This window comes from Bradyrhizobium shewense (assembly GCF_900094605.1).
GTDB lineage: Bacteria > Pseudomonadota > Alphaproteobacteria > Rhizobiales > Xanthobacteraceae > Bradyrhizobium > Bradyrhizobium shewense.
Window position 1 is genome coordinate 56,255 of sequence record NZ_FMAI01000005.1, and the last position, 56,216, is coordinate 112,470.

Sequence of the window (56,216 nt, forward strand, 5' to 3'; positions counted from 1 at the left end):
TTACGAGGAAGGGGCAGGCGAGGGCTGCGCGCAGCTGGAAAAATGCCAAATCCGTCACCCTGAGGCGGCCGCCTCGAAGGATGACGAACATGGCGGGGAAGTCGTCCTTACGCCAGCTCCGCCGAGGCACGCTGCATGTTGGCCGACATGTCCGCGGTCACGATGCTCTGCTCCTCGACCGCGGCTGCGGTGGAGGCGATGAACTCGTTGACGCCTGCGATCGCGGCTTTGATCGCGGTCAGGGAGCTCGCGACGTCGCCGGAGATGGTGTTCAGCGCGTCGATTTCGGACGTGATCGTGTCGGTCGCCTGCTTGGCCTGGCTCGCGAGGTTCTTCACCTCGGAGGCGACCACCGCAAAGCCGCGTCCCGCTTCGCCGGCGCGGGCCGATTCAATCGTGGCGTTGAGCGCGAGCAGATTGATCTGGCTGGTGATGCCCGAGATCATCTCGACGATGCCGCTCATGGCCTGTGCGGCGGCCGTCAGCTTCTGGGCCTGGCCGTCGGCGGACTCGACCCTTGTGGTCGCGACCTTGGACGTCTCGCGCGACTTCGTCATGGTCTCGGAGATTTCGCGGATCGATGCGCTCATCTGCTCGCTGCCGGCGGCGACCGCCTCGATCAGCCCGCGCGCGTTGTCGGCCTTCTTGCGGCCGATCGCCTGCGCGGTGATGTCGGTGGCGTATTTCACCACCTTGTACGGCTTGCCGTTGAGATCGAAGATCGGGTTGTAGGACGCCTGGATCCAGATATCGCGGCCCCCCTTGGCGATGCGCTTGTATTCGGCGGCCTGGTATTCGCCGCGATTGAGCGCTTCCCAGAACTGGCGGTAGGCGGCCGAATTCTTCTCGTTCGGCTCGACGAACATGGAATGGTACTGGCCCTTGATCTCGGCCAGCGCATAGCCCATCGCCTTCAGGAAATTCTCGTTGGCGGTGCGGATCGTGCCGTCCATGTTGAACTCGATCACCGCCTGCGACTTCTGGATCGCGGCGAGCTGGCCGTCATTGTCGGCCGCCTTCATCTTCTGCGCGGTGACGTCGGTGGCGAACTTCACCACCTTGAGCGGCCTGCCCATCTCGTCGAGGATGGGGTTGTAGGTCGCGAGGATCCAGATTTCCTTAGCCCCCTTGCCGAGCCGCTTGTATTCGGCCGCCTCGAACTGGCCGCGGTTCAGCCGCGCCCAGAAATCGGAATAGGCCGAGCTCGCGCGATCCTCCGGCGTCACGAACATGCTGTGGTGCTTGCCCTTGATCTCGTCGAGCGAGTAGCCCATCGCATTGAGGAAGTTCTCGTTGGCGGTGACGATGGTGCCGTCCATGTTGAACTCGATCACGGCCTGCGCACGGCTGATCGCGGCGAGCTTACCGGCCTCCTCCATGGCCCTCATCTTGTTGGCCGTGATGTCGGTGGCGAACTTGATGAAGCTGACCACCTTGCCGCTCTCGTCGCGCAGCGGCGCGTAGGAGGCGTGGACCCAGACCTCCTTGCCGTTCTTGCCGTAGCGCCGGTATTGCGTGGTCTGGAACTCGCCGCGGTTCAGGCTGGCCCAAAAATCGCGGTAGCGAGCGCTCTCGCGCTCGGCCGGGCTGACGAAGATGCTGTGATGCTTTCCCTTGATCTCGGCAAGCGTGTAGCCGCTCATCTTGAGAAGGTTTTCGTTGGCGTCGAGGATGGTGCCGTCGAGACCGAATTCGATCACGGCTTGCGACCGGTCGAGCGCCTCGACCTCCGCGATGGCGTGTCTGACCTTCTTGCTCAGGAAATTGAACACGTAAGCCCCGCAATGCTCGGACGCGATCCGACAGGATCGCCATACCGTTTCCCCTGAGTTGAAAGTTGCATGCTATCCTTGAGCATCGGTAAATTCTGGAACACGTCGCGACAAGCTCCGCGATTTCACGAGCAGTAGCCAACTACTTCAACTGACAGCTGCTCTTGGTTTATATGCACGGTGGAGTTCACAATGCGGAGCCGTACTTGTACGGGGGCGCAGCCGAGATTTTTTTCGCGTCGCCTCGCATGGCGGTGTCCGCGCGGTCGAGGGCGAACCGTCTTTAACAAGATGCTCGCTGCGGAGACCCGCAATGTCCGACGACCGCGAACGCCTGATCCGAGACCTCTCCGCCGCCTATCTCGCCAACGACCGGCAGCGGGTCGCCGACGCACTGGCCGACGATTTCCACTTCACCAGCCCGTTCGACGACGACCTCGACAAGGCGACCTATTTCGAACGCTGCTGGAGCGACAGCGGCTGGATCGCACGGCATGACATCGAGCGCATCTTCGTCCGGGGTGAGGAAGCCTTCGTTACTTATCTCTGCCTTGCGACAGATGGCAGGAGTTTTCGCAACACGGAGTTCTTCACCTTCGCAAGCGGCAAGGTCCGACGCATCGATGTCTATTTCCGGGCTGCCCGGCAGCATGGTCGTTTCCTGCCGCAGCCGCGCTAGGGCCGGGCCCCTCCAGATTATTTACGCGGGCGTGTCGGTTCCGTGAGAGTTCGTTCGTCTTGAAGGCGAGCGGGCCTGCGCCTCACGGCGCATCCCGGAACCACCGCAGAAGCCAGGATACGACCCATGCGATTCATGATGTTGATGATCCCGCTCGGCTACGAGGCCGCGCCGCCGGACGTCCAGCTCGATCCCGAGCGCGTCGCGGCGATGATGCGCTACAACGAGGCGCTGAAGGACGCGGGCGTGCTGATCACGCTCGATGGCCTGCATCCGCCGTCGATGGGTGCGCGGGTTTCGTTTGCGACTGGCGAGCCTGTCGTGACCGACGGCCCATTCACTGAAGCCAAGGAGGTCCTTGGCGGCTATTGGATGATCGAGGTTGCCTCGCGCGCCGAGGCGATTGCCTGGGCGAAGAAGTGTCCGGCTTCGGCCAACGAGATCATCGAGATCCGGCAAGTCCAGGAGATGAGCGACTTTCCGCCCGACGTGCAGGAGGCCGCGGCCGGTTTCGGCGACCTGAAGAGGTAGCCACAGCGATCGCGATGAAATCGCGTCTGTCGTCAGTCAATCAGCAAGGAGAGAACCGATGAGCACCGAACATAAATTCCTCGCCGTCTATCTCGGCAGCATGAGCGGCGAAAAGATGAAGGCCTGGCATGCGATGCCCGAGGCTGAACGGAAGGCAAAAGAGCGCGAGGGCATGGCCGCCTGGCACGGCTGGGTCGAGAAGCACAAGGACGTCATCGTGGAGATGGGCGGCCCGCTCGGCAAGACCCGCCGGATCGACGGACGCGGCATTGCCGAGATCAGCAATGCGCTGACCGGCTTCACGGTGGTGCGGGCCGCCTCGCAGGAGGAAGCTGCAAAATTGTTCGAGAACCATCCGCATTTTGCGATCTTCCCGGGCGAGGCGATCGAGGTCATGCCCGTGCTGCCGATTCCGCAGATGTAGCTGCGGACGAGGCTAATTTTCCGGCTGCGATGCCGTCGCTCCGGCCCGGCATCGCCCGTGAAAGTACGGGGTTAATCACGCCCGATTCCTGCTAGTGACCTTCACCGCCGGCTCATGTAAAGATCGTTCACATGAGCTGGCGCAAGGAGCAGCGCCGCGCGGAGCGCGGCTATCACCACGGAAATCTGAAGGAAGCCCTGTTGCAGGCCGCTCTCGGGCTGATCGCCGAGAAGGGCGCGGCTGGCTTCACCTTCGCCGATGCCGCACGCATGGCCGGCGTCAGCGCAGCGGCGCCCTATCGGCATTTCCGCGACCGTGACGAGCTGTTGTCCTCGATTGCCCAGCGCGGCTTCGAGCAGTTCGAGCAGCGCCTGACCGCGGCCTGGGACGACGGGCGCCCCGACACGGTCACCGCGTTCGAGCGCGTCGGCAAAGCCTATCTCGCCTTCGCCCGTGAGGAGCCCGCGTTCTACAACGCGATGTTCGAATCGGGCGTGCCGGTCGACGCCAATCCCGCCCTTCAGGCCGCCAGCGAACGCGCCTTCAACATCATTCGCGCTGCAGCCGAGCGGCTCGCGGCGCTGACGCCGCCAGGTACGGCGCGGCCGCCGGCGATGATGATGGCGCTGCACATCTGGTCGATGGCGCACGGCGTGGCTTCGCTGTTCTCCCGGGGGGACGCCGCGCGACGAAAACTGCCGATGTCGCCGGACGAACTGCTCGAGGCCGAGGTGCTGATCTATCTGCGCGGTCTCGGCTTCCCGACCGACCGCCGTCCTGTAGGCAAGGGCGCCGAGCCGCCGCCGGTGCCGCCGGAGGCGCCCTCCGGTTCAGGCGTGCCGCCCGGCGGCACTCCAAGTGGTCCTTGGGGCAAGCCGAAATAAAATTACGCAAATAATCACGCGGGCGTGTCTGGCGGCCAGCTTGACAAAATCGCGGGATGGTCTAGCTATGTAAATGTTATTTACATTCACAACGGCGCTGGTGCCGTGATGGAGATGGGAAATGGCCTACACCGCTGACGTTAATCGCTGGCGCGGCCCTTCGGACCAATACCAACAGTACGAACGTCCCCGCATGCTCGATACGCCCTGGCATCCCGGCTGGATCGCCGTGACCATCCTCGGCTTCATCATCTGGTGGCCGATCGGACTTGCCCTTCTCTTTTTCACACTCGGGAGCAGAAGAATGTCGTGCTGGAGCCACCAAGATCGCTGGCAGAACAAGATGGAAAAGATGCAGTACAAGATGGACCGCATGCGCGGCCGCATGGAGCGCCGCGGCTTCGGCTTTGGCTTCGGCCCCCCGTCCTCCGGCAACCGCGCCTTCGACGAGTACCGCTCTGAAACGCTGCAGCGGCTCGAGGAGGAGCAGGTCGAGTTCAAGAACTTCCTCGACCGTCTGCGTCACGCCAAGGACAAGGAAGAGTTCGACCAGTTCATGGCGCAGCACAAGACGCGTCCGACCCCGCCGCCGACCGACCAGCAGCAGGGCTGACCTTCAAGGCCGACACCTCTCAAAGCCTTCAGGCGCATGCCCCCAAAGTCCTGATGGCCCCGAGCCGCCCGTCTGCGCAACCCGCGGGCGGGCGGTTTGGTTTTTGGGATCTGCTTCATCTCTCGCGTGCGCGAGAGCAGGCATCGGCCGGCTTCGGCCGCCATCGTTGCTCGCATTGCTCGTCGTGCCGCGCCTAGCCCTGTCGCGAGATGCAGGTTGCAATTTATCGCGGTGGCAACTGACGGTCACTAGACCGGACGTTGCTGCGAATGTCGCCAGGTTGCGGCGATGAGGCCTGTCCGGAAAATCGAATCTTCCTCTTGCAACCAAAGGGTGTTGTGCATAATCTTGGGACGTTTTTCAATCGATGATATTTGGCTGAATATTAGGGAGTATTTTCGTGCGGATCGTAACGATCGTTCGGAAGGTAGCCCCTCGCTGCTATCCCAATTACCTCAAGGCTTTTGAAGACGGCGACGAAATCTTCGACCGCTTCAAGATCAACACTCCGCTTCGCATCGCGCACTTCCTCGCTCAGGCGCTATATGAAACCGGCCGCGGTACGGTTCTGTTCGAGAGCCTCAAATACAAAACCACGGCGCGACTTCTCGAGATTTTCGGCATCGGCCATCATAGCGCGGCCATCCGGCCCGACGAGGTCGATCAATATCTCAACAATGATCGTGCCTTGGCCGAGCGCGTCTACGGACTGAGTAATCCGAAGAAGGCGAAGGAGCTCGGCAATACCAAGCCCGGAGACGGATACAAATATCGCGGCGGCGGCCTGTTGCAGACGACTGGCGGCGCCAACTACCTGCGCATGGGCAAACTCGCAGGCGTGGACTTCTACAATAACCCGGATCTGATTGTCTCACCCGAAGCGGCTCTGCTTCCCGCCCTTCACGAATGGAATGAGGGAGGCCTGAACGCGTATGCGGATCGGAACGAAATCCGCACAATCACGCGGCTCATCAACGGTGGCTACAACGGCCTGAGCGGTCGCACGGAGCTCTTCGAGGTCGTGTGGAGCGCAATAGGCAAGAGCGGCGCGAACCAGGTGGCCTGGAAAGCCGCAACCACGTCGGATGAAACGCGCGAGCTTCAGGAGGCCCTGAACGATCTCGGGGCTGAGCCGGCGCTTGTCGTGGATGGACGATATGGTCCCGCCACCGCGCAGGCGGTCGAGTGGTTTCAAAACCACGCCAAGATCCCTGTCGATGGAAATGCAGGCGTGGTGACGCAGGCGGCGTTGAATCTCCGCCTGAATTCCCGGACGGCTTCAGAGCGCCCCTAAGAGCGTGGCGCCTTTGACGCGCGAAGTTCGCCGGAGCTTCGCAAATAGATGTCTCGATTATTGAGGGCCGAATTTTAGCAAGTTTCATTACGCAGAAGGGATTGAGCATGACCGACGGCGAAAAGATGCTGAAGCTGGCCGAGTCCCGCATCGGCGAGAAATACGTCAATGTCTGCGTTCCCAAGAACAACAAGAACTGGCACGGTCCATGGGACTGCGCGGAGTTCATGTCCTGGTTGGTGTGGCAGGTCGGTGGATTCCTGTACGGATGCGTCGACAACAACGGCAATCCTGCGACGGTTGAGGCCTATACCGGCGCCTGGAAGAGCGATTCACAAAAACTTGGAAAGCGCGTGCCGTGGCGGCAGGCAGCTTCAACGGTGGGAGGCATTCTTCTGCGCTACCCGCCCGGACCGGGCATGATGGGGCACATCGTCGTTTGTGACGGCGAGGGCGGCACCGTGGAGGCGATGGGCACCGCCTATGGCGTTCGTCGCGGCAAGGTGTCGGGCCGGAATTGGGATACCGGCGTCCTGCTGCCGAACTTTACGTATGGGGCGGCGGGTGGAGCACTCGACCTGGCTGAGCCGAGCCTGCTGTATGCGCTTGGGCAGCCGAACATGAAGGCGTCCGTCATTCGGGACATTCAACGCGCTTTGAAAGAGCTGGGATTCAATCCGGGGCCGATCGACGGTGAATATAATGACCTGACGGTGGCGGCGGTCGCAGCGTTTCAGGCGACCAAAGGACTCATTGTCGACGGACAGGTCGGACCGCAGACGGCCAAACGGTTGAAGATCGAACTCTAGGGATCGGCGCGATTCTTTCACCTGCCGCGCGCGCGACAGAGGCGTCCCGGCGCCATGACTCGCGCCGGGCTGCATCGCATGACCGCCAGCTTCAACGCGCGGTGGCGAGCTGCGCGTGAACCGAAGCCAGGAAGTGTTCGTAGGCGTGATCCACGATCTCGTTGAGCGATCGCGTTCGTGCGAACATCGCCTTGGCCTCGGCGAGAAACTCCTCGCGGGTCGGTATCTTCGGCAGATGCAGGTGTGTCAGCGCGTCGACGCCGTCATGCGCGCGGTTGAGGATGTCGTGCAGCGTCGGCAGCTGCAGCTGGGTCGGGTCGGCGCGGTGCAGCGCCGAAGAGATCGCATGTGCAAGCTTCGGCGCGTCGAACCGCCCGGCAAGCTCGCGGGCGGCCCGATTGATGACGCGGGCGCCCAGCGGCTGCTCGTTGCGCAGCACCTGTTCAGGCGGCGCCTTCATGTTCCAGACGATTCCGAACCAGGACAACACCTTCAGCACGTAATAGGTGACGTCGATCTCCCACCAGTAAAAGCCCTGTCGCACGCTGCTCTGATAGGCGTGGTGATTGTTGTGCCAGCCCTCGCCCATAGTGAGCAGCGCCAGCAGCCAGTTGTTGCGGGAATCGTCGCCCGTCACGTAGCGCTTGCGTCCGTGCACATGGGCGAGCGAGTTGATGCAGAAGGTCGCGTGATAGACCAGCACCGTGCTCCACAGGAAGCCGACGATCAGACCCGACCACCCCGCCGCCAGGAAGCAGAGCGCCGCAAGCACAAAGGCCGGCAGCAGCTCCAGCCGATGCAGCCACATCAGCTCAGGAAAGACAGTGAGATCGCCGACTTTCACGAGATCAGTGCCGTCGTGCTCCCGGTAAAAGATCCAGCCGAGATGACTGTACAGGAAACCGCGCTGACGCGGCGAATGCACATCCAGCTCGGTGTCGGAATGCAGATGATGATGTCGATGCTTGGCCGCCCACCACAACACGCTCTTTTGCGCGGTGCTTTGCGCAAGGCAGGCCAGGATGAACTGAAACACGCGGCCGGTGGCGAAAGCCCGATGGGAGAAATAGCGGTGGTAGCCGGCGCCGATTGCAAACATCCGCACGACATACAGCGTCCCACAGATCGCGACGGCCTGCCACGTGACGCCTGACCAGATCGCCGCAAAGCATCCGAGATGGACCAGCACGAACGGTATGGCGGAGGGGTACATGACGTCGTCGTGGTGGTCGTCGGCGGGCGCGTTGGGCAACATGTTTCAGCGTGACCTCAGGTAACGGGGATCCGGAATTTGCATCGGCAGCACCGAGGGCTGCCGGGTACGAAAAACCCGCGGATGGCGGACCACCGCGGGGCTTGAGCGAGCTGCTCTGCGTGTCATCCCGGCCAAAGCAGCATCAGCCGAAAATCCGACTGACTATATGGGCGCGGATGGCTGGCATGCAAGCTCGTAGCCTCACGGGGAGCTGCGGCATGGTGCTCGGGTAGTCACGGTGCCGCCGACGCCGCGTGGCGCGCGGGCCGCCCGCGGCCTATATTCGACACCTGAAGGAAGCACCAAAGCACCGGAGGCGGCCTTGATGGCAGCTGCGACCGCAACGAATGATCGCCTCTGGCAGAATATACGCGCGGAGGCGCAGCGCGCGTGCGCAGCCGATCCCGTCTTCGGCAAGTCGCTTGCCGATGCAGTGCTGGCGCATGATCATTTTGCCGAGGCTCTGGCCGATCTGATCGGCCGCAGGCTTGGCGGCAACGCCGCCGGGCAGGCACGCTTCACGGCCTTTTCTATCGACGCCTTTCGTGGCGCCCCGGAATTGATCGAAGCGGCCGGCCGCGATCTGCAGGTGATCGTGCATAGCGATCCTGCCATTACCGGCCTGCTGGCGCCGCTGCTGCATGTCAAGGGCTATGTCGCGCTCCAAGCCTGGCGCGTCTCGAACTGGCTCTGGCGTCATGACCATCGCGATGCGGCGCTGCTGTTTCAGAACGAGGCGTCAAACCTCTTGCAGGTCAGCATTCACCCGGCAGCCAGCATCGGCTCGTCCGTGTATCTCGACCACGCCACGGGAATCGTGATCGGCGCCAATGTGGTGATCGGCGACGAGGTCACCATCCTTCAGAACGTCAGCATCGGGCGCCATGGCGACTTGCCGATGCGCTCGCCTCGCATCGGCCGCGGCGTCTTCATCGGCTCCGGCGCAACCATCCTCGGCGACATCGATATCGGCGATTTCGCCAAGATCGGCGCCGGGACGGTCGTGATCAGTGACGTGCCCGCCGGCTGCACGGCAATCGGCAATCCCGCGCGTCTGACCAACTGCCCCGAACCCGCTTCGGCGGCCTGAGGCGCCGTCACGTCATGAGATGCGGCGGAGGCGCGACCTGATCAGCAGCGAAAGCACGGCGGCCGAGGTCTGCCCCCCGGCGACATCCCGTTGCCTCAGGCGGCGCGACGATGGCTCTCGCCGCATGCTGGGGCGTGACCGGTTCCGAGCTGGTCTGGCCCGGCGCATCCAGCACCGCGACGTGATGACGGTAGACCATCTCCCAGCCCTTCCATCCCGTGAACAGGAGGATGCCGACCACGACCAGGGAGAGCACCACGCCCCACGGCTTGATCGCAGCCTCTGCGCCTTGGGCGTAACGGAGGTAGAAATTGATCAGGGCCAGCACGACCGCCGCCAGATTGCCGACCATGTGGTACCAGGCATCGTTGAGGCGGCGGATGCGGGGCTCGCTGAAGAAGTCCGTAAAGCCGGCCACGGCCGCGACGAGCGCCATGACGATGCCAGCCCCGATCAGCCACATCGCGGCTCTGGCCCAGAAATTGTCGCCGGTTCCGATGAAGGCCAGATCGGCGATGGGCGCGCCGACCAGACATGCGACCGGGAATGGGATGAGCATGGGGTGGAGCGGGTGATCGCCGATGGCGGCGGTCGTCTTGGGGTTGATGGTCATGGCAAAACCTCGCGGAAAGTGATTTTCGGGACAATTTTTCGGGCGAAGGGTGGTTCCTCCGGGCCAGGTGTCCGGGACACAAGCCGATCCAACTGCCTGCGCCGCCTACCTTTCCCGCAGCCAAATTCGCCTGCGGTAACCTCGCATTAACCAACGCCGGGCTCTGGTAAGGGCGGACAATCGCGCCCAAAGCCCGAAGTCGGGGCCCGTCAAGGCCCGGGGCCAAAGGCCCATAGTTTTGACATCTTGGCAGGGAATGCAGACGGCCGGCTTTGGACGAGCCCCTGCACCCAGAAAGACAAGGTTTTGAGCGGGCTTGCCGGCCGCGCCGGTTCTAGCGCGGCCATTGGGGAACCGGCAGCCATTTGCTGGCCGGCACATCGGGTAACGATCGCCTTGAGAGGATACTGCTTATGAATCCGGCCGACGTGGCTCAGTCAGCCCTTCCGGTTGCCGCTTCTGCGGACGTGTCGCTGATCGCGCTGTTCTGGCAGGCTCACTGGATCGTGAAAGCGGTGATGCTGGGACTTCTGTCCTGCTCAGTCTGGGTCTGGGCGATCGCCATCGACAAGATCTTCCTGTTTGCCCGCACCCGCCGCTCGATGGACCGTTTCGAGCAGGCATTCTGGTCCGGCGAATCGATCGAGGAGCTCTATCGCACCCTCTCGGCCAAGCCGACGCATTCGATGGCGGCCTGTTTCGTGGCGGCGATGCGCGAGTGGAAGCGCTCGTTCGAGAACCAGGCCCGCTCGGTCGCCGGCCTGCAGATGCGCATCGACAAGGTCATGAACGTCTCGATCGCCCGCGAGGTCGAGCGGCTGGAACGCCGCCTGCTGGTGCTCGCGACCGTCGGCTCCGCCGGCCCCTTCGTCGGCCTGTTCGGCACCGTCTGGGGCATCATGTCGAGCTTCCAGTCGATCGCGGCGTCGAAAAATACCTCTCTGGCGGTGGTCGCGCCGGGCATCGCGGAGGCGCTATTTGCGACCGCGGTCGGCCTTATCGCCGCCATTCCTGCCACTATTTTCTACAATAAGTTCACTTCCGAGGTGAACCGGCAGGCCCAGCGGCTCGAGGGCTTCGCTGATGAATTTTCCGCCATCCTGTCGCGTCAGATCGACGAGCGGGGCTGACGGGCGGCATGTATAGTGTGAAGGACAATTTGGGCACGCGATCATGGCGATGAACGTTGCAAGTTCGTCCGGAGGCGGCGGCCGCCGCGGCCGGCGCAAGCCCGTCGTGGCCGAGATCAACGTCACGCCGATGGTCGACGTGATGCTGGTGCTGCTCATCATCTTCATGGTGTCGGCGCCGATGCTGACGGTCGGCGTGCCGCTCGACCTGCCGCAGACCCAGGCCAAGAGCCTCGAAAACAACGACCAGAAGCCGATCCAGATGTCGATCGACATCAAGGGCAAGGTGTTCATCAACGACGCAGAGATCGCGATCAACGAGCTGGTGCCCAAGCTGAAGGCGATCACCGACGCGCGCGGCGGGCTCGAGGAACGCATCTATCTGCGCGCCGACAAGAAGGCGGATTACGGCACGGTGGCCAGGGTGATGGGCCAGTTGTCCGGCGCCGGATTCAAGAAGCTCGCCCTCGTCACGGAAGCGGATCAGGGGTAGGCCGTGAAGGTGAAGGTCGACAAGACACTCGTTGCGTCGATTGCCCTGCATGTCCTCGTGCTGGGATGGGGGCTGGTCACCTTTAGCAGCAAGGCCTACGTCGCGCCGGAAGAGTCGCTCCCGATCGACATCATCTCGACCGATCAGCTCGCGAAGATGATGGCTGGGCAGAAGACCGGCAAGAAGGAAGAGCCCAAGCCCAAGGTCGAGAAGATCGCCGAGCCCAAGCCGGAGGAAGACGCCGTCGGCAAGGTCACCGAGAAGAAAGAGCTGATCAAGACCAATTCGCAGCCGGAGCCGCCGCCGAAGCCGGTCGAGAAGCCGGTGGAGAAGAAGCCCGAGCCGCCGAAGCCCGTGGCCGAGGCGAAGCCGAAGGAAGAGCCGAAGCCGCAGGAAAAGAAGCCTGATCCGGCCAAGGAAGATCCGATCGCCGAGCTGCAGAAGAAGCTGGAGACCAAGAAGCCGCCGCCCAAGCCCGTGGAGCAGAAGGTTGCGGCGGTGCAGCCGCAGCAGCAGCCCAAGCCCAAGGAGCGCAGCTTCGATCCCGCGCAGATCCAGCGCGACCTCGACAAGCGCGCCGCGACCCGGCACGAGCTCACGGGAACGGCGCTGAACGCCTCGGCGTCGCTGGGGTCGGCGACCGGCACTGCCGCCAACAACATTGCGACCTGGCGCGGTGCGTTCCAGGGCGCGGTCAAGCGCTGCTTCACGCCGACCTATAACGGGCAGGACGCCGACCAATACGAAGCCGACATCGACATTCCCATGAAGATCGACGGATCGCTGGCGTCCGAACCCATCGTGGTCGCGGTGAGGGGACCGTCGCGGTCGATCGCCCAGGCGGTGGCGGAGAGCGCCAGGCGCGCCATCGTGCAGTGTCAGGTCTACTCGTTCATGCCGAAGCAGCAGTACGAGAGCTGGAAGCTCATTCCGATGACTTTCGGCCTGAAAGATATGTTGTGACATCCGAACAAAAGAATTTTGCAATGAATAACGTCCGATCGATGAACCGCCGCCGCTTCATGTCCCTGACCGGATCGACGCTTGCGATGCTCGGAGGCGGACAAGCCTTCGCGCAGGCCCAGCCGCGAATTCGTATCGACCCGACTGAGTTTCAGCCGATCCCGATCGCGATCACCGGCTTCGTGCCGGGCTCGCCGTCCGACGGTGACGTCGGCAACGGCGTCACCCAGGTCATCACCAACAATCTGAAGCGTTCGGGCCTCTTTGCCCCGATCGACCAGGCCGCCTTCATCGAGCGCATCAGCAACATCGACGTCGCGCCGCAATTCCAGAACTGGAAGACCATCAACGCGCAGGCGCTGGTCACCGGCCGCATGACGCGGCAGTCAGATGGACGGCTGAAGGCCGAATTCCGTTTGTGGGACGTGGTCTCCGGCCAGCAGCTCGCGGGACAGCAATATTTCACCTCGCCGGAATATTGGCGCCGCATCGCCCACATCATCTCCGACCAGATCTACGAGCGGATGACCGGCGAGAAGGGCTATTTCGACAGCCGCGTGGTGTTCGTGGACGAAAGCGGCCCGAAGGAGCGCCGCGTCAAGCGGCTCGCGATGATGGATCAGGACGGTGCCAATGTGCGCTATCTGACCCGCGGCTCCGATCTCGTGCTGACGCCGCGCTTCTCGCCGAACTCGCAAGAGATCACCTACATGGAGTTCGGCCAGGGCGATCCGAAGGTCTATCTGTTCAACATCGAGACCGGCCAGCGCGAGATCGTCGGCAACTTCCCGGGCATGACCTTTGCGCCGCGCTTCTCGCCGGACGGCCAGCGCGTCATCATGAGTCTGCAGCAGGGCGGAAATTCCAACTTGTTCGTGATGGATCTGCGCTCGCGCTCGACCACGCGCCTTACCGACACGCCGGCGATCGACACGTCTCCGTCTTACTCGCCGGACGGCACCCGCATCTGCTTCGAGTCCGATCGCGGCGGCAGGTCGCAGATCTATGTGATGGCGGCGGGCGGCGGACAGGCGCAGCGCATCTCCTTCTCCAAGGACGATACCAACGCCAGCTATTCGACGCCCGTGTGGTCGCCGAAAGGCGACTACATCGCCTTCACCAGGCAGGGCGGCGGGCAGTTCTCGATCGGCGTCATGAAGCCTGATGGCTCCGGCGAGCGGCTATTGACCTCCGGCTTCCACAATGAAGGCCCGACCTTCTCGCCGAACGGCCGCGTGCTGATGTTCTTCCGCGATCCCGGCGGCAATGGCGGGCCGTCGCTGTACAGCGTCGACATCTCCGGCCGCAACGAGCTCAAGGTGCCGACGCCCGGCTTCGCCTCCGACCCGGCATGGTCGCCGCTGCTATCCTCGACGGCGGGTTGACAAGAGAGCGCTAAAACATCGCGCGTTCAGACGCGCGATGTTGTCGAAAAACGCGCCGATTTTTTCGACTTTTCTGCGCAAAGCAAGCCTTCCTTCACCTTGTGCCCGGCAAGGCTTGCCTAGTTGCTTGATATTTAAGCGGAAATCGGTTCGCTGATACCGAAAAACAACTCGACTTTAACGATGTTCCCTCAGAAAGACTTCATCTGGGCTGGGTAAGACTACGCGCCAAACAGGACGCGTAACAAGCCAATGCAACTGGCCGACCAGAAGCAGAGTGATCGAGACGAGCTGGAGCCGATACTCTACGCCGCTCTCATCAACTCCATGGTGCAGAATTTCTGGGCGATCTTCTTCGGCTCGGCCTCCGCGGCCGTGGCCGCGGTGATGACTGCGTTGAAGACGGGCGATGTCTGGCTGTGGCCGCTCGCCTTTCTGCTGATCGCTATCGGCACCGCGCGCGCGTTCCAGATGCGCGGATATGAAAACCGCACCCAGGTGCTGTCATTCGAAGAGGCCAAGCACCTGGAGCCGCGTTACTGGATCGGCGCGCTGAGTTATGCGGTTGTGCTCGGTGTGTGGGCCTTCGTCGTCATCTACAACAACAACGATCCGGTCGCCGACATGCTCTGTGTCGCCATCGGCATCGGCTACACTGCGGGCGGCGCCGCCCGCAATTACGGGCAGCCCCGGGTGATCCAGTGGCACGTCGCGCTGGCCTGCGGTCCGATGTCGCTCGCCTTGCTGCTGCACGGCGGCTTCTACCACATCGGTCTCGCCATCCTGCTGGTGTTCTTCTTCATCGGGCTCAAGAACATCAACCTCAGCCTGCATGCGATCTTCGTCAAGGCGCTGACCTCGAGCTTCCGCGAATCCGCGCTGGCGAGCCAGTTCGACACCGCGCTCAACAACATGCCGCACGGGCTGTGCATGTTCCGCGCCGACGGCCGCCTTGCGGTGATGAACCACCGTTTCGGCGAGCTGATGGCCTTGCCCGAGGACCTCGTCAAGCGCGGCGCCACTGCCGCCGATATCGCGGCGGCCTGCGTGTCCGCCGGGTCGATCTCGGCGGAGAGCGGCAACCTCATCCTGGCCGAGATCGAGCATGCGCGGATCTGCGAGATCGTCACCGCCGATCCGGATTCCTCGCGCGGCCGTACCTTGGCCTGGACGTTCCAGCCGATGACCGGCGGCGGCACGGTGCTGCTGCTGGAAGACATCACCGAACGCACCAATGCGGAAGCACGCATCAGCCATCTCGCCCGTTACGACGAGCTCACCGCGCTGCCCAACCGTGTCAGCTTCCACGACGAGATCGAGCGGCTGCTGAAGAATTCGCATCATGCCGAGCGGCTTTCCGCGCTGCTCTTTGTCGACCTCGACCAGTTCAAGCAGGTCAACGACACGCTCGGTCATCCCTGCGGCGACCAGCTGCTGTGCGCCGTCGCCAACCGTCTGCGCGAAATGCTGCGCCCCGAAGATTTCGTCGCCCGTTTCGGCGGCGACGAATTCGTCGTGTTCCAGCAGAACATCTCCTCGCCCGAGGACGCCGCCGCGCTGGCCCGCCGCATCGTCGAGCGGCTGAGCGAGCGCTACCGCATCGACAATCATTTGGTCGAGATCGGCGCCAGCGTCGGCATCGCGCTGACCTCGCCGGGCGATGCCAGTGCCGATACGCTGCTCAAGAACGCCGACATGGCGCTGTACCGCGCCAAGGCCGACGGCCGCGGCACCTTCTGCTTCTTCCGCGACGAGATGGCGGCGACCGTCGAGGCCCGCCGCATCCTCGAGCTCGACCTGCGCAAGGCGCTCGCCAACGAGGAATTCGAGCTGTTCTACCAGCCGCTGGTCAATCTGAAGTCCGGCAAGATCACCACCTGCGAGGCGCTGCTGCGCTGGAATCACCCGGTGCGCGGCACGGTCTCGCCGATCGACATCATCCCGGTCGCCGAGGACATGGGCCTGATCGTCGATCTCGGCCGCTGGATCCTGCGCCGCGCCTGCATGGAATGCATGAAGTGGCCGGAGGGCGTCAGCGTCGCCGTCAACTTTTCGCCGCAGCAATTCCACCAGCGCGACGTGCTGAGCGAAATCCGCTACGCGCTGGAGGTGTCGGGCCTGCCGGCGCATCGGCTGGAGATCGAGATCACCGAGTCCTCGCTGCTGCGCAACACCCAGCTGACCCACGACATCCTGTCGCAATTGCATGCGCTCGGCGTGCGCATCTCGCTCGACGATTTCGGCACCGGCTATTCCAGCCTCAGCTACCTGCACAATTTCCCGATGCAGAAGGTGAAGATCGACCGCTCCTTCCTCGAAGGCATCGACACCGACCGCCCGCTGACGCTGCTACGCGGCGTGGCGCGGCTGTCCGCCGATCTCGGCATGGCCGTCGTGGTCGAGGGCATTGAGACCAATGAGCAGCTCGATTTGATCAGCGCCGACGGCACCGTCTCCGAGGCGCAAGGCTATCTGTTCAGCCGTCCGGTGCCCGCCGTGCGGATGCGCCAGCTGCTCAACGCCTCGCATGGACGGCGCGGTGAAGGCCAGCTCCACGTCGCCAGCTCGCGCTCCTTCGCTTAAGTCCGTTTCTCGAAACGTCCCAACATTTCAGGCTGTTGCAGCGGTACCGTAGTGCTACGGAGGTTAACCCTAACCGTTCGATTGCTTTGCATACTTGTTAAGAAGGTGTTAATAAATCGTGGCGCGCGCGCAAGTTGTCTTGCGGCAATTGCCTTTGAATGTCGCGACGTGAGTGTGGGTAAGGAGTTGGAATGCAGTCCTCAGCCAGATCTGTCATTTCGGCTGTTGGACGGGGAGCGGAGCTTCTGACCGACGTCGATTATCATCTTGCGGAAACCGTCGCGGAGAAGGAGGAGATCTACAATCTCCGCTACCGCGCCTATCTGCGGGAGGGCGCGGTCAAGCCCTCGGCCGATGCGCGGGTGACCGACCGCTACGACGAGCTGCCGAACGCGTGGACCTTCGGCGTCTATCTTCATGGTGAGCTCTGCAGCTCGGTGCGCATCAGCGTACTGACGTCGGAATGGCGCGAGTCCACCTCAGCCGATGTCTTCCCCGACATCCTGCTGCCGCGGCTCGATCGCGGCGAGGTCATGATCGACCCGACCCGCTTCGTCGCCGATCCCGACCAGGTCAAGCGGGTTCCGGAATTGCCCTATCTGACGACGCGTCTCGCTTACATGGCCTGCGAGCATTTCAATGCCGATCTCGGCCTCGCCATCGTGCGTCCCGAGCATCAGGCCTTCTACCGGCGGGTGTTCCTGCATGAGACGATCGCCGAGCCCCGCCTGGTTCCCGGCCTGACCAAGCCGTTCGGACTGATGGCGGCGGACTTCCCGACCTTCCGCAAGAAGGTGTTCGAGCGTTATCCGATCATGCGGTCGACTGCCTTCGAGCGGCGGATGCTGTTCGGGCGCGGCGGCCAGCGCCAGGTGCCGCAGCGGCCGGTGCTCGTGGCGGATGCCGCGCACGCCTAAAGTCGGCGGTGGCGTGGATGCGGCTCCAGGTTTGAGTCTGGGCTCGGCCCTTTACCCGTCGCGCGTCGCCACGCATCACGCCCTGGGCCCAAAATTCCGGCGAAAGCCGGCGTATTTGCCGGCCGGCGCGACTTGCCTTCACCCTCGCGCCACATTTACAACCCATTAACCATGACGGGTGCTTTTCGCTGGTTGGGGGCATTTGATCGGCTGAGGCAAGGTTCCGTCAAGGTTGACGGAACGTTCGCTTAACCAACCCCCTGTAGACCGGACAGCAGTGGACTAACGTGAGCGTGGAGGCTCCGGAATGAAACATCCTATGCGTATCCTCCAGGGATTGAAGCTGGTCGCGGTGCTCGCCGTCGCGCTGTCGATGGGCGCCTGCGCCAACAAGAATGCTGCGACGGATGCGATGGCCAATGCGGCAACGCCTGGCAGTCAGCAGGATTTCGTCGTCAACGTGGGTGACCGCGTGTTCTTCGAAAGCGACCAGACCGATCTGACCCCGCAGGCGATCGTGACCCTGGAGAAGCAGGCGCAGTGGCTGCAGACCTATCCGCGCTACAGCTTCACCGTCGAAGGCCATGCCGACGAGCGCGGCACCCGCGAATACAACATCGCGCTCGGCGCCCGGAGAGCCCAGTCGGTACGTTCGTTCCTGGCCTCGCGCGGCATCGATCCGAACCGCATGCGCACGATCTCCTACGGCAAGGAGCGGCCGGTCGCCGTCTGTAACGACATCTCCTGCTGGTCGCAGAACCGTCGCGCCGTCACCGTGCTGAACGCGAGCTCCTGACGCCGAGATACTGACACTCAGTCAGGCGCCGTTCATCTTCCAAAACCGATTATGCCGGCGCCCTCTCGGGCGCCGGTTTCGTTTCAGCAAACCGTGACCTAAAACCCCTTGGTTCAAGTCACGTTTTTGGCGTACTCCCTTCCTCATTATGTGGCGCGGCGAATGGTCCGCCGTGTGCCACGTCGCTTTTGTCGTCAGGGCAAGATGTCATCGAAATTCAAGGCAATTACCGGCACCGTGGCAACCGTCGCGCTGCTCTCTTTGTGCTCGCCCGCAACTGCGCAGTCGGTCTTTGCGCAGTCGGATGATGCCGACCCCGAGATGCGGATCGAGCGGCTGGAGAACCAGCTGCGCCAGCTCACCGGCCAGAACGAAGAGCTGCAATACCGCAACCGCCAGCTCGAAGAGCGGCTGCGGGCGCTTGAGGGCGGCGCCCAAGGCGCGCCCGGACAGGCGCCCAACGTCGCGGCGATGCCGCCCGCCCAGGTCGGACCAGGTCAGGTTGCGCCCGGCTATCGCCAGCAGCCTCAGCAGCAGGCCGTGCAGCCGAATTACGAGCAGCCGCAGAGCGCCGCTTCTGCGCCGATCGTTCAGGAACAGCCGGCGCCCGGCGCCCCCGGCACGCGCCGCCGCGGCGATGCCTTCGATCCGAACCAGAACCCGAACGCGCCGGGTGCGCCGCGCGCGCTCGGCGGCGGCCCGCAGCCGATGCCGTCGGGAGCACCCGGAGGCCGCGGCGCCGGCGAGCCGCTCGATCTCGCCAACACCGGCCCCCGTTATCAGCAGCAGGCCGCTCCCCCGGCCGCGCAGCCCGGCTATCCGCCGGCCCAATCCGGCTCTCCCGCGCCATCAGGCGGCGCCGGCCTGACCACCCTGCCGCCCTCGGCGACGCCGCGCGACGAGTTCGACCTCGGCATCGGCTACATGCAGCGCAAGGACTATGCGCTCGCCGAGCAGACCATGAAGAACTTCACGCAGAAGTATCCGAGCGACCCGCTGCTCGGCGACGCGCAATACTGGCTCGGCGAGAGCTATTTCCAGCGCCAGCAATATCGGGACTCCGCGGAAGCCTTCCTCGCCGTCACCACCAAATACGAAAAATCGGCCAAGGCCCCGGATGCGCTGCTGCGGCTCGGCCAGTCGCTCGCCGCGCTGAAGGAGAAGGAGGCCGCCTGCGCCGCCTTCGGCGAGGTCGGCCGCAAATATCCGCGCGCCTCCGCCGGCGTCAAAGCTGCGGTCGACCGCGAGCAGAAACGGGTGAAGTGCTGACGTCGGGGTCCTGACAACGCGGATGGTGCTGCGCTAGACATCGTAACCATCCGCCTGCGAATGTCAGGGCCGCGTCATGTCAGACGACGACAATTCTCCGATCTCGACACGCGAAGCGAGGCAGCTCTTCGCCGGCCTGAAGAGCGCGCCGGCGCTGGTGCTCGCCGTATCGGGCGGACCCGACTCGGTCGCGCTGATGTGGCTCGCGGCGCGCTGGCAGCGCAGTCTTGCGCGCGGCCCGCGTCTCACCGTCGTCACGATCGATCACGGCCTGCGGCGAGAGGCGGCGCGTGAGGCGCGCGAGGTCAAGCGGCTCGCCACTGAGCTCGGATTGCCGCACCGGACCCTGCGCTGGCGCGGCGCAAAGCCGACGACCGGACTGCCGGCGGCGGCGCGCGAGGCGCGCTACCGCCTGCTCGCGCAGGCCGCGCGTGCCGTCGGCGCGAGCCATGTGCTGACCGCCCACACCCGCGACGACCAGGCCGAGACCCTGTTGATGCGCCTGTTGCGCGGCAGCGGACTTGCCGGGCTGTCGGCAATGGCCTCCCTCAGCGAGCGCGACGGGATCGTGCTGGCGCGTCCGTTGCTCGAGGTCCCGAAGTCGCAGCTGATCGCGACGTTGAGGCGGGCCAAGGTCGGCTTTGCCGACGATCCCACCAACCGCGACACCGCCTTCACCCGGCCGCGGCTGCGCGCGCTGCTGCCGCTCCTTGCGGCCGAGGGTGGCGATGCCCGCACGCTGGTGCGGCTCGCGGCCCGGCTGGCGCGGGCCAATGCGGCGGTCGAGCTGCTGGCCGACGGCGCCGAGCGCTTCCTCCGTTTGCGGGATCGCGGCGATGCGCCGCAGGCGGGCGTTCGAAGCTTCGAGGCCGCGGCCTTTGCCGTCCTGCCCGAGGAGGTCCGGCTGCGGCTCCTGCTGCGGGCCATCAACGCGCTCGGGCATGAAGGGCCGGCGGAACTCGGCAAGGTTGAATCCCTCCTGGCCGTGCTCGACCAGGTCATCGCCGCAAGCCCTCGCGCAGGCGCAAATGGCCGGCCGGCCTTGAGGCAGACCCTTGCGGGAGCCTTGATCAGCCTTGCCGGCGGGCGTATCCACATCGCACCGGCGCCGGCCCGGCGTCGTAAGGGCGGATAGGCGCGGACGAGGGCGGATCATGACACCGGCCAATTCGGCCTCGTGCCGTCAGGACACCTTAACCAGGCAGGAAAAACCCCGGTCAGGTCGCCATTATTTCAGCGGGAATCGCTCTAAGATGGGATAAATAGTCCCATCTCGTTCCCTTGGCAGCGACCGGGGCGGCACCTAAATTGTATGCGTCTAACGATGAGGATTCCTTGGGGATTTCCTCGTAGAGCCCAAGGATGAGGCCGCGATCCGCGCGACCACGAAGGAAGATCGATGAACGCCAATCTGCGCAATTTCGCCCTCTGGGTCATCATTGTCTTGCTGCTTTTGGCGTTGTTCACGCTCTTTCAGAATCCAGGTCAGCGGGCCTCCTCGCAGGACATCGCCTTCTCGCAGCTCCTCAGCGAGGTTGACCGCGGCAATGTGCGCGACGTCGTGATCCAGGGGCCGGACATTCACGGCACCTTCACCAACGGCTCCAGCTTCCAGACCTATGCGCCCAGCGACCCGACGCTGGTGAAGCGCCTCTATGACAGCAAGGTCCAGATCACCGCGAAGCCGCCGGGCGACAACGTGCCGTGGTTCGTCTCGCTGCTGGTCTCCTGGCTGCCGTTCATCGCCCTGATCGGCGTGTGGATCTTCCTGTCGCGGCAGATGCAGGGCGGCGCCGGCAAGGCGATGGGCTTTGGCAAGTCGCGCGCCAAGATGCTGACCGAAGCGCATGGTCGCGTCACCTTCGAGGATGTCGCCGGCGTCGACGAGGCCAAGCAGGACCTTCAGGAGATCGTCGAATTCCTGCGCGACCCCGGCAAATTCCAGCGCCTCGGCGGCCGCATTCCGCGCGGCGTGCTGCTGGTCGGCCCTCCCGGCACCGGTAAGACCCTGATCGCGCGTGCGGTCGCGGGCGAAGCCAACGTGCCGTTCTTCACCATCTCCGGTTCTGACTTCGTCGAGATGTTCGTCGGCGTCGGCGCGAGCCGCGTCCGCGACATGTTCGAGCAGGCCAAGAAGAATGCGCCCTGCATCATCTTCATCGACGAAATCGACGCGGTCGGTCGTCATCGTGGCGCAGGCCTCGGCGGCGGCAATGACGAGCGCGAGCAGACGCTGAACCAGTTGCTGGTCGAAATGGACGGCTTCGAGGCGAACGAGGGCGTGATCCTGATCGCCGCGACCAACCGTCCCGACGTGCTCGATCCCGCGCTGCTGCGTCCGGGCCGCTTCGACCGCCAGGTCGTGGTGCCCAATCCGGATGTCGTCGGCCGCGAGCAGATCCTCAAGGTTCACGTCCGCAAGGTGCCGCTGGCCCCCGATATCAACCTCAAGACCATCGCGCGCGGCACCCCGGGCTTCTCCGGCGCCGACCTGATGAACCTCGTCAACGAGGCCGCTTTGACCGCCGCCCGCCGCAACAAGCGGATGGTGACGCAGGCCGAATTCGAAGAGGCCAAAGACAAGGTGATGATGGGCGCCGAGCGCAAATCGCTCGTCATGACCGAGGAAGAGAAGTTGCTGACGGCCTATCACGAGGGCGGCCACGCCATCGTCGGCCTCAACGTCGTCGCGACCGACCCGATCCACAAGGCGACCATCATTCCGCGCGGTCGTGCGCTCGGCATGGTCATGCAGCTCCCCGAGCGCGACAAGCTGTCGATGTCTCTCGAGCAGATGACCTCGCGGCTCGCGATCATGATGGGCGGCCGTGTCGCCGAAGAGCTGATCTTCGGCCGCGAGAAGGTGACCTCGGGCGCGTCCTCCGACATCGAGCAGGCGACACGCCTGGCCCGGATGATGGTGACGCGCTGGGGCCTGTCCGAGGCGCTCGGCACCGTGTCCTATGGCGAAAACCAGGACGAGGTTTTCCTCGGCATGTCGGTGTCGCGCACCCAGAACGCATCGGAGGCGACGGTCCAGAAGATCGACACCGAGATCCGGCGTTTCGTGGAAGAGGGCTACAACGAAGCGACGCGTATTCTCACCGAGAAGCGCGCCGATCTCGAAGCTCTCGCCAAGGGCCTGCTCGAGTTCGAGACGCTGAGCGGCGACGAGATCGTCGATCTGCTCAAGGGCAAGAAGCCGAACCGCGAGTCCGTGCTCGAGCCGAGCACGCCGCGCGCCTCCGCGGTGCCCCCGGCCGGCAAGTCGCCGCGCCCGCGGCCCGATGCGGATCCCGGCCTGGAACCGCAGCCGCAGGCGTAATCGCGAGCGGCAGGTGAGATTGCAAAACGCGGCGGAAACGCCGCGTTTTTTGTTGGCTGGCGGTTCGCGGATGCAGGGCGTTCCCGGCGCGAGCGAAGCGCGCGGCTTCCGGGGCAAACGCGAGAATCACTAAAGAAGAACTTAACGCTTGCGTCCTATTTTGGCCCGCCATGACTGACCAGGTCGTCCACAGCGCGGTTCAACCGTTTTCGGCACGTGCAGCGCTCCCTTGGGCAGTGGGCCTCGGCGTCTATGCCCTGTTGCTGATCGTTGGGCCGTGGCTGCTCGGTGATCCCGACAGCTATTCTCATATCGAGGTCGGGCGTTGGATCATCGCGCATGGCACCCTGCCGGAGAGCGATCCCTTTTCGTTTTCGAAGCATGGCGCGCCCTGGATCACGTTCGAATGGCTCTCGGAAATCGTCTACGCCGGAGCCTACGCACTGTCCGGCTGGCCCGGCGTCGTCATCGTCGCAGCAGCGGCGATAGCGCTCGCCTTTGGCCTGTTCACCTTCTTCCTGCTGCGCGAGCTCTCGCCGGCCCTGACGCTGCTCATGGTGATCGCGGCCGTCATCCTATTGGCGCCGCATATGCTGGCGCGGCCACATGTCCTCGTGCTGCCGGTGATGGTGATTTGGGCGGCTGCCCTGGTGCGCTGCATGGATCGCGGCGGGCCTCCGCCATACTGGGCGCTGCCGCTGCTGGTGCTGTGGACCAATCTGCATGGCAGCGTGGTGCTCGCGCTCGGGCTGATCGGTCCGGCCGTGCTCGAGGCGCTGCTGCGTGAGGAGCGAAGCGAATGGCCGCGCGTGCTGCTGCGATGGCTGCCCTTCTCGGCCCTTGCCCTCGCAGCGTCCTGTCTGACGCCGCACGGGCCGGAGCCGCTGCTGATGCCGCTGACGACACTCGGCCTCGGCTCTGCGCTCGCCTGGATCGGGGAATGGCGGCCGCAGGATTTCAGCCATGTCGGTGGCTTCGAGTTGCTGCTGCTGGCCGGCATCTTTGCGCTCACGCGCGGCGTGACGCTGCCGGTCGTGCGGGCCCTGGTAGTGATTGGCCTGCTCCATTTCGCATTGGCGCAGGTCCGCAACGCGGATCTGCTGGCCATGCTGGCGCCGCTCTATTTGGCGGCCCCCTTGGGTCGGAAGTTCGGCGGGCGGATCACGGACGATGCGGAGGGCGCGTCGCGCGGCCTGAATCTGGCCGCATTCGGTGTTCTGATCGCGATGAGCGGGGCGGCGCTGGCGCGCGACATACGGCCGGCTCCCGTCATCACCCCTCAAGCTGCCGTCGCGCAAGCCGACCTCGCCAAGGCGGGGCGCGTGCTCAACGATTATTCCTTCGGCGGCTATTTGATCTTTGCCGGCATTCCCACCTTCATCGATGGTCGCGGCGAACTGTATGGCGGGCCGTTCATCGACCGCTACAATCGTGCCCTGGCGCTGGTCGACCTCGCAGATTTTCTCAAGCTGCTCGACGAATACGACATCGGCGCGACGCTGCTCGCGCCGCGGACACCGGCCGTCGCGATGCTCGACCGGCTGCCGCAGTGGCAACGCGTCTACAGCGACGACGTGGCGGTCGTGCACAAGCGGCGGGATACGCCGCAAAGATAAGTCAGACGGTACCGAAGGCCGCGTATTGGCCGCCGAGCGACACGCCGCTCAGGGCATCTTCGAGGCGACGCGCCGGTTTGGTGTCCCAGGGGAGCAGCAGGAAATGGCGGGCGCCGATCTCGCGCAAGCCGCCCGCGGCCATCAGCTTTCGGACTTTGCCGGCACTGAGCAGGACGGCGTCCCGGTCGAACTCACAGCGCGCAACGGCAAGACGTGTCAGCGGGTTGTAGGGATTGTGCTCGATCACGCAGACGAGCCCCCCGGGGCGTACCACCCGCCGCATCTCGGTGATGAAATGCGTCCATTCGGCCGGCACGATATGGTGCATCACGCAGATGGCCGTGACGAGATCGAAGCTGGCGTCCTCGAAGGGAAACGTGCGGCCGTCAAACTCGCGGTAATCGACCTCGCTATTGGCCGCGCGGGCCTGCGCCAGGCTGGCCGACGAAACGTCGATACCGCCCAAGCAGCCGACCATGCCGTGCAGCAGGGGATGAAGGCTGCCCACGCCGCAGCCGACGTCCAGCATGTCGGGCCTCTCGGTGTTCAGCCGCTGCGCGATCAGATCGCCCAGCAGATCGGCCTTCGCGCGCATGAAGAAATCATGCGGCAAGCCGGAGAAGTCGATCGAGGATTGGACAACGTCACGGTAGTTGGCGTGATAGCCGTCGAAGAGCTCGCTCATGCGCCGGATCACTCGTTGACTGCGTGGATTGCAGGTGCTGCCGCCGCCTCGTTGCGATCGAAGCCGGCGCGCGTCTGCACCACATAGAGCGGACGGCGTTTCACCTCGGCATGGATTCGGCCGACATACAGCCCCACGATACCGGTCATCAGCATGTTGATTCCGCACAGCAGGGACACGACGACGATCGTCGACGACCAGCCGGTCACGAGATGGCTGTCCTTGCTGAGCCACAGCAGGATCACCCAGCCGCCGTAGAGCAGGGCCAGTCCCGAAACCGTCAATCCGCACCAGATCGCAAGCCGCAGGGGCAGATCGGAAAAGCCGAGCGCGGCGTTCACCGCGAGCCGCACCATCTTGAACAGCGGGTATTTGGTTTCGCCCGCAGCGCGCTCGAGACGGTGGAAGGCGACCTCGGCCTGCCGGAAACCGAGCCAGGCGATCATGCCGCGTACGAATCGATCCTGCTCCGGCATCTGCCTGAGTGCGTCGAGCACCTTGCGATCGATCAGGCGGAAGTCGCCGACATCGGCGGGGATGCCGACCGAGGACATCCTGCCGAGGAGCCGGTAGAACAGATGAGCGGTCGCACGCTTGAACCGGCTTTCGCCTTCGCGTGACAGGCGGCGGGCGTGGACGACGTCGTTGCCTTCCTGCCATTTTGCGATCAATTGCTCGATCACTTCGGGCGGATCCTGCAAATCGGCATCCATCACGATGATCGCGTCACCTTCCGCGGCGTCCATGCCGGCGGTGATGGCGACCTGATGGCCGAAGTTTCGCGACAGGCCGATATAGCGAAAGCGCGGATCGCGCTTGGCGAGCGCCTGGAGCACGATCGAGCTGGAATCGCTGCTGCCGTCGTCGACGAAGATCGCTTCAGCCGGACCGTCGAGCCGGGACAAGACCAGGTCGAGCCGGCGCAGCAGGACCGGCAGCACGGCTTCCTCGTTGAACACGGGGATGACGAGGCTGTAGCGGATCGATCTGGAATTGGCCGCCATGCGAGAGATTCCGGCTGGGTTGCAGGGGCGGGAGTCTAGTTCGGCGGTGGTTAAGGTCGCCTTGCCGCAACTGTTAAGGATCTAGGGCCCTCGGGCGATTGAGGGCGGAGGCGGAACGGAATGGCGATGCCCGATTAACCATGCTTGCGCAGCCGCGGCTTCGGTCTAGGACCTGTGGCGGATCTTGTAGAGGACAAATCGCTCCGAGGTGTCCAGCACCTCCAGCAGTTCCGGCAGCGGGTTCGCGGCCGGCGGTCCGAGCACATAGAGATAGTCGTAGTCCCGGTACCAGGTGCGGATGAACGGCGGAACGTCCGCCGGCGGCTGGCTTGTCGCAATCGCAGTGAGCAGCTCCGACGGCACCGGTCCTCCGTAGGGAATGGCAAGGCGGCGCACGCCCTCGCGTGGCCGCACGGGCTGCTTGCCCGCTTCCGTGAAGAGATTGGGTACGAACGCGTTGGCATAATGCACGGCCAGCGTCGGCGCATAGTACATCGGATACGAGGTGAGGTCGGCGAAGGGCGGATCACCATTGTCGCCCGTGCTTCCAACGAGAACGCGTGAGCCGCGCTCGATCTTCTGGAACGAGGCGATGATCGCCGCATAGTCGGCGCGGTAAGGCAGCCATACCGCGAAAACGACCGCGAGATTGATCAGTATGATGCCACTGATCGCAGCGAGCGCAGCCGTTCTCCAGGCCCGGCTCGGCAACGACAGCGAGCAGAAGGCCGGCAGGATAAGAGCTGCAGCGGGAATCACGCGAAGGTCGACGAACGAGGTTCCGAACAGCTTCGAGGGAATGATCAGATAGAGCAGCGCAAAGCCGATCGCGAGCCAGAGGCCGGCCGGCTCGAGCTTGAGGACGCCGCGCCTTGCGGCGAAAAGCAAGGAGATCATCAGCGTCAGGCCGGTCGCTGCCGCAACCGTCAGATTGTAGCCGTTCATGATGCGCAGCGGCCAGATCGGCTTGAATCCGAGGAACCAGCTCGTCCCCTCGCTTCCGATCGAGCCCGCAGTCATTTGCATGATCCCAAACAACACGAGCGCCGGCAGGGCCACCGCGCCGAGTCGCGCGGCCACAACCAGGTACGATGTTCGCTGCTGACGAATACGCGAGAGCTCGTAGAGGCCAAGCGTCGCGCCGTAGATGCCGAGGGAGAAGAAATGCGCCGCATACAGCGCAGCGACGAACAGCACGTTGGCGACGAAACGCAGTGGCCATGGACCTTCGGCCAGCATCAGGTAGATTGCGATGCCCCAGAGGGCGAGGCCGAGGCCAAACTCGAAATTCACGAAGCCCCAGCTGAACGGCAGACAGTAGAGGAAAGCGAGCGCAGCGAAGCCGGCAAGATGAACCCGTCCCTTCCGCGCCCATTCCAGCAGCAGCGCGCCCCCGACGATCAGCAATTGGCTCAGCAGCAGAAACAGCCGTGTGGCGTGCTCGACGCTCATCAGCCGCGCCAGCTGCGGCACCAGCAGATCCATTCCAAGGTTAGGATAGAAGGCCCAGGCCACCTCGTAATACGGATTGGCGTCGGGGGTGCCGTTCCGGCTCAGGATGTACATGCGGGCGAGGTGATTGGGATAATCCACCATCGCCGGAATGGGGGTCAGCAGCACCGGAAGAAAGGAGACCGCCGCCAGCACCGCAAGAACGGCGATCGCCACGGACCGCTCCGAGTCGAGCCGAGCCGGGATTGTCAAAGTCGGCCTGTCAAAAGAAGACATGTCGCGGGATCGCCGGGGTTTGAGCGTGGTGTGCCAGGTCGCGTCCACGTCGTCTTTGGAGGGACATCTCACGGTTACGAGTACGCGCCCTCAAGGAGGTTCTCACTTCGAAGGCGTCGCGGTCGCGCTGTCCGCATGGTCTCGCACATGGATCACCGCGATGTCGTCCGCATAGATCCGCTTCCAGCCCTTGAGCTGGTCGAGGATCTGCGGGCCCGGCGCATCGGCAACCAGGAGTGTCGCGTCGATCTTGTACTCGTCGAGCAGGCGCGGCAGCAGCTCGGGCTTCTTGCCCTCCGTCGCCTTGAAGAAGTCCATGACGAATTTCTCGCCATAGAGCTCGGCACGGCCGTCAACGAAGACCGGAATATCGCGCGAGATCAGATAGCCGCCGAACTGATAAGCATTGAAGATGCGCTGCATCTTGCGTTGCTCGAGCACGTCGACGGCCGCAACCGGCGTGTGCGTCGTCGTGAAGGTGAAGCGGTGGTGCTCCATGTAGAGCGACGTCGAGGTCCAGCTCGCCGCCACGATCATCAGCGCGCCAAGCGCGGTGACATAGCGGGCGGGCCAGCGCCCGGGACCGGCGGCGTCAGGCGCCGGGCGCGGGAACATCTCGCCGAGCGGCTTTGCCAGCACGAGCGGCACCACGAACGCAAATGCCTCGATGCTCCTGACATGGGTCAGCGCGCTCCAGGTCAGGAACAGGATCAGGAAGATCCGGGGCGCCGACAGTACCAGGCCGCGATAATAGCCGAATGCGATCAGGCCGAGCAGGGCGCCTTCGAATGGGGTGAACGTGGAGAAGTTCGCGGGCATCCATTCGAAGATCAGCGACAGCAGTTCGCCGAGGCCGAGAATATTGGTCGCGCCCAGCAGCGTCCGCCAGCCATACGGCGTGCAGCAGCTCGCGATCAGAGCACCGATTCCGAACAACACCCAGCGCATGAACAGGGCAAGCCGTCGTCCCTTCTCGGCGTGCTCGACAGCCTCGAGCGCGATCGGGCCGATCAGCAAGAGGCCCAGCACGAAGCCGCCATGCAAATTCGCCCAGAGCGCCATCAGCGGCAGCCAATACCAGGATGGCGCGCTCTTGCGGTCGGCAGCTGCCATCAGCAGGCCGACCCACGCCACCATGACGGGCAGCGCCAGGATATGCGGCCGCGCCAGCACGTGATGGGCAGACAGCAGCAGCGCCAGCATCGCGAACAGCACTGCGCGTGGTGCCTCGATCTGCGCGTCGAGCAGATAGACGAAGATCGCGACCGTGACCGCGACCGCGACCGCGGTGAGGATGACGGGACCTGCCCAGTCCCATTGCGCATGAGAATAGGCGAACAGCACCTGCGACAGCCACGACGTCGACATCCATGGCGCGCCCGTTCGCGTGAACGAATAGAAGTCGGTGGTGGGCATGGCGCGGTGATCGAGGATCCATTGCCCGATCTTGACCTGCCAGAACGAGTCGGAGTCCTGCAGCCGGGTGTCGCCGAGGTAGAGGAAGAACAGATAGACGCCGGCGCCGACGCAGAGCGGCACTAGGGCCCTCGCGCGGCTCTGCGCCGCGATGCTGTTGGCAAAGGAAAGTGACATGCCGCCTCGTCGTCCTGTTGTTCTTGTCGGTCGGGCATGATCCGAACCCGGCGGGCCGCGTTGGCGCAAAGTGTGCGGTTTCCGAGAAGATCATGCTCGAGCAATCACCTGAAGCGCGATGACGATTCATCTCATCGCGCGCCAGTCCGAGCGGGCCGCATTGGATCACGGGCGGTCATAACTTCGGGTAAACCGGCAGGCTACGCCGGTTTCATGTCCCGACAAATTTAACGGATTGTTTTAGATTTCGATTTACCATCGGCGAATACACGCAAACCGCTCGGTGTTTACGCAGACGAATTAACTGCGGCGCAATTCTTTGCCTCTACGTTTGGTTCCATGGTCGGGCGGCGCTGGGAAGCCGAAAAGACCAGATCAGTTGTAGCCTCGTGTACTCATTTGGAGCACTCTATGAAGAACCTCGTTGCGCGTTTCCTGAAGGATGAATCCGGCGCCACCGCCATTGAATACGGCCTGATCGCTGCCGGCATCGCGCTGGCCATCATCACCGTCGTCAACAATCTCGGCACCACGCTGAACGCCAAGTTCACCTCGATCTCGAGCAGCCTCAAGTAAGGCTGGCCGACCTGAGAATTCTGAGAGCCTCGTCGCTGACGGGGCTCTTTTCTTTTGGGCCAGGCCGGCAAGGCCCGTAACGAAGCCGGCGCTGCGGACCCACACGCCGCGGCTCCGGTCGAGACAGAATTTCGCGGCCCAGATCGAGGCTGCGGCGAGCGCGGCACCGGCAGCGACGTCGATGATAAAATGTGCGCCGATCACCGGCGTCGCCGCGATCATCAACAGACTGAGCACGGCTACGATGCCGCCGATGCCACGCACCGGCCACAGCGCCCACATATAGAGCACGGCCGACGCCGCGTGAAAGCTCGGAAACGAGACGATGCCGGATAGAGAGAGCAGCCGGAGCTCATGCAGGCTGCCGTCCCGAAGCGCGATCATGTCGCGCAGCTGTCCGGCATAGACCGCAGTGTTGATCTCGGGGAGATGCGCGGCCGGTAATTGCAGCGCGTAATAGGTGCCGATCGCCGGCACCACGGCGGAGATCGTGATGGTGACCGCGACTGCGAGGCTCATCGCGAGCATGAACAATTGCAGCCGCACATACCGCGCCGTCAGCGCCAGTACGACGGGAATGCCGAGCAGCGGAAACTTGATCAGTCCGTAGCTGTGCGCGAGGCAGGCCGCGAGCCAGGGATGATCGTTGACGTAGCGCGCGATCGGCTCCGGATTGAGGCCCAACGCGCGGTCGATCGCCAGCAGCAACTGGTCCTCGAGCGGCCAGTTCAGCTTGAACGTAACTCAGCGGTCCGGCAATGGCGCAGGTGAGAATGACCTGTCCGATGGTGCCGAGCGAAAACACCAGCTTCGGATCGGCAAGCTCGCCTTTGACGAGCCGGTGGCCATAGGCGGCCGCGAGTAGCGCCGCGGCGATCGCCAGGGTCACACCGTAGGCGACCGGCTCGAGACTCAGTCCGGTCGAGGGGAGGCCGAGCGCCAGCAGGGTGGCCATCCCGAGAATCGGAAACCAGTTGAGGTGGAAGAGCTGCCAGGCGGTCCGGGTGTCCGTGTCGAGCATGGTGCGCCGAGATGCAATTGCATTACCACCCGTACAGTCACGGACCGCCTTTAAGATCGTGGTAAGAAGTGTAGTTATCGGTCTTACAACCAGCGCGCAGTACTTTTAGACGTTTGCGGCGCGGCCTCTCCGGTGGCGCTCCCACGCATTTGCATCTTGTCATCCCGCCTGAATAGTTGTTCAGTCCTTGCGGGGCGATTTGCATCTTTTGCGTGACGAAGCGTTTAGCCGCAGGGCGTGCGGCAGGCGTGTGGGACAGGAAGCGCGCCATGGTTTATCGGCGGACGCATCAAGTGGTGAAGCGCCTTGCGGCGCGGCGCAGTGCGATCTTGACGGCGGCGCGGGAGACTGCGGCGGAAGGCGGGATGGCGGCGGTGCAGATCGCGCCCGTCGCGGTCCGGGCCAATGTCGCGGCCGGCACGGTCTACCGTTACTTCCCCTCCAAGGCCGAGCTGATCTCCGAGCTCATTGCCGAGGTCTCCCGCGATGAGCTCGCGGCGATCCGCCGGGCGGCCGATGCCGCGCCGGGGCCATCCTCGGCGCTGGCGGCCGCCGTCACCACCGTGGCGGTCCATACCCTGTCGCAGCGGCGGCTGGCCTGGGGCATTCTGGCCGAACCTGTCGATGTCGATGTCAGCGCCTCGCGCCTTGCCAGCCGGCGGGAGATTGCCGGCGAGATGGCCGCCCGGATCGACGCCGCCGTGCGTGCCGGTCACTTGCCGGCGCAGGACACCGCACTCGCCGCCACCGCCTTGCTCGGCGCGCTGCATGAGGCCCTGGTCGGGCCGCTTGCGCCTGACAATCTCGACGATCCCGTCAAGATGCGCGATGCGGTGCAGACCGTGACGCTGCTGGCGCTCCGTGCGGTCGGCGTCATGGACGCCCGCGCCCGGGGTCTGGTGGTGCAGCAGACGCTGCTGCCGACCGCGAAGGCGCTCGTTGGGGCGTGAAATCGCGGTGCGCACGAAGCGGCCGGCCTGACGGCGCTCAGGTGGTTGACTGAGCGAGCCTTTTTTAAAAACCGCAACAGGCTCGCCGGACCCTCCGGCTACTTTGCATGGGGTTGTTTTTCGACTTTTTGTTCGGCGTGCCCTGGCGGGCCTACATGATCGCGTCGCCCTCGGGGCCGACCGAGGCGATGCGCACCATGTTGGTGGTGCCGGGGATGCCGAGCGGCACGCCGGCGACGATGATCACGCGCTGGCCGGCGCGGACGAAACCGTCCCGGAACGCGATCTGGCCGGCGCGGCCGACCATGTCGTCCTGGTCGCGCGCGTCTTCCGCCACCACGCAATGCACGCCCCAGACCACCGCGAGCCGTCGGCCGGCGGTGATGTTCGGCGTGATCGCCACGATCGGCGGCTTCGGCCGCTCGCGTGCCACCCGCACTGCGGTCGAGCCCGATGAGGTCCAGCAGATCAGAGCGGGAAGGTCGAGCGTCTCGGCGATCTGCCGCGCGGCGTCGGCAATGGCATCGCCCGCGGTGGATTCCGGCGCGGGGCGCTGCGCGGTGAGCACGGAACGATAAATCGGGTCGCGCTCGACCTCCTCGCCGATGCGGTTCATGGTCGAGACCGCCTCGACCGGGAATTTGCCGGCCGCCGATTCCGCCGACAGCATGATGGCGTCGGCGCCCTCATAGACGGCGGTGGCAACGTCGGAGACTTCGGCGCGGGTCGGCACCGGCGACTGGATCATCGATTCCAGCATCTGCGTTGCGATCACCACCGGCTTGCCGGCGCGGCGCGCCATCCGCGTCATCTGCTTCTGCAGGCTCGGCACGCGCTCGAGCGGCAGTTCGACGCCGAGGTCGCCGCGCGCCACCATCAGCGCGTCGGAGGCCTCGATGATGTCGGCAAGACGGTCGATCGCCTGCGGCTTCTCGATCTTGGCCATGACCGCGGCGCGGCCGCGGATCATCTTCTTGGCTTCGATCACGTCGTCGGCGCGCTGCACGAAGGACAGCGCGATCCAGTCGATGCCGGTGACGAGCGCCGCCTCGAGGTCGGCGCGGTCCTTCGAGGTCATGGCGGAGACCGGCAGGTCGGTGTCGGGCAGGCTGACGCCCTTGCGGTCGCTCATCTTGCCGCCGACCACGACCCGCGTCACCGCGTGCTCTTTGGAGGTCTCCTCCGCGATCAGGCGCACCTTGCCGTCGTCGAGCAGCAGCGCGTGGCCGGGTCGCAGCGCCGCCAGGATCTCCGGATGCGGCAGGTGGACGCGCGTTGTGTCGCCGGGGGCCTTGTCGGAATCCAGCGTGAAGGTCTGGCCGTTCTGCAGCTGCACCGAGCCTTCGGCGAATGAGCCGAGCCTGAGCTTCGGGCCCTGCAGGTCGACCAGGATGCCGATCGGCCGGCCATAGCTGCTCTCGACGTTGCGGATCGTCGCCACCAGCTCCCGCATCTTGTCATGCGGGGTGTGGCTCATGTTGATGCGAAACAGGTCGGCGCCGGCCTCGAACAGGCGGCGGATCATCGCGAGGTCTGAAGAGGCCGGTCCCAGGGTCGCGAGAATCTTGATACGGCGAAGACGCCTCATGGCTTATTTCCAGACGGGGGCGAGGGAGCTGGCGGGAGGCCAGGCGGGGCGGGGGGCGTACCACCGGGCGGGCTATTGGGCAAACCCGGAACCCCGCCCGGGCCAACCGGACCGGGGAGGCCGGGTACGCGTTGCTGCGCCGGCTGTTCGTTGGCATCGGTAAGCTGCACCGTCCACGCCCGCTGCTCACCGGTATCGACCTCGAAATAGCCGGTCCGGTCATAGCCGCGCGCGAGGCAATCCTCGGTGCCGCGGATGGTGAACTCCTTGTCGCGCGAGCACATGAAGGCCTGCCCCGACCACTCGCCGCCGCGGTCATAGTCGATGGCGTAGATGTAATAGTAACGGGCGACCAACGTTCCCCGCAGCAGGGTCTCGCAGGAGCGAGACGAGATGTTCCACCAGCCCTCGGTGGTCCAGCCCTCGGCGTCCTTGTAGCCGAGCGCAATGCCGACCCGGCTCGACGTGTTGTTGCAGAGACGGAAATCGGCGGAGGCCGGGCTGCTCCACAAGCACAGCAGGCCAATCGCCAGCACCGGGACCAACCGGGCGAGCATGCGAAGGGGGGAGCGGGGAGATTCGGCGATCATTGTCGCGGAAGCTATATCAGATCATTGGCGATTTGGCGTAGGGGGCCGGGGAACTGCCTCAAGGCCGGGTTCGGGTGGGTTTGCGCCGGGATATGGCAAAATCTGTGACAGGACCCACCTGATCCCGTAAGGGTGACCGCAATCGGGGCAGGCCCAAAGGGAATATCAAGGGACACAGCCATGGCAATCGACGACAAAACCAGAACGGAGCTCGAGGCGGCCGCTTTCCGGCGTCTGGTCGATCATCTGAAGTCGCGGACGGATGTCCAGAACATCGACATGATGAATCTGGCGGGCTTCTGTCGCAACTGCCTGTCCAACTGGCTCAAGGAAGCCGCAGACGCCCAAGGCGTCGCCTTAAGCAAGGACGAGAGCCGGGAGGCCGTCTACGGCATGCCCTACGAGACCTGGAAGTCGAAATACCAGGGCACGGCCACGCCAGAACAGCTCGAGACGATGAAGAAGGTCCATCCCCACGGGCACGGGCACTGAACGGCCCGGGCGTGCCTCGCATGAGTCGCACCACACAACAGCTTTCTTGGCCTCGCCGCAGGAAGGTGTGGGCGCGCTGTGGACGAGCGCGATGCTGCCTTGAACGCAGTCGGTACCAACCCTAAGGGTCTACCAGCACGCGCGGTGAGGGATGCCGGCGTCACCTCGTTTTGCCAGTTCCATTGGGAGTACCTAGATGGCCACCTCCGCCGCCGTCCGCGACGACGAGCCCGCGACGAAATTTGCCAAGGACCAGCTCAAATCCATCATCGAGCGCATCGAGCGGCTGGAGGAAGAGAAGAAGGCGATCTCCGACGATATCCGCGACGTCTATGCCGAAAGCAAAGGCAACGGCTACGACGTCAAGGCGCTGCGCACCATCGTGCGCATGCGCAAGCAGGACCCCAACGAGCGCGCCGAGGCCGAGACGATTCTCGAGACCTACATGCAAGCGCTGGGCATGCTCTGAGGCGTTAGCGCCTCAAGCACGACTGCGGTAGCCCGGATGGAGCGACAGCGAAATCCGGGTTCTCGCAGTGTGAAAGCAATCCCCGATTGCGCCGCGCTCCATCCGGGCTACAAATTGCGCGTGTTTCGTTTGCGAACGGAGTCGCGAATGACTGCGCCACCGCTGCCGCGCGAGGTGAACCGTGCCTTCGGCGCTCTTCCAACGCCGATCGGCAAGCGGCTGCTTCAGGTGCGCGCGCTGATCTTCGCGACGGCCGCGGCGTATGAAGAGGTCGGCCGGCTCACCGAGACGCTGAAATGGGGCGAGCCGGCATATCTGACCGACGAGACCGGCAGCGGCTCGACGATCCGGCTCGGCCGCGTCAAGGACTCCGCACACGCCGCCATCCTGTTCAATTGCAAGACGACGCTGATCGATAGCTTCCGCGAACGCTTTCCCGATCGGTTCGAATACCGGCAGACCCGGGCGGTGTTGTTGCCGGTGGTGGGCAAGCTGCCAAGCCGCGAGCTATCGGTCTGCCTGTCGCTGGCGCTAACGTATCATCTGGACCGGCGAGCGAGGAAAGCGCGGTAGGGCACTTGTAGCCCGGATGGAGCGCAGCGGAATCCGGGGCCTCTCAACACGCGCGACTGTTCCCGGATTGCGCTACGCTCCATCCGGGCTACGAGACTGAATTCGTGGAGGTAGCTCGGCGCCTCAGCGCAGCGCGGCGGTGCGCATGACGAACGACGTCGTCTGGAGCTTCGCGGTCGCGCTGCCCGAAAAACTGTCGCAGGACAGGCCGTGCATCGGGTCGTCGACAAAGCCCATCGCGATCACGGCCTGCGGCTTGACGAAATAGCCGCGCAGCGCGGCCGTATCGAGCTCGCCCATCAGCGTGACCGACATCGCGCGGCTGGCGCTCGGCGACAGCATCACGATCTTGAGCCAGATGCTCTCGCTCTTGGCGGCCGAGAGGCGGGTCGCGGTCGCGACCGCGCCGTCGACGCTCTTGCCGACCACCGTGTTGATTTCGGTCGCCTGAGCGATGTTGCGCGACGCGGGACGGGCCGAGCGGGGGATCGGCGCGGAGGCGGCGACGACATTGGCGCGATCAACCGGGGAGGCGGCCGGCGCGAAAGCCAGCGCCTGAAGGGCCGTGTTGGACACGCTCGCGGTTGCTTGCGGATCGGTGGCAGAGGCGAGCGCCTGGCGGGCCTTCAGCGCAGCGATTTGCGCCGGCGTCGCCTGCTGCGGCGCGGCCGGGACATCATCCCAGAAGCCGCGGGCATTGATGATGTCGGCCGGGGTCTCCGGCTTGCCGTCCGCAGATTTGGGTGCCGGCTTGTCAGCCACCGGCGCGGGCTTCGGCTTGGGCGGCGCGACGAGCTGTGCGTCGGCCGAGGCGAGCTGGATCGCGGCGGCGATCTGCGGCTTGGCGCGCGGCGTCGGCACCGGATCGGCGGGCTTGGCTGCGGCTGCGACGACAGTTGCTGCCGCCGGCTTGGCGGCCGGCGCGCCCTCGTCGTCCTCGTCGCTGCTGGCGGCCGGAGCGGCGGACTTGCCCTTGAACAAAGCGGCGAAGAAGTTCGGCTTGCTGCTGGAGTCGTCGCCATTGCCGCGGCGCTCGATCTCGGCCTTGGCGAGCTCATAGTTCTTCAGCGGCACGCCGTCGGTCGGCAGATGCACCGTCTTTCCGTCCGGGAAGACGCGGGCGAGCTGGTCATGCGTCATCCGCGGCCAGTGCCGGACGCTGCCGGTATCCAGATGCACGAAGGGGGAGCCGGAGGTCGGATAGAAGCCGACGCCGCCGCGCTGGAGGCGCAGGCCGGCGAAGCGGATCTGCTCCAGCGGCACGCCCGGAATGTAGAAATCCATCGCATGGCCCAGCATGTGCTGGCTGGCGCGCGCCACACCCGAGGAGCGGCGGCGGAGCATGGCGTTGGTGGCGGGGGAGCGGTAGGAGGAGATGATCTGGATCGGCTGCTTGCCGTCGACGTCGCGGTAGACTTCCCAGAGGATATCGAAGAGGCGGCGGTCCATGACCGTCTCGTCCTGGGTGCGCCAGTCGCGCAGGAAGTGATTGAGCTGCTTCAGCGCCGCTTCGTCATAGCGGCCATCGCGCTTGAAGGTGACGGTCAGGTCTTCGCCGGAATGGGTGTGGTGGAAGGAGAGCGTCTTGGTCTCGTTCAGCGCGGCGGCGTTATGAACCGAGCCTGCGCCCGCAAGCAGCAACACGGCAGCAAGACCGATCCGCGAACCGGTCTTCACTCCCGCATGGGACAACGACAGCACAACAAGTTGGCGTGCGAGACCAGTCAGCACGTATGAGCCCACCCAGTCGACGAGCGTTCAAAATGGACTCTCCCGCCAACCCCGTAGCAGCGCGAAAGAGGATGAACGCTTTCTTAAAGCGAGAAGGTTAATTCGAGGTTGACCTTCCCGCGCCCAAACCAAGTCAGACTACAATCCTAACCCGTTGAGTGTGGCAAAAAAACGCCCGGTGCCGGGAGCTAGGTGGACAATGGTTAACGTTAAACGGCCCCATCCATGGGACGGGGCCGTTGATATCGTTGTGGAATTCGAAAAGCTGAGGCCCCGCAGCCTTACCGGGTGAACACCCGCTGCTGGGGCCGGCGGCCAACCGGAGCCGGCGGCGGGGTCGGCGCCCCGCCTCCGAACAGCCGCTCGAAGAAGTTCGGGCCCGACGAGCCGAAGCCACCGCCATTGTTGGCCACGGCCACGCCTGAGGGCAGGGTCGTCGCCGGGCGCGAATAGCTCGGCTGCGAGTGCGCAACGACGGCCTCGAGATCCTTGCCGCGGTTGTTCTTCAGGATGTTGATCATGGTCGCGTCGCGGCCATAGACGTCCTTGCGGAACTGCAGCTTGCCGGCATCGTCCACAAAGGCGGTCTGATAGGTGATGTTGACCGGGACCGGAGTCGGGAATTTCAGGTCGATCTCGCTCTTGCCGTACATGCTGCGCACGCGCTCGGGCGTGTACTTCTCGTTCGGCATGGTGATGTTGAGCAGTACGGACGCGTACTGATCCGGGTTCTGCACGCGCATGCAGCCATGGCTGAAGGCGCGATCTTCCCTGGCGAACAGGTTCTTGTCCGGCGTGTCGTGCTGATAGACCAGGAACTTGTTCGGGAAGTTGAAGCGAACGCGGCCGAGCGCGTTGGCCTCACCGGGCGGCTGCGAGATGTGCACCGAGCCGTCGCGGTTCTGTTCGAGCTTGAGGCCCATGCGCTGCAGCACGGTCGGGTCCTGCTGAAGCGCCGGCAGATACTCGTTGTAGACGATCGACGGCGGTACGTTCCAGGTCGGATTGACCGTGATGTACTTCATCGTCTCGGTGAGCAGCGGCGTCGCGTGCGTGCCCGGCTTGCCGGTGACGACGCGGGTGGTCCAGACCTGCTGGCCGCGCTGCATCACCTTCAGGGTGTAGTCGGGAATGTTGAGGATTACATAGGCATCACCCAGCGCGGGCGCGCCGAGATCGCGCGGCAGCCAGCGCCAGCGCTCCATGTTCACCAGCACCACGTCGATCTGCTTGTCGCGCTTCGGGGTGTTGAGCGCCTTGACCGTCTTGTCGTCGAGGATGCCGGTCGCCTTCATCTCCGCGCCGCTCTGGAATTTTCGCACGGCGTCGGCGACCGCTGCGTCATAGCGGGTGTCGCTGGCGTTCTCGGCAAGGCCGAGCTTGGCGCGGAGTTGCGGCACGCGCGCATCTTCCACGACGATCTCAGCCTGCTTCTTGCTGGCCGGGGTGTATTTCAGCGCCGGACCGTCGGCGATCTCGATCACCGGGCCGTTGCCTTGACCGCGGAGCTCGGCGAGCTTGGCCTTCAGCTCCTTGTAGAGCTTGTGCGGCGGATTGTAGCTGTCGAGCGCAGCGGAGGCGTCCGTCGCGGTCGTGACCTTGGCGAGCACCTCGTTCGGGTCGATCGGATGCTCGGGATAAAGGATGTCGCCAGAGACCTGCGACCAATGCATGCGGCCGCTCTGGGCCTGGCGCGCATAATCGAACATGCTGGCGGTGAGCTTGAGCTCGGCATCGGCCAGCGCATCGGGCGTGGTGGCGCTGGCGAAGTCCGGCACCGGATAGTCGGCGGGATTGAGGCCGTCGGACGCCGCGTCCTTCAGCCGCGCGATGACGCCCTTGGCCGCGGTGGTCAGGCTGCCGCCCTGTGTCCAGATCGGCGCGAAGTCGCGTGCGCCATAAAACTTCTCGATCGCCGCGCGCTCGTTCTTGCGGTCGAAATGGCGCGAGGTCTTGGCGCCGATGATGTCCTTGAGCTTGTCGGCGACCGGCTGGTCGGCGGCGGGAACGTTGCTCGCAGCCTTCACGGGCTCAGCGGCAGGAGCCGCAGCCGTGGCAGGTGCCGCCGGCGCAGCCGGCATGGCGGTGTCTGCCTTGGCCGGCTCGGTCTTTGCAGGCTCGGTCTTCGCAGGTTCGGTCTTGGCGGTCTCGCTCTTCGGCGCCTCGGTGGCGGGCGTGGTGGCGACGTCGGAAGGCTTGGTCTCGACTTTGTCGGGGGCCGGCGCGACGTCAGCCTTTACGGGCGCCTGTACCGGCTCCTTGGCGGAATCCTGCACCGTGGCGGTGGTGTCGAGCTTGATATCGGAGGCGGTCGGGGGCGGGACGTTGGCCGGCTCGGGGCGCGGGATCGCGGCTTCGATCGCGAGCTCGGCGGCGCTGCTGCGCGCCTGATCTTGCGCCAGGGCCGAGCTGGCCGACACCGTGAGGAAGGTCGCTGCGACCGTCATCAAGACACGGTCGAAGCCCGCACGGTGGTTCAAACAGTCACGCATTGTGTCGCACCCCTCGGGTGAACTGTCCCTCGTGGAACAGCTTTGTTATCGCCTATTGAGCTTCGGCTAAATCGCGCCGGCCTCTCGAAAGTTGCACGCCTGCACGCAACGATTCATACGCAGACGATATACAGGCCCCGGTTTTGCAGCCAGCGCTAACCGGGACAACTCACGCCAAACTGACTTCAAGGGAGCCTCTTGGCAACGGATTGTGCGCCTGCACAGCGCGCTTTTCCCTGTGTCTGTCACTTCCAAGTCACGGTTCAAGAAGCAGTCGAATTCTGTCGTCAGGCGAACGGCTTACAGCCGCTCCCGCATCGCCGCGCGAACCCTCGTTCGCATGATGCTCAGTGCGTCTCCTCGCCGCTTTTCCCGCCATGTCCGGGAACCCCGGCCTCGTCGAGTTTGCGGTAGAGGGTGGACCGGCCAATTTTGAGGCGGCGAGCCACCTCGGACATCTGGCCGCGGTAGTGCGAGATCGCGAAGCGGATGATCTCGTTCTCCATGTCCTCCAGCGAGCGGACATCGCCGGTCGCGGTGAGCAGGGCGAGCGTGCCCACCGCCGGGAGCGGCGCTATTGGTATTTCATTACCGGATACCAACGAAGGGGTCGCCGCCGGCTCGAGCATCAGCGGAGCAGTCGGAATCTCGGTTACGGGATGCGGCTGCGAAGCGAGCAGAGGGAAGTCACCGAGGCCGAGCTGGTCGCCGTCGCTCATCACCACCGCGCGGTAGACTGCGTTCTCGAGCTGGCGGATGTTGCCGGGCCAGTCGAGCTGGGCAAGATGGGCCATGGCTTCGCCGCTGATGCCGGTGATCGCGCGGTTCTCCTCGGCGGCAAACCGCGCCAGGAAATGCCGGAGCAGATGCGGGATGTCCTCGCGCCGGGCCCGGAGCGAGGGGATCGTCAGCGGCAGCACGTGCAGGCGATAGAACAGGTCTTCCCGGAAGTGTCCTTGTTTCACCCGCTCCAGCAGCCGGCGATTGGTTGCCGAGACGATGCGGACATCGACCTTGACGGGCTTGCGGCCGCCGACCGCCTCGACCGCGCCTTCCTGGAGCGCGCGCAGCAGCTTGACCTGCGCGGTCAGCGGCAGCTCGCTGACCTCGTCCAGAAACAGCGTGCCACCATGGGCCTCGACGAACTTGCCCATGTGCCGCTCGGTCGCGCCGGTGAAAGCGCCCTTCTCGTGGCCGAACAGAATGGACTCGACGAGGTTGTCGGGGATCGCGCCGCAATTGACGGCGACGAAGGGCTTGGCCTTGCGCTCGCCGCTGCCATGGATGGCGCGCGCGAACATCTCCTTGCCGACGCCGGACTCGCCTTCGATCAGAACGGGAATCGCGGAGTTCGCCGCCTTCTGCGCGGCGCGCATCACGCCAGCCATCGCCTCGGCGCGGGTGATGATGTCGGAGAACGTGAGCCGGCCCTCGCGGCTGTGCCGGATGCGTTGCAATTCGCCCTTGAGCGCGGAGGCGTTGAGCGCGTTGCGCAGCGAGACCTGGAGCCGCTCCACACCGACCGGCTTGACCACGAAATCGGCAGCGCCGGCGCGCATCGCCGAGATCACGTTGTCGATGCCGCCATGGGCGGTCTGCACGATGACGGGGACGCTGAGACCTGCTTCGCGGATTTTCGCCAGCACGCCCATGCCGTCGAGGCCGGGCATCACGAGATCGAGGATGACGGCGTCGATGGCCGGCGCGTCGGGGGCGGTAAGGGCGGCGATCGCGGCGTCACCGGAGTCCACGACGACCGTCTCATAGCCGCATTTCTGCACCATGTTCTCGACCAGCCGGCGGGCTACGGCGTCGTCATCGGCGATCAAAATACTGGCAGCCATGGTGTTCCCCGCACGCTACTACTATCTGTCTCGAATCGGGGCACTCTGGCCGAAGCCGATTAACGCACTCTTAAACCTTGATGCCTCCGCCCGCCGTCGCGCTTGTTGAACACAGGTTTCCCACACAATGAATTCGCGCTCCAAGCCTGCCCTTAAAAAGTCCGCTCTCCACAAGCCAGCCACCAAGAAATCCCCCGCCAAGAAATCCCCCGCCAAGAAATCTGCCGTCAAGACGAAGTCCTCCGGGTCTTCACTCGCAAAGCCCGCGAGCAAGACCGGCAAGCTTCCGGAGTGGAACCTGGCCGATCTCTATTCCGGGATCGATGCGCCGGAAGTGGCGCGCGATCTCGAAACGATGGATGCCGACTGCGTCGCCTTCGAGACGGACTACAAGGGCAAGCTGGAGACAGGGACAGCAAACGAAGATGGCGGAAAATGGCTCGCGGAAGCCGTGCGACGCTATGAGGCAATCGACGATCTTGCCGGCCGTCTCGGTTCCTATGCCGGGCTCGTCCACGCCGGCGACAGCGTGGACCCTGCGATTTCAAAGTTTTACGGCGATGTGTCGGAGCGGCTGACGGCGGCGTCCACGCATTTGCTGTTCTTTGCGCTCGAGCTCAATCGTGTCGATGACGATATTTTGAACCGGGCCATGCAAGCGCCCGAGCTCGCGCACTACCGTCCCTGGATCGAGGATCTGCGCAAGGAGAAGCCGTATCAGCTCGACGACAAGCTCGAGCAGCTTTTCCTGGAGAAGGCGCAGACCGGCTATTCCGCCTTCAACCGGCTGTTCGACCAGACCATCTCCGGACTGCGCTTCAAGGTCGGGGCCAAGGAGCTGGCGATCGAGCCGACGCTCAATCTGCTGCAGGACCGCGACGGCGCCAAGCGCAAGAGCGCGGCCGAGGCACTGGCAAAAACCTTCAAGGCCAATGAGCGGACCTTTGCGCTGATCACCAACACGCTCGCCAAGGACAAGGACATCTCCGACCGCTGGCGCGGCTTCCAGGACGTCGCGGATTCCCGCCATCTGAACAACCGCGTCGAGCGCGAAGTGGTGGATGCGCTGGTCGCCTCGGTGCGGGCGGCCTATCCAAAGCTGTCGCATCGCTATTACGCGTTGAAGGCGAAGTGGTTCGGCAAGAAGCGGCTCGCTTATTGGGATCGCAATGCGCCGCTGCCCTTTGCCGCGACCGATACCATCGGCTGGCCCGACGCGCGCAACATGGTGCTGACGGCCTATCGCGGCTTCTCGCCCAAAATGGCTGATATCGCCGAGCGCTTCTTCACCGATCGCTGGATCGACGCGCCGGTGCGGCCGGGCAAGGCGCCGGGCGCATTCTCACATCCGACCACGCCGTCGGCGCACCCTTATGTGTTGATGAACTACCAGGGCAAGCCGCGCGACGTGATGACGCTCGCCCACGAGCTCGGCCATGGCGTGCACCAGGTGCTGGCGGCGAAGAACGGCGCGCTGATGGCGCCGACGCCGCTGACGTTGGCCGAGACCGCCAGTGTGTTTGGCGAGATGCTGACGTTCAGGCGGCTCCTTGCCCAGACCAAAAATGCAAAACAGCGCCAGGCGCTGCTCGCCGGCAAGGTCGAGGACATGATCAACACCGTGGTGCGGCAGATCGCGTTCTACTCGTTCGAGCGCGCGGTCCACACCGAGCGCAAGAACGGCGAGCTCACCGCGACGCGGCTCGGCGAGATCTGGCTGTCGGTGCAGGGCGAGAGCCTGGGTCCAGCGATCGAGATCAAGGCGGGCTATGAGAACTACTGGATGTACATCCCGCACTTCATCCATTCGCCATTCTACGTTTACGCCTATGCGTTCGGCGATTGCCTCGTGAACTCGCTCTACGCGGTCTACGAGAACGCGAACGAGGGCTTTGCCGAGCGTTATCTCGACATGCTAGCTGCCGGCGGCACCAAGCATTATTCCGAGTTGCTGCGGCCGTTCGGGCTCGATGCCAAGGACCCGAAGTTCTGGGACGGCGGCCTGAGTGTCATCGCGGGGATGATCGACGAGCTGGAGGCGATGGGCTGAGGCGGGTAGCTGCTCCAGACGCCAAACAGAGCGTAAAACATCTGTTGAACGGCCCTGACTAGTGGTGTTATACATATGTATAACGTCCTTGAGGCAAGCCCATGAAGATCGAGATCAAGAAAATCGGCAATTCCGACGGTCTGCTGCTGCCGCGCGAGCTGATGCAGCGGCTCGATCTCAAGCGCGGACAGCAATTGCACATCGTGGAATTACCCGGCGGTGGTTTTCAGTTGTTGCCCTACGACCCCGATTTCGAGCGGACGATGGAAATCGCCGACGAGGTGATGGACAAGTATCGCGACACGCTCGCTGCGCTCGCAAAATAGCTTGCTACCCAGATGGGCGATCTCCAGGAGCCGCTCTGGATCACCTACGAGCAGGCCGTCGCAATTCACAGTAGACAACTCCGCCGCTTCGGCGGTGCGCCGGGATTACGCGACGAGGGCATGTTGCGCTCGGTGCTGGACCGTCCGATCAACAAATGGCGGTACGAGCAGGTGCCGATCGATGAACTCGCCGCAGCATATGCATTTGGCCTCGCGAAAAACCATGCATTTGTCGATGGAAACAAGCGCATCGCCTTCATGGCGATGATGGTCTTCCTCCACAAGAACGGCGTGGCCTTCACTCCCGATCCTGCGGAAGCGACAACCATCATCCTCTCGCTCGCCGCCGGTGAAGTCAGCGAACAGAGCCTCGTCCGCTGGATCCGCGACAATCGGGATTCCAAATGACCTGATTTGCGGGAAAACCGCGCCCCGGTGCCGTTGCCCTGCCTGAAACTTTGCGGTATCCCAGCCCAACAATTCGACTTTCGACTGGGGACAATCCATGGCTGATCATAGCGAAGTGGCGTACAGCACCGCCGACGGCAACGACTACGTTGCTCACGAGCAGACCTACGAGGGCTTCATCAAGCTGGTGAAGTACGGCACGGTCTCGGTCGCGCTCATCGTGATCCTGATGGCGGTCTTCCTGACCTGATCTGTCGGCAGCTGCACACGCCAGCGGCAGCAGCTGCCCAGAATATTTGCATCCAAGCCGGTGCCAAAACCGGTATCGAACGCCGCGGGAGTAACGCTTAGTTTGCGCGCGCGCTGTCCCGCGCCGCCGGAGGACCTATGAAGATCGCCGTTGCCAAGGAAATCGATCCGCTCGAGCCGCGAGTCGCCGCTTCGCCCGATACGGTGAAGAAGTTCAAGGCGCTGGGCGCCGAGATCGCCATCGAGCCGGGCGCCGGCCTCAAATCGGGCCTGCCGGATTCCGAATTCACCGCGGTCGGTGCCACCGTCAGCGCAGACGCGCTGAAGGATGCCGACATCATCATCAAGGTAAAGCGCCCTGAAGCCTCCGAGCTCGCGCAGTACAAGCGCGGTGCGCTCGTCATCGCCATCATGGACCCCTACGGCAACGAGGCCGCGCTGAAGACGATCGCCGATGCCGGCGTCTCCGCCTTCGCGATGGAATTGATGCCGCGCATCACCCGCGCGCAAGTGATGGACGTGCTGTCATCGCAGGCGAACCTCGCCGGCTACCGCGCGGTGATCGAGGGCGCCGAGGCGTTCGGCCGCGCCTTCCCGATGATGATGACCGCTGCCGGCACCGTGCCTGCCGCGAAAGTGTTCGTGATGGGCGTCGGCGTCGCCGGCCTCCAGGCGATCGCGACCGCGCGCCGTCTCGGCGCCATCGTGACCGCGACCGACGTGCGGCCCGCGACCAAAGAGCAGGTCGAATCGCTCGGCGCGAAATTCCTCGCCGTCGAGGACGAGGAGTTCAAGAACGCGCAGACCGCCGGCGGCTACGCCAAGGAAATGTCTAGGGAATACCAGGCCAAGCAGGCCGCCCTCACCGCCGAGCACATCAAGAAGCAGGACATCGTGATCACGACGGCGCTGATTCCGGGCCGGCCCGCGCCGAAGCTCGTCTCCGGCGAGATGGTCAAGTCGATGAAGCCGGGCTCGGTGCTGGTCGATCTCGCCGTCGAGCGCGGCGGCAATGTCGAGGGTGCAAAGCCGGGCGAGGTCGTCGACCTCGATGGCATCAAGATCGTCGGCTACACCAACGTTGCCGGCCGCGTCGCGGCCTCGGCCTCCAGCCTCTACGCGCGCAATCTGTTCTCCTTCATCGAGACGATGGTCGACAAGAAAGAGCAGAAGCTCGCCGTGAACTGGGACGACGAACTGGTCAAGGCGACCGCGCTCACGAAAGACGGCGCCGTCATCCACCCGAACTTCCAGCCGAAGGTTTAAGGAGACCCGCCATGGAGCATGCTGCACAGGTCGTCGACCCCTTCATCTTCCGGCTGTCGATCTTCGTCCTCGCCGTCTTCGTCGGCTATTTCGTGGTGTGGTCGGTGACACCGGCGCTGCACACGCCGCTGATGAGCGTGACCAACGCGATCTCCTCGGTGATCGTGGTCGGCGCGTTGCTTGCCGGCGGCGTCGCGAACGTCTCGAGTGGCTCGGGCTGGGCCCGCGCCTTCGGCTTTGTCGCGCTCATTTTCGCCTGCGTGAACATTTTTGGCGGCTTCCTTGTCACCCAGCGCATGCTGGCGATGTACAAGAAGAAGTCGAAGTAAGCGGCCACCTCGGGCTGAAGGGATCAATGGGGACCTGAGATGAGCGCCAACCTCTCTGCATTTTTGTATCTCGTGGCGGGAGTGCTGTTCATCCTGTCGCTGCGCGGGCTGTCGAGCCCGGCTTCGTCGCGCCAGGGCAATCTGTTCGGCATGATCGGCATGGCGATTGCGGTCGCCACCACGCTGGCCAACCATCCGCCGGCAGACGGCCTCGCCTGGGTGCTCGTCATCGTCGGTATCGCCATCGGTGCCGCGATCGGCGCGGTGATCGCCCGCCGCGTGCCGATGACCTCGATGCCGGAACTGGTCGCCGCCTTCCACTCGCTGGTCGGCATGGCCGCGGTGCTGGTCGCCGCCGGCGCGTTCTACGCGCCCGAGGCCTTCGACATCGGTACTCCCGGCAACATCCATCCGCAGAGCCTGGTCGAGATGTCGCTCGGCGTCGCCATCGGCGCGCTGACCTTCACCGGCTCGGTGATCGCGTTCCTGAAGCTGTCCGCGCGGATGAGCGGCGCGCCGATCATCCTGCCCGCCCGTCACATCATCAACATCGCGATTGCGGTGGCGCTGGTGTTCTTCATCGTCCGTCTGGTCCTGACCGGTGGCGCGCTCGACTTCTGGCTGATCGTCATCCTGGCGTTGGCGCTCGGCGTGCTCATGATCATCCCGATCGGCGGCGCCGACATGCCGGTCGTGATCTCGATGCTGAACTCGTACTCGGGTTGGGCTGCGGCCGGCATCGGCTTCACGCTCGGCAATTCCGCGCTGATCATCACCGGCGCGCTGGTCGGCTCCTCGGGCGCGATCCTGTCCTACATCATGTGCCACGCGATGAACCGGTCCTTCATCTCGGTCATCCTCGGCGGCTTCGGCGGCGAGACCGCGGCGGCCGGCGGTGGCGGCGGCGAGCAGAAGCCCGCCAAGCTCGGCTCGGCCGACGACGCGGCCTTCATCATGAAGAATGCCCAGAAGGTCATCATCGTGCCCGGCTACGGCATGGCGGTGGCGCAGGCGCAGCACGCGCTGCGCGAGATGGGCGACATCCTGAAGAAGGAAGGCGTCGAGGTGAAGTACGCCATTCACCCGGTCGCCGGCCGCATGCCCGGCCACATGAACGTGCTGCTCGCCGAAGCCAACGTGCCCTATGACGAGGTGTTCGAACTCGAGGACATCAACTCCGAGTTCGCGCAGGCCGACATCGCCTTCGTGATCGGTGCCAACGACGTCACCAACCCGGCGGCCGAGGAGGACAAGACCTCGCCGATCTACGGCATGCCCGTGCTGCAGGTCTGGAAGGCCGGCACCGTGATGTTCATCAAGCGCTCGCTCGCCTCCGGCTATGCCGGCATCGACAATCCGCTGTTCTACCGCGACAACACCATGATGCTGCTCGGCGACGCCAAGAAGGTCACCGAGAACATCGTCAAGGCGATGTAGCACGCGAAGGAAACGGACCGTGGCCATCAACAAGGAATGGCACCGGTCTCATCGCATGCCGCTCAAGGCGGCGCGCGAGCAGCGCGTCGCATGGCATGCCGCCCACAAGGCGGCGTGCGGCTGCCGCGACGTACCGGGGAGCCTCCGGCCCGACGTCATGAAATTGCTGCGGAGCCGTCGCAAGCCCTGAACCTGAACTGGGGGCCGGCCGCGCAATGATCACCATCGCCAAATGGACCGTCATCCTGCTCGCGACCGTCTATCTCGCCGGGCTCGTCTTGCTCTATGCCCGGCAGCGCGAGATGCTGTTTCCGATACCGACCGCCAAGCGGACCCCGCCTGAGGCGGCAGATTGTCCCGAGGCGGAGGAGCATGTCCTGACCACCTCGGATGGCGAGAAGATCATCGTCTGGCACGTGCCGGCGAGGCCCGGTCGTCCCGTGATCCTGTATTTTCCGGGCAATGGCGATTTTCTTGCCGGCCGGGTCAGCCGCTTCAAGGCCATGACGGCTGATGGCACCGGCCTCGTCGCGCTGTCCTACCGCGGCTATGCCGGCTCGAGCGGCGCGCCGAGCGAGGAGGGTCTGCTGCGCGATGCCGCCGCCGCCTACGCCTTCACCACGGCCCGCTACACGGCGGAACGAATCGTCGCCTGGGGCTTCTCGCTCGGGACCGGCGTGGCGGTCGCGCTCGCCTCGGAACAGCGTGTTGGAAAGCTGGTCCTGGAGGCGCCTTATACGTCGACGGCCGACATTGCATCTTCATCATTCTGGTACGTGCCGGTGCGCCTCTTGATGCGCGATCCGTTCCCTTCCGACGAGCGGATCGCGCGCGTCACGGTGCCGCTCCTGGTGATGCATGGCACCAATGACCTTGTCATTTCGATCGTGTTCGGAGAGCGTCTGTTCGCGCTCGCGCATGAACCGAAGCAGTTCGTTCGCTTTGCGGGCGGCGGACATGACAATCTCGATGCATTCGGTGCGATCGAAACGGCAAGGCGCTTCATTGGATCCTGAACGGCTCGTCACCCGGCTCTGGGGCATATCCCTCGTCGCAATCCTCGCTTTGTTGCCGCAGCAGGCCTGGGCCGCAACCGGGCTCGATGGTGCTGCGATGCGCTGGCCCTATGCGCTTCCCTTTGCCGGCCTGTTGCTCTCGATCGCGCTCGGACCGCTGCTGTTTGCGAAAGTCTGGCACCATCATTACGGCAAGATCGCTGCGGCCTGGTCGCTGCTGGCGCTGGCCTCGCTCGTCATTTTTGCCGGGAGCATGGCGACGCTGATGGCTTTCGTCCATGCCATGCTCGCTGAATATCTCGGCTTCATCGTGCTGCTGTTCGCGCTCTATGTCGTGGCCGGTGGCATTCTCATCACGGGCGACATCAAGGCCACGCCGGCGACGAATGCCGGGATCCTCGCGCTCGGCACCTTGATGGCAAGCATCGTCGGCACCACGGGAGCCGCGATGATCCTGGTCCGTCCGCTGATCCGCGCCAACCGGCCGCGGCGCTACAATGCCCATGTCATCATCTTCTTCATCATCCTGGTCGCCAATGTCGGCGGCGCGCTGAGCCCGCTCGGCGATCCCCCGCTGTTCGTCGGTTTCCTGCACGGCGTCGACTTCTTCTGGACCACGCGGAGCATCTGGCTGCAGACCGCGATCGTCGCCGGATTGCTGCTCGCGATCTTCATCGCCATCGACTTCTGGCGCTTCCGCAGCGAGCCTGAGCTCAGCGACGCCGGTCCTGCGGATCCGGTCCGCATCCGCGGTCTCGTCAACCTCGTGCTGATCGCAGCCATCGTCGCGAGCCTGCTGGCCTCGGCGATGTGGAAGCCTGCTGTTGCTTTCGACATTCTGGGAACGAAGCTGGAGCTGGAAGACATCGCGCGCAATGTGGCGCTGCTTTCCATTGCGGCGCTGTCGATGTGGCTGACACCGGACGAGCACAGGCTGGCCAACGGCTTCACCTGGGAGCCGATCCGCGAGGTCGCAAAACTGTTCGCGGGCATTTTTGTCGCCATCATCCCGGTCATTGCCATGCTCAATGCCGGCCATCACGGCGCCTTTGCCTGGCTGTTGTCGGCCGTGACGGCACCGGACGGCACGCCGCGCGAGGTCGCCTATTTCTGGTTCACCGGCCTGATGTCGGCGTTCCTCGACAATGCGCCGACCTATCTCCTGTTCTTCCAGCTTGCCGGCGGCGATCCGCAAACGCTGATGCATCAGCTGTCGGGCACGCTCGCGTCGATCTCGATGGGCGCCGTCTACATGGGAGCGCTCACCTATATCGGCAATGCGCCGAACTTCATGGTCAGCAGCATCGCCAGCGAGAACGGCATCAAGATGCCGAGCTTCTTCGGCTATTTCGTGCGCGCCGGCGCGGTGCTGATTCCGCTGTTCATGCTGCTGACGCTGCTGCCGGTCGCGCCGATCCTGCGCTGGCATTGAATCTGCCGGCCGATTTGCTACTGCTCGTATTGAGTGATTGGAGCCGGTAGATGAGCGCGCATAGTCCGATGCCCCGGTCGGCCTGGATCTTTCCGGCGCTGGCCGTGCTGTTGTTCGCAGCCGTCAGCGCGACGGGCTACGTCTTCACGCTGTCGCTCGGCGGGCTCGGCTTCGCCATCGTCCTTCTGGTTATCCTGTTCGGCACGGTGTTCGCCGCGGTTCATCATGCCGAAGTGATCGCCGAGCGGGTCGGCGAACCCTATGGCACGCTGGTGCTGACGCTCTCGGTGACCGTCATCGAGGTGGCGCTGATCACCACGATCATGCTGGGCGACAAGCCCGCCCCGGAACTGGCGCGCGACACCGTGTTCGCCGTGGTCATGATCGTCTGCAACGGCCTCGTCGGGCTCTGCATCTTCATCGGCGGCCTGCGCTATCGCGAGCAGGGCTTTCAGCTCTCGGGGGCCAACGTCTATCTCAGCGTCCTGTTCGCGCTCGCGACCATCACGCTGATCATGCCGAACTACACGACCACCGCGCCGGGGCCGGTCTATTCGGCGGTTCAGCTCGGTTTCGTCGACGTGGTCACGCTCGCGCTGTACGGCGTGTTCCTCTACACCCAGACCGTGCTGCACAAGGATTACTTCGTCCATGAACGGGCGGACGGCGGCAGCGGCGAGGCGCATCTGTCGGGCCGGATGTTGGTGGTCAGCGTCGTGCTGCTGCTGATTGCGCTGCTGGCAGTGGTGCTGCTCGCCAAGAAGTTTTCGCTGGTGGTGGACGCCGTCGCGGCCAAGATCGGCGCGCCGCCGGCCTTTGCTGGCCTTCTGGTCGCCCTTCTGATCCTGATGCCGGAAGGCGTCGCGGCCGTATCGGCGGCCCGCAAGAACGACCTCCAGAAGAGCATCAACCTCGCGCTCGGCTCGTCTCTCGCCACCATCGGGCTGACCATCCCGGCCGTCGGGGTCGCCACCTACGCGCTCGACAAGGAGCTCACGCTCGGCCTCAGCGCCCAGGGCAGTGTGCTTTTGCTCCTGACCTTCTTCCTGAGCATGCTGACCTTCGGCACCGGCAGGACTAATGTCCTGTTCGGGCTGGTCCATATGGTGGTATTTGCCGTCTACGTGTTCATGGTTTTCGTGCCCTGACGCGACGTCCCAGGAGAGGTTCCAGATGCTTGCCGCCAAGTCCGAGGTCCAGGTCGACAACGAGGAGGTCCGGGTGACCGAATGGCGGCTTCCGCCCGGTGGCGCCACCGGGCATCACACCCACGGCATGGACTATGTGATCGTTCCCGTCGTCGCGGGGGAAATGACCATCGTGGCGCCGGGCGGCGAGCGGTCCAAGGCGCAGCTGGCAGCCGGGAAATCCTATTTCCGCAAGGCGGGCGTCCAACATGACGTACTTAACGAAACCTCAACCGAGATCGTGTTCCTTGAGATCGAGCTAAAGCCGTAGGTCCGGCCTTAACACTTGCCATCGATACGTCGCAGTTGATCCCTTACAATGCCCCAAAGTTCCCGCATCAGATCGCGCGGGGAGTGGCCGGAATGCTGAAATACTTCGCTAAAATCTCGATGGATATTTTCCCCTCGGTGCTCGCGACGATCATCGGGGCGTACATCGTTAACCACTACATCAACGCCAAGCCGGCGGCTGATGCCCCTGCGGCCGTTGTGGCCCCTGCCGAGGCCGGAAAGAACGGCAAGCCCGCCGATGTCGCCAATCTCCCTGCACCGGGCGTCAAGGCCAAAGGCATCCCCGAGAAGAGCGTGACGGACAAGCCGGCGGCCGAAAAGGCTGCCGATCAGCCGTCCGCCGAGCACAAGGCTGCGGATGTGGCCCCGGCCGAGGCCAGCCCGCGTGGTAAGCCGTCGGCGCGCGAGAAGGCGGTCGCCAAGTCGACCCCGGCCGCCAGCACGCCTGCTCCCGCCGCTCCGGTGGTCGAGGCCAATTCGGCGCCGGCTGCCGCGGCTCCGGCCCCCGACGCCAACGACCTCGTGCGTGCCGCGATCGAGCGCCTGCGCAAGACTCCTGAGGGCAAATCTTCCGAGGGCAAGTCTTCCGAAGGAAAGTCGTCTGCCGAAACCAAACCTGCCGAGGTTAGGCCGTCCGAGACCAAGTCAGCCGAGAGGCCGACTGAGCCTGCCGTGCGGGAAGCCGCCCGCACGCCCGAGGCCCCGCGGGTCGTCAGCATGGAGCCGGCTACGGTCCGTCCGCTGCCGCCGCCGATCACGGTATCGACGCCCTCACCGGAGGCCTACGGCAAGGATGGCTCCTCGCCGGCCAATCCGCCCTACACGGCCTCGGTCGGCAACGATGATCCGAATCGGATGACGCCGCCGGCTGACATTCCCGTGCCGGTGATCGCGCCACCGCTCGATCTGCGCGCCGACGCCGGTGGCTCCATGCCGCGGCCGAAGAAGACCAATGTCGCCGACGAGATGCTGTCGGGCATGAAGTCGATGTTCCACTCCGTTCTGCCGAAGGGCGCCACCCCCGATTAAGACGGCGCCGGCGCCGTCAAAACCGTCAGCCGCCGACGCGGGCAAGACCGCTGCGCGCGGCGTCGTCGCGTGGGCGAAGCGAGACAGCCCTGGTGTAGGACGCCGCCGCCTTGGCCCTGTCGCCCAGCCGCTCATAGGCCTGTCCGCGCGTGGTCCAGACCTGCGCGTTGTGCGGATCGGCCTCGGAGGCCTCGTCCAGATCGGCCGTGGCCTCCTTGACCTTGCCGAGCGCGAGATAGCTGGTGGCGCGGCCGAGCAGCGGCTCGACCTTCTGGGGGTTGAGTCCGCTCGCAGCACTGAAATCTGCGATGGCGAAGTCGTGCTGATTGTTGCCCTGGTAGATCAGGGCACGGCCATACAGCGCCTGCGCATTGTAGGGATCGAGCCCGACCGCGCGATTGAACTCATCGAGCGCTGCCGCGACCTCGCCTGACTTGGCCAGGGATTGGGCTTTTGCGGTGTGGGTCTGAGCTTCGGTGACGTTGCCGGCGCTCACCGCGCTCTCGGCGGGCGCGGCCGCCTTGGGGGCCTCCTGCGGCTTGTCCTTCTCCGGCATCAGCGATCCCAGATCGAAGGAGCAGCCGCACAGCGCAATCCCCATCAACGCCAGCGCGAACGGCGGCCGCCAGATCGGGCGTCGCCGCGCCAAGCCGCGCTGGGGGAAGGGGAAGGCCATCTACGATTCGCTCGGGCTAGAGCATGATCCGGACCCGAAGGGCCACGTTGGCGAAAAGTATGCAGCGGTTTTCCCTCGCGACAAAGGCCGAACGCGCTTGCGTAGAGATCAAGGTCAAACAACAAACTAAAGCGCGACGACGTTCAATCCAAATCTCATCGCGTTTGCGTGCCGCATCCATGGTGCCCAGCTCAGAAGGGCAGCGCGCACAAACAATAACGCGGGCCAAAGGCCCGCGTTATCGAAACTGAAATCTCGCAAAAATCGGTAAATCAGCGCGGTCCGCGCGGACCTGCACCGGGGCCGCCACGACCGCCGCGATCACCGCCGGGACCTGCGCCGAACACCGGCTTCGGCTTCATCGGCAGCAGGCCTTCGCGCTGCAGCTTCTTGCGGGCCAGCTTGCGCGCGCGGCGCACGGCTTCGGCCTTTTCGCGGGCCTTCTTCTCGGAGGGCTTCTCGTAATGACCGCGGAGCTTCATCTCGCGGAAAATTCCCTCGCGCTGCATCTTCTTCTTCAGCGCCTTGAGGGCTTGGTCGACATTGTTATCGCGAACGAGAACCTGCACGCGGCATCCTCTTCAGTGGATCGGATTTGAATTCTGGTAAGACGAAGGGGATGGCGAAAACGCGCAAGCCCTTAACCTTGAGGGCGCGGATGTATCAGACAAATCCCGGGATGTCCACCGGACAAGCGAGTATTCGGGCCAAGTTCAGCCATTAAATGAGGCGAAAATACCTCTGTGCGGCCCTGATTTGGGCGATTCGACGCCAGGGATGGGGCCGTTTCCGGAGCTTTGTTCCGGAATCTTTGAAAGCAGGGGACGACACATGGATATCAAGAAATACGCCGCTGAAGCCATCGGCACCTTCTGGCTCACATTCGCAGGCTGCGGAAGCGCGGTGATCGCTGCCGGGTTCCCGCAGGTCGGAATCGGTCTGGTCGGTGTCTCCCTCGCATTCGGACTGAGCGTGGTCACCATGGCCTATGCGATCGGCCATATCTCCGGCTGCCATCTCAACCCGGCCGTCACGGTCGGTCTTGCCGCCGGCGGGCGTTTTCCGACCGGGCAGATCCTGCCCTATGTGATCGCGCAGGTGGCCGGCGCGATCGTGGCCGCCGGGCTCCTCTACGTCATCGCGAGCGGAGCTCCCGGATTCGATGTCAGCAAGGGCTTCGCATCCAACGGCTATGATGCGCATTCGCCCGGCCAGTACAGCATGATCGTGTGCTTCCTCACCGAGGTGGTGATGACCATGATGTTCCTGTTCATCATCATGGGCGCGACCCATGGCCGCGCGCCCGCAGGCTTCGCACCGCTCGCGATCGGGCTCGCGCTGGTGATGATCCATCTCGTCAGCATCCCCGTCACCAACACCTCGGTGAACCCGGCGCGCAGCACGGGCCCTGCGCTGTTCGTCGGCGGTTGGGCGACGGCGCAGCTCTGGCTGTTCTGGGTCGCACCGCTGATCGGCGGCGCGCTGGGCGGGGTGATCTATCGCTGGCTCAGCGAGGAGCCCACGGGCGTCGTCGCAGGCGCGAAGACGGCCTAAAGCGGTTTCGAGCGGAGCGGGATCGCAGCTCGAAGCTGCGGTCCCGCTACTTGCCTTTCGTCGGCCGGACTTCGGTGACGTGGCCCATCTTCCGGCCGGGGCGCGGCGCACCCTTGCCGTAGATGTGCACGGTCGCGCCCGGCACGCTCAGCCACTTCTCGTAATCGTTGATCTCGTCGCCGATCAGATTGGTCATGGTGACGATTTCGCCGTGGCGCACGGGCTTGCCGAGCGGCCAGCCGGCGATGGCGCGGATGTGCTGCTCGAACTGAGAGACCGACGCGCCGTCGAGCGTCCAGTGCCCGGAATTGTGCACGCGCGGGGCGATCTCATTGACCAGCACCTTCGGGCCGGTGCCGTTGGCGAGCACGAACATCTCGACAGCGAGCACGCCGACATAGTCGAGCGCGCTTGCGATCTTGCCGGCGATGCTGCGTGCTTCCTCGGCGAGCGCAGCCGGGATCGGCGCCGGCGCGCGCGATATCTTCAGAATGTGGTCGCGGTGCTCGTTCTCGGTGACGTCGAAACACTCGACCTGGCCTGTGACCGAGCGTGCGGCGATCACGGAGATCTCGCGCTCGTATGGCACGAAGGCTTCCAGGATCGCCGATTTGGTCGCGAGGCTGGTCCACACCTTGGCGATATCGTCGCCCTCGCGGATGATGGCCTGGCCCTTGCCGTCATAACCGAAGCGGCGGGTCTTGAGCACGGCCGGAAGGCCGATCCTGGCGATCGCCTCGCGCAGCGAGGACACCGAGGTGACGTCGGCATAGGCCGCAGTGCCGATGCCGAGCCGCGTCACGAAATCCTTCTCGGCGAGTCGGTCCTGGGTGGTCTCGAGAATCTTGCGGTTGGGCAGCACGGGTCGGCGCGCGTCCAGCACCATCGCGGCGGCCGATGGCACGTTCTCGAATTCGTAGGTGATGACGTCGACGTCGTTGGCGAACAGTTCGAGCGCCTCGACGTCGGCATATTCGGCGCAGGTCGCGTTCAATACGACGTCGAAGGCCGGCGAGTCCGGATCGGGCGAGAACACCTGACAGCGCAGGCCGAGCCGCGCCGCAGCCATGGCCAGCATCCGGCCCAATTGTCCGCCGCCGAGAATTCCGATGGTGTCACCGGGCTTCAGCTTCACCTGCCTGGTGTCGGTCACGCCTTGTCCTCCGGGCGCTCGGCGACCGCCTCGGTC

53 protein-coding genes and 2 pseudogenes (1 of these 55 cut by a window edge) are annotated in these 56,216 nt (G+C 64.4%); 38 read left to right on the plus strand and 17 right to left on the minus strand.

The genetic code is table 11. The annotated features are described in order from the left end of the window. Positions 1 to 107: 107 nt before the first annotated feature. The gene (locus GA0061098_RS11320) at positions 108 to 1,772 is read right to left on the minus strand and encodes a methyl-accepting chemotaxis protein (RefSeq protein ID WP_091956418.1); all 1,665 of its coding nucleotides are present in this window, start codon (positions 1,770 to 1,772) and stop codon (positions 108 to 110) included. Between the two features lie 313 nt (positions 1,773 to 2,085). Between GA0061098_RS11320 and GA0061098_RS11325 the strand changes: the two genes are divergently transcribed. From GA0061098_RS11325 to GA0061098_RS11355, 7 genes are all read left to right on the plus strand, one after another. Further along, the gene (locus tag GA0061098_RS11325) at positions 2,086 to 2,451 is read left to right on the plus strand and encodes a nuclear transport factor 2 family protein (protein WP_091956419.1); all 366 of its coding nucleotides are present in this window, start codon (positions 2,086 to 2,088) and stop codon (positions 2,449 to 2,451) included. A 126-nt stretch (positions 2,452 to 2,577) separates the two neighbouring features. After that, positions 2,578 to 2,982, plus strand: a complete 405-nt coding sequence (locus GA0061098_RS11330; protein ID WP_091956420.1) for a YciI family protein — start codon at positions 2,578 to 2,580, stop codon at positions 2,980 to 2,982. Positions 2,983 to 3,040: 58 nt separating this feature from the next. Next, positions 3,041 to 3,406: a YciI family protein gene (locus GA0061098_RS11335; RefSeq protein WP_091956421.1), complete on the plus strand. Its 366-nt coding sequence runs from the start codon at positions 3,041 to 3,043 to the stop codon at positions 3,404 to 3,406. A 131-nt stretch (positions 3,407 to 3,537) separates the two neighbouring features. Next, positions 3,538 to 4,290: a TetR/AcrR family transcriptional regulator gene (locus GA0061098_RS11340; protein WP_091956422.1), complete on the plus strand. Its 753-nt coding sequence runs from the start codon at positions 3,538 to 3,540 to the stop codon at positions 4,288 to 4,290. A 121-nt stretch (positions 4,291 to 4,411) separates the two neighbouring features. Further along, positions 4,412 to 4,903, plus strand: coding sequence for a DUF2852 domain-containing protein (locus tag GA0061098_RS11345; RefSeq protein ID WP_028140327.1), 492 nt, complete (start codon positions 4,412 to 4,414; stop codon positions 4,901 to 4,903). Between the two features lie 400 nt (positions 4,904 to 5,303). After that, a complete protein-coding gene (locus GA0061098_RS11350) occupies positions 5,304 to 6,197 on the plus strand; it encodes a peptidoglycan-binding protein (RefSeq protein ID WP_091956423.1) in 894 nt (297 codons plus the stop codon). Between the two features lie 107 nt (positions 6,198 to 6,304). Beyond that, a complete protein-coding gene (locus GA0061098_RS11355) occupies positions 6,305 to 7,006 on the plus strand; it encodes a peptidoglycan-binding domain-containing protein (protein WP_091956424.1) in 702 nt (233 codons plus the stop codon). A 91-nt stretch (positions 7,007 to 7,097) separates the two neighbouring features. Here GA0061098_RS11355 and GA0061098_RS11360 read toward each other — a convergent pair whose 3' ends face one another. Continuing rightward, a complete protein-coding gene (locus GA0061098_RS11360; protein WP_091956425.1) occupies positions 7,098 to 8,261 on the minus strand; it encodes an acyl-CoA desaturase in 1,164 nt (387 codons plus the stop codon). 325 nt (positions 8,262 to 8,586) lie between these two features. Here GA0061098_RS11360 and GA0061098_RS11365 point away from each other — a divergent pair, with 325 nt between their 5' ends. Further along, the gene (locus GA0061098_RS11365; RefSeq protein ID WP_091956426.1) at positions 8,587 to 9,351 is read left to right on the plus strand and encodes a serine acetyltransferase domain-containing protein; all 765 of its coding nucleotides are present in this window, start codon (positions 8,587 to 8,589) and stop codon (positions 9,349 to 9,351) included. Positions 9,352 to 9,446: 95 nt separating this feature from the next. Here GA0061098_RS11365 and GA0061098_RS11370 read toward each other — a convergent pair. Then, positions 9,447 to 9,964: pseudogene (locus tag GA0061098_RS11370) on the minus strand (DUF2231 domain-containing protein). 413 nt (positions 9,965 to 10,377) lie between these two features. Here GA0061098_RS11370 and tolQ point away from each other — a divergent pair. From tolQ to GA0061098_RS11425, 11 genes are all read left to right on the plus strand, one after another. Further along, positions 10,378 to 11,094 carry a protein TolQ gene (tolQ, locus tag GA0061098_RS11375; RefSeq protein ID WP_018317771.1) on the plus strand — a complete coding sequence of 239 codons (717 nt, stop codon included), beginning with the start codon at positions 10,378 to 10,380 and terminating at the stop codon, positions 11,092 to 11,094. A 43-nt stretch (positions 11,095 to 11,137) separates the two neighbouring features. Next, positions 11,138 to 11,587 carry a protein TolR gene (gene tolR, locus GA0061098_RS11380; protein ID WP_018317772.1) on the plus strand — a complete coding sequence of 150 codons (450 nt, stop codon included), beginning with the start codon at positions 11,138 to 11,140 and terminating at the stop codon, positions 11,585 to 11,587. 3 nt (positions 11,588 to 11,590) lie between these two features. After that, entirely contained in the window at positions 11,591 to 12,550 is a 960-nt protein-coding gene (locus GA0061098_RS11385; RefSeq protein ID WP_091956427.1) for a protein TolA, read from the plus strand. A 41-nt stretch (positions 12,551 to 12,591) separates the two neighbouring features. Then, entirely contained in the window at positions 12,592 to 13,935 is a 1,344-nt protein-coding gene (gene tolB, locus GA0061098_RS11390; RefSeq protein ID WP_165637317.1) for a Tol-Pal system beta propeller repeat protein TolB, read from the plus strand. A gap of 252 nt (positions 13,936 to 14,187) precedes the next feature. Then, entirely contained in the window at positions 14,188 to 16,518 is a 2,331-nt protein-coding gene (locus GA0061098_RS11395; RefSeq protein WP_091956429.1) for a putative bifunctional diguanylate cyclase/phosphodiesterase, read from the plus strand. Between the two features lie 191 nt (positions 16,519 to 16,709). Beyond that, the gene (locus GA0061098_RS11400; RefSeq protein WP_018317776.1) at positions 16,710 to 17,435 is read left to right on the plus strand and encodes an N-acyl amino acid synthase FeeM domain-containing protein; all 726 of its coding nucleotides are present in this window, start codon (positions 16,710 to 16,712) and stop codon (positions 17,433 to 17,435) included. A gap of 307 nt (positions 17,436 to 17,742) precedes the next feature. Beyond that, entirely contained in the window at positions 17,743 to 18,231 is a 489-nt protein-coding gene (gene pal, locus GA0061098_RS11405) for a peptidoglycan-associated lipoprotein Pal (RefSeq protein ID WP_018317777.1), read from the plus strand. Positions 18,232 to 18,435: 204 nt separating this feature from the next. Further along, entirely contained in the window at positions 18,436 to 19,500 is a 1,065-nt protein-coding gene (ybgF, locus tag GA0061098_RS11410; protein WP_091956430.1) for a tol-pal system protein YbgF, read from the plus strand. Between the two features lie 76 nt (positions 19,501 to 19,576). After that, positions 19,577 to 20,635: a tRNA lysidine(34) synthetase TilS gene (gene tilS / locus GA0061098_RS11415; RefSeq protein ID WP_091956431.1), complete on the plus strand. Its 1,059-nt coding sequence runs from the start codon at positions 19,577 to 19,579 to the stop codon at positions 20,633 to 20,635. 264 nt (positions 20,636 to 20,899) lie between these two features. Beyond that, on the plus strand, positions 20,900 to 22,825 hold the full coding sequence (ftsH, locus tag GA0061098_RS11420) for an ATP-dependent zinc metalloprotease FtsH (RefSeq protein ID WP_018317780.1): 1,926 nt from the start codon (positions 20,900 to 20,902) through the stop codon (positions 22,823 to 22,825). A gap of 170 nt (positions 22,826 to 22,995) precedes the next feature. Beyond that, positions 22,996 to 24,441: a hypothetical protein gene (locus GA0061098_RS11425; protein WP_091956432.1), complete on the plus strand. Its 1,446-nt coding sequence runs from the start codon at positions 22,996 to 22,998 to the stop codon at positions 24,439 to 24,441. Position 24,442: 1 nt separating this feature from the next. Here GA0061098_RS11425 and GA0061098_RS11430 read toward each other — a convergent pair whose 3' ends face one another. From GA0061098_RS11430 to GA0061098_RS11445, 4 genes are all read right to left on the minus strand, one after another. Then, positions 24,443 to 25,126 carry a class I SAM-dependent methyltransferase gene (locus GA0061098_RS11430; RefSeq protein WP_245323229.1) on the minus strand — a complete coding sequence of 228 codons (684 nt, stop codon included), beginning with the start codon at positions 25,124 to 25,126 and terminating at the stop codon, positions 24,443 to 24,445. A gap of 8 nt (positions 25,127 to 25,134) precedes the next feature. Continuing rightward, positions 25,135 to 26,130 (minus strand): glycosyltransferase family 2 protein, encoded by a 996-nt coding sequence (locus GA0061098_RS11435; RefSeq protein WP_091956434.1) that lies wholly within the window; start codon positions 26,128 to 26,130, stop codon positions 25,135 to 25,137. Positions 26,131 to 26,295: 165 nt separating this feature from the next. Then, on the minus strand, positions 26,296 to 27,858 hold the full coding sequence (locus GA0061098_RS11440) for a hypothetical protein (RefSeq protein WP_091956435.1): 1,563 nt from the start codon (positions 27,856 to 27,858) through the stop codon (positions 26,296 to 26,298). A gap of 102 nt (positions 27,859 to 27,960) precedes the next feature. Continuing rightward, the gene (locus GA0061098_RS11445) at positions 27,961 to 29,451 is read right to left on the minus strand and encodes a hypothetical protein (RefSeq protein WP_091956436.1); all 1,491 of its coding nucleotides are present in this window, start codon (positions 29,449 to 29,451) and stop codon (positions 27,961 to 27,963) included. A 411-nt stretch (positions 29,452 to 29,862) separates the two neighbouring features. Between GA0061098_RS11445 and GA0061098_RS11450 the strand changes: the two genes are divergently transcribed. Next, positions 29,863 to 30,027, plus strand: coding sequence for a Flp family type IVb pilin (locus GA0061098_RS11450; RefSeq protein WP_028140309.1), 165 nt, complete (start codon positions 29,863 to 29,865; stop codon positions 30,025 to 30,027). Positions 30,028 to 30,225: 198 nt separating this feature from the next. Here the strand turns inward: GA0061098_RS11450 and GA0061098_RS46005 are convergent. Further along, positions 30,226 to 30,735: pseudogene (locus GA0061098_RS46005) on the minus strand (phosphatase PAP2 family protein); the annotation flags it as partial. A 582-nt stretch (positions 30,736 to 31,317) separates the two neighbouring features. Between GA0061098_RS46005 and GA0061098_RS11460 the strand changes: the two are divergent. Next, entirely contained in the window at positions 31,318 to 31,998 is a 681-nt protein-coding gene (locus GA0061098_RS11460; RefSeq protein WP_091956437.1) for a TetR/AcrR family transcriptional regulator, read from the plus strand. Between the two features lie 151 nt (positions 31,999 to 32,149). Here the strand turns inward: GA0061098_RS11460 and pyk are convergent, their stop codons facing one another. Both pyk and GA0061098_RS11470 read right to left on the minus strand, forming a co-directional pair. Beyond that, positions 32,150 to 33,586 (minus strand): pyruvate kinase, encoded by a 1,437-nt coding sequence (gene pyk / locus GA0061098_RS11465; protein ID WP_018317789.1) that lies wholly within the window; start codon positions 33,584 to 33,586, stop codon positions 32,150 to 32,152. Next, the gene (locus GA0061098_RS11470; protein WP_091956438.1) at positions 33,583 to 34,176 is read right to left on the minus strand and encodes a DUF1036 domain-containing protein; all 594 of its coding nucleotides are present in this window, start codon (positions 34,174 to 34,176) and stop codon (positions 33,583 to 33,585) included. Before GA0061098_RS11470 ends, pyk begins: the two co-directional genes overlap by 4 nt. A 180-nt stretch (positions 34,177 to 34,356) precedes the next feature. Between GA0061098_RS11470 and GA0061098_RS11475 the strand changes: the two genes are divergently transcribed. The 3 genes from GA0061098_RS11475 to GA0061098_RS11485 all read left to right on the plus strand — a co-directional run bounded on the left by GA0061098_RS11475 (position 34,357) and on the right by GA0061098_RS11485 (position 35,710). Beyond that, on the plus strand, positions 34,357 to 34,668 hold the full coding sequence (locus tag GA0061098_RS11475) for a DUF1244 domain-containing protein (protein ID WP_028140305.1): 312 nt from the start codon (positions 34,357 to 34,359) through the stop codon (positions 34,666 to 34,668). Between the two features lie 196 nt (positions 34,669 to 34,864). Next, positions 34,865 to 35,137 carry a DUF2312 domain-containing protein gene (locus GA0061098_RS11480; protein ID WP_014492426.1) on the plus strand — a complete coding sequence of 91 codons (273 nt, stop codon included), beginning with the start codon at positions 34,865 to 34,867 and terminating at the stop codon, positions 35,135 to 35,137. Positions 35,138 to 35,284: 147 nt separating this feature from the next. Beyond that, positions 35,285 to 35,710 (plus strand): hypothetical protein, encoded by a 426-nt coding sequence (locus GA0061098_RS11485; RefSeq protein ID WP_091956439.1) that lies wholly within the window; start codon positions 35,285 to 35,287, stop codon positions 35,708 to 35,710. 123 nt (positions 35,711 to 35,833) lie between these two features. Here GA0061098_RS11485 and mepK read toward each other — a convergent pair whose 3' ends face one another. The 3 genes from mepK to GA0061098_RS11500 all read right to left on the minus strand — a co-directional run bounded on the left by mepK (position 35,834) and on the right by GA0061098_RS11500 (position 41,777). Beyond that, positions 35,834 to 37,441 (minus strand): peptidoglycan L,D-endopeptidase MepK, encoded by a 1,608-nt coding sequence (mepK, locus tag GA0061098_RS11490; RefSeq protein ID WP_430649258.1) that lies wholly within the window; start codon positions 37,439 to 37,441, stop codon positions 35,834 to 35,836. Positions 37,442 to 37,722: 281 nt separating this feature from the next. Then, the gene (locus tag GA0061098_RS11495; protein WP_091956441.1) at positions 37,723 to 39,933 is read right to left on the minus strand and encodes a L,D-transpeptidase family protein; all 2,211 of its coding nucleotides are present in this window, start codon (positions 39,931 to 39,933) and stop codon (positions 37,723 to 37,725) included. A gap of 347 nt (positions 39,934 to 40,280) precedes the next feature. Next, positions 40,281 to 41,777, minus strand: a complete 1,497-nt coding sequence (locus GA0061098_RS11500) for a sigma-54-dependent transcriptional regulator (RefSeq protein ID WP_091956442.1) — start codon at positions 41,775 to 41,777, stop codon at positions 40,281 to 40,283. 127 nt (positions 41,778 to 41,904) lie between these two features. Between GA0061098_RS11500 and GA0061098_RS11505 the strand changes: the two genes are divergently transcribed. The 13 genes from GA0061098_RS11505 (at position 41,905) to GA0061098_RS11560 (ending at position 52,797) form a co-directional block, all read left to right on the plus strand. Next, positions 41,905 to 43,827: a M3 family oligoendopeptidase gene (locus tag GA0061098_RS11505; protein WP_091956443.1), complete on the plus strand. Its 1,923-nt coding sequence runs from the start codon at positions 41,905 to 41,907 to the stop codon at positions 43,825 to 43,827. A gap of 101 nt (positions 43,828 to 43,928) precedes the next feature. After that, positions 43,929 to 44,153: an AbrB/MazE/SpoVT family DNA-binding domain-containing protein gene (locus GA0061098_RS11510; RefSeq protein ID WP_018641564.1), complete on the plus strand. Its 225-nt coding sequence runs from the start codon at positions 43,929 to 43,931 to the stop codon at positions 44,151 to 44,153. Positions 44,154 to 44,165: 12 nt separating this feature from the next. Next, positions 44,166 to 44,561 (plus strand): type II toxin-antitoxin system death-on-curing family toxin, encoded by a 396-nt coding sequence (locus tag GA0061098_RS11515; RefSeq protein ID WP_091956444.1) that lies wholly within the window; start codon positions 44,166 to 44,168, stop codon positions 44,559 to 44,561. Positions 44,562 to 44,658: 97 nt separating this feature from the next. Beyond that, a complete protein-coding gene (locus GA0061098_RS11520) occupies positions 44,659 to 44,811 on the plus strand; it encodes an aa3-type cytochrome c oxidase subunit IV (protein ID WP_028140297.1) in 153 nt (50 codons plus the stop codon). Between the two features lie 137 nt (positions 44,812 to 44,948). After that, the gene (locus GA0061098_RS11525) at positions 44,949 to 46,076 is read left to right on the plus strand and encodes a Re/Si-specific NAD(P)(+) transhydrogenase subunit alpha (protein ID WP_091956445.1); all 1,128 of its coding nucleotides are present in this window, start codon (positions 44,949 to 44,951) and stop codon (positions 46,074 to 46,076) included. 11 nt (positions 46,077 to 46,087) lie between these two features. Continuing rightward, on the plus strand, positions 46,088 to 46,405 hold the full coding sequence (locus GA0061098_RS11530; RefSeq protein WP_018317801.1) for a proton-translocating transhydrogenase family protein: 318 nt from the start codon (positions 46,088 to 46,090) through the stop codon (positions 46,403 to 46,405). Positions 46,406 to 46,444: 39 nt separating this feature from the next. After that, positions 46,445 to 47,842 carry an NAD(P)(+) transhydrogenase (Re/Si-specific) subunit beta gene (locus GA0061098_RS11535; protein WP_028140295.1) on the plus strand — a complete coding sequence of 466 codons (1,398 nt, stop codon included), beginning with the start codon at positions 46,445 to 46,447 and terminating at the stop codon, positions 47,840 to 47,842. Positions 47,843 to 47,861: 19 nt separating this feature from the next. Continuing rightward, entirely contained in the window at positions 47,862 to 48,032 is a 171-nt protein-coding gene (locus GA0061098_RS44875) for a hypothetical protein (RefSeq protein WP_165637296.1), read from the plus strand. Positions 48,033 to 48,060: 28 nt separating this feature from the next. After that, positions 48,061 to 48,858, plus strand: coding sequence for an alpha/beta hydrolase (locus GA0061098_RS11540; protein WP_091956636.1), 798 nt, complete (start codon positions 48,061 to 48,063; stop codon positions 48,856 to 48,858). After that, entirely contained in the window at positions 48,812 to 50,290 is a 1,479-nt protein-coding gene (locus GA0061098_RS11545; RefSeq protein ID WP_091956446.1) for a sodium:proton antiporter, read from the plus strand. Before GA0061098_RS11540 ends, GA0061098_RS11545 begins: the two co-directional genes overlap by 47 nt. 50 nt (positions 50,291 to 50,340) lie before the next feature. Further along, positions 50,341 to 51,438: a calcium:cation antiporter gene (locus GA0061098_RS11550; protein WP_091956447.1), complete on the plus strand. Its 1,098-nt coding sequence runs from the start codon at positions 50,341 to 50,343 to the stop codon at positions 51,436 to 51,438. A gap of 25 nt (positions 51,439 to 51,463) precedes the next feature. After that, positions 51,464 to 51,748, plus strand: a complete 285-nt coding sequence (locus GA0061098_RS11555) for a cupin domain-containing protein (protein ID WP_091956448.1) — start codon at positions 51,464 to 51,466, stop codon at positions 51,746 to 51,748. Between the two features lie 92 nt (positions 51,749 to 51,840). Continuing rightward, positions 51,841 to 52,797, plus strand: coding sequence for a hypothetical protein (locus tag GA0061098_RS11560; protein WP_091956449.1), 957 nt, complete (start codon positions 51,841 to 51,843; stop codon positions 52,795 to 52,797). 25 nt (positions 52,798 to 52,822) lie between these two features. Here the strand turns inward: GA0061098_RS11560 and GA0061098_RS11565 are convergent, their stop codons facing one another. Together GA0061098_RS11565 and rpsU are read right to left on the minus strand one after the other, a co-directional pair. Further along, a complete protein-coding gene (locus GA0061098_RS11565; RefSeq protein ID WP_091956450.1) occupies positions 52,823 to 53,473 on the minus strand; it encodes a tetratricopeptide repeat protein in 651 nt (216 codons plus the stop codon). 272 nt (positions 53,474 to 53,745) lie between these two features. Then, positions 53,746 to 54,042, minus strand: coding sequence for a 30S ribosomal protein S21 (rpsU, locus tag GA0061098_RS11570; protein ID WP_008546194.1), 297 nt, complete (start codon positions 54,040 to 54,042; stop codon positions 53,746 to 53,748). Positions 54,043 to 54,304: 262 nt separating this feature from the next. Between rpsU and aqpZ the strand changes: the two genes are divergently transcribed. After that, positions 54,305 to 55,027, plus strand: coding sequence for an aquaporin Z (gene aqpZ, locus GA0061098_RS11575; RefSeq protein ID WP_091956451.1), 723 nt, complete (start codon positions 54,305 to 54,307; stop codon positions 55,025 to 55,027). Between the two features lie 46 nt (positions 55,028 to 55,073). On the opposite strand, the gene GA0061098_RS11580 is transcribed toward aqpZ, so the two are convergent. Together GA0061098_RS11580 and purE are read right to left on the minus strand one after the other, a co-directional pair. Then, the gene (locus GA0061098_RS11580; protein ID WP_091956452.1) at positions 55,074 to 56,180 is read right to left on the minus strand and encodes a 5-(carboxyamino)imidazole ribonucleotide synthase; all 1,107 of its coding nucleotides are present in this window, start codon (positions 56,178 to 56,180) and stop codon (positions 55,074 to 55,076) included. Continuing rightward, positions 56,177 to 56,216: the final stretch of a 5-(carboxyamino)imidazole ribonucleotide mutase gene (gene purE, locus GA0061098_RS11585; RefSeq protein ID WP_018317812.1), read on the minus strand. It continues 449 nt past the right edge of the window; 40 of the gene's 489 nt are visible here — the last part of the coding sequence; its start codon lies beyond the right edge, outside the window; it ends in the stop codon at positions 56,177 to 56,179. The genes GA0061098_RS11580 and purE overlap by 4 nt, the downstream gene beginning before the upstream one ends.

Excerpts from the sequence above, each read along its gene's own strand:
- GA0061098_RS11450 (WP_028140309.1), top strand. The coding sequence starts at position 29,863 with ATGAAGAACCTCGTTGCGCGTTTCCTGAAGGATGAATCCGGCGCCACC.
- GA0061098_RS11400 (WP_018317776.1), top strand. The coding sequence starts at position 16,710 with ATGCAGTCCTCAGCCAGATCTGTCATTTCGGCTGTTGGACGGGGAGCG.
- GA0061098_RS11445 (WP_091956436.1), bottom strand. The coding sequence starts at position 29,451 with ATGTCACTTTCCTTTGCCAACAGCATCGCGGCGCAGAGCCGCGCGAGG.
- pal (WP_018317777.1), top strand. The coding sequence starts at position 17,743 with ATGAAACATCCTATGCGTATCCTCCAGGGATTGAAGCTGGTCGCGGTG.
- GA0061098_RS11495 (WP_091956441.1), bottom strand. The coding sequence starts at position 39,933 with ATGCGTGACTGTTTGAACCACCGTGCGGGCTTCGACCGTGTCTTGATG.
- GA0061098_RS11530 (WP_018317801.1), top strand. The coding sequence starts at position 46,088 with ATGGAGCATGCTGCACAGGTCGTCGACCCCTTCATCTTCCGGCTGTCG.
- GA0061098_RS11500 (WP_091956442.1), bottom strand. The coding sequence starts at position 41,777 with ATGGCTGCCAGTATTTTGATCGCCGATGACGACGCCGTAGCCCGCCGG.
- GA0061098_RS11460 (WP_091956437.1), top strand. The coding sequence starts at position 31,318 with ATGGTTTATCGGCGGACGCATCAAGTGGTGAAGCGCCTTGCGGCGCGG.
- GA0061098_RS11480 (WP_014492426.1), top strand. The coding sequence starts at position 34,865 with ATGGCCACCTCCGCCGCCGTCCGCGACGACGAGCCCGCGACGAAATTT.
- GA0061098_RS11510 (WP_018641564.1), top strand. The coding sequence starts at position 43,929 with ATGAAGATCGAGATCAAGAAAATCGGCAATTCCGACGGTCTGCTGCTG.
- GA0061098_RS11330 (WP_091956420.1), top strand. The coding sequence starts at position 2,578 with ATGCGATTCATGATGTTGATGATCCCGCTCGGCTACGAGGCCGCGCCG.
- tolR (WP_018317772.1), top strand. The coding sequence starts at position 11,138 with ATGGCGATGAACGTTGCAAGTTCGTCCGGAGGCGGCGGCCGCCGCGGC.
- GA0061098_RS11475 (WP_028140305.1), top strand. The coding sequence starts at position 34,357 with ATGGCAATCGACGACAAAACCAGAACGGAGCTCGAGGCGGCCGCTTTC.
- pyk (WP_018317789.1), bottom strand. The coding sequence starts at position 33,586 with ATGAGGCGTCTTCGCCGTATCAAGATTCTCGCGACCCTGGGACCGGCC.
- GA0061098_RS11470 (WP_091956438.1), bottom strand. The coding sequence starts at position 34,176 with ATGATCGCCGAATCTCCCCGCTCCCCCCTTCGCATGCTCGCCCGGTTG.
- GA0061098_RS11360 (WP_091956425.1), bottom strand. The coding sequence starts at position 8,261 with ATGTTGCCCAACGCGCCCGCCGACGACCACCACGACGACGTCATGTAC.
- tilS (WP_091956431.1), top strand. The coding sequence starts at position 19,577 with ATGTCAGACGACGACAATTCTCCGATCTCGACACGCGAAGCGAGGCAG.
- GA0061098_RS11505 (WP_091956443.1), top strand. The coding sequence starts at position 41,905 with ATGAATTCGCGCTCCAAGCCTGCCCTTAAAAAGTCCGCTCTCCACAAG.
- GA0061098_RS11430 (WP_245323229.1), bottom strand. The coding sequence starts at position 25,126 with ATGAGCGAGCTCTTCGACGGCTATCACGCCAACTACCGTGACGTTGTC.
- aqpZ (WP_091956451.1), top strand. The coding sequence starts at position 54,305 with ATGGATATCAAGAAATACGCCGCTGAAGCCATCGGCACCTTCTGGCTC.
- GA0061098_RS11435 (WP_091956434.1), bottom strand. The coding sequence starts at position 26,130 with ATGGCGGCCAATTCCAGATCGATCCGCTACAGCCTCGTCATCCCCGTG.
- GA0061098_RS11520 (WP_028140297.1), top strand. The coding sequence starts at position 44,659 with ATGGCTGATCATAGCGAAGTGGCGTACAGCACCGCCGACGGCAACGAC.
- GA0061098_RS11485 (WP_091956439.1), top strand. The coding sequence starts at position 35,285 with ATGACTGCGCCACCGCTGCCGCGCGAGGTGAACCGTGCCTTCGGCGCT.
- GA0061098_RS11565 (WP_091956450.1), bottom strand. The coding sequence starts at position 53,473 with ATGGCCTTCCCCTTCCCCCAGCGCGGCTTGGCGCGGCGACGCCCGATC.
- ybgF (WP_091956430.1), top strand. The coding sequence starts at position 18,436 with ATGTCATCGAAATTCAAGGCAATTACCGGCACCGTGGCAACCGTCGCG.
- GA0061098_RS11340 (WP_091956422.1), top strand. The coding sequence starts at position 3,538 with ATGAGCTGGCGCAAGGAGCAGCGCCGCGCGGAGCGCGGCTATCACCAC.
- GA0061098_RS11525 (WP_091956445.1), top strand. The coding sequence starts at position 44,949 with ATGAAGATCGCCGTTGCCAAGGAAATCGATCCGCTCGAGCCGCGAGTC.
- tolQ (WP_018317771.1), top strand. The coding sequence starts at position 10,378 with ATGAATCCGGCCGACGTGGCTCAGTCAGCCCTTCCGGTTGCCGCTTCT.
- GA0061098_RS11335 (WP_091956421.1), top strand. The coding sequence starts at position 3,041 with ATGAGCACCGAACATAAATTCCTCGCCGTCTATCTCGGCAGCATGAGC.
- GA0061098_RS11440 (WP_091956435.1), bottom strand. The coding sequence starts at position 27,858 with ATGTCTTCTTTTGACAGGCCGACTTTGACAATCCCGGCTCGGCTCGAC.
- ftsH (WP_018317780.1), top strand. The coding sequence starts at position 20,900 with ATGAACGCCAATCTGCGCAATTTCGCCCTCTGGGTCATCATTGTCTTG.
- GA0061098_RS11515 (WP_091956444.1), top strand. The coding sequence starts at position 44,166 with ATGGGCGATCTCCAGGAGCCGCTCTGGATCACCTACGAGCAGGCCGTC.
- GA0061098_RS11325 (WP_091956419.1), top strand. The coding sequence starts at position 2,086 with ATGTCCGACGACCGCGAACGCCTGATCCGAGACCTCTCCGCCGCCTAT.
- GA0061098_RS11545 (WP_091956446.1), top strand. The coding sequence starts at position 48,812 with ATGCATTCGGTGCGATCGAAACGGCAAGGCGCTTCATTGGATCCTGAA.
- GA0061098_RS11555 (WP_091956448.1), top strand. The coding sequence starts at position 51,464 with ATGCTTGCCGCCAAGTCCGAGGTCCAGGTCGACAACGAGGAGGTCCGG.
- GA0061098_RS11345 (WP_028140327.1), top strand. The coding sequence starts at position 4,412 with ATGGCCTACACCGCTGACGTTAATCGCTGGCGCGGCCCTTCGGACCAA.
- GA0061098_RS11550 (WP_091956447.1), top strand. The coding sequence starts at position 50,341 with ATGAGCGCGCATAGTCCGATGCCCCGGTCGGCCTGGATCTTTCCGGCG.
- GA0061098_RS11560 (WP_091956449.1), top strand. The coding sequence starts at position 51,841 with ATGCTGAAATACTTCGCTAAAATCTCGATGGATATTTTCCCCTCGGTG.
- tolB (WP_165637317.1), top strand. The coding sequence starts at position 12,592 with ATGAACCGCCGCCGCTTCATGTCCCTGACCGGATCGACGCTTGCGATG.
- GA0061098_RS11395 (WP_091956429.1), top strand. The coding sequence starts at position 14,188 with ATGCAACTGGCCGACCAGAAGCAGAGTGATCGAGACGAGCTGGAGCCG.
- GA0061098_RS11365 (WP_091956426.1), top strand. The coding sequence starts at position 8,587 with ATGGCAGCTGCGACCGCAACGAATGATCGCCTCTGGCAGAATATACGC.
- GA0061098_RS11425 (WP_091956432.1), top strand. The coding sequence starts at position 22,996 with ATGACTGACCAGGTCGTCCACAGCGCGGTTCAACCGTTTTCGGCACGT.
- GA0061098_RS11535 (WP_028140295.1), top strand. The coding sequence starts at position 46,445 with ATGAGCGCCAACCTCTCTGCATTTTTGTATCTCGTGGCGGGAGTGCTG.
- GA0061098_RS11355 (WP_091956424.1), top strand. The coding sequence starts at position 6,305 with ATGACCGACGGCGAAAAGATGCTGAAGCTGGCCGAGTCCCGCATCGGC.